Annotated in this window: 51 protein-coding genes and 1 tRNA gene; 18 read left to right on the forward strand and 34 right to left on the reverse strand. The window is 65.0% G+C overall.

Going from position 1 to position 56,897, the window contains the following annotated elements:
- Window positions 1-117 precede the first annotated feature (117 nt).
- Window positions 118-1,485, reverse strand: coding sequence for an MmgE/PrpD family protein (locus Q0743_RS26470; protein ID WP_298244424.1), 1,368 nt, complete (start codon window positions 1,483-1,485; stop codon window positions 118-120).
- 124 nt (window positions 1,486-1,609) lie between these two features.
- Here Q0743_RS26470 and Q0743_RS26475 point away from each other — a divergent pair, with 124 nt between their 5' ends.
- Complete coding sequence (locus tag Q0743_RS26475) at window positions 1,610-2,725, forward strand: FUSC family protein (RefSeq protein ID WP_298244425.1); 1,116 nt, start codon at window positions 1,610-1,612, stop codon at window positions 2,723-2,725.
- 1 nt (window position 2,726) lies between these two features.
- Here the strand turns inward: Q0743_RS26475 and Q0743_RS26480 are convergent, their stop codons facing one another.
- From Q0743_RS26480 to rpsT, 15 genes are all read right to left on the reverse strand, one after another.
- Complete coding sequence (locus tag Q0743_RS26480; protein ID WP_298244426.1) at window positions 2,727-3,377, reverse strand: 2-hydroxychromene-2-carboxylate isomerase; 651 nt, start codon at window positions 3,375-3,377, stop codon at window positions 2,727-2,729.
- On the reverse strand, window positions 3,374-3,862 hold the full coding sequence (locus Q0743_RS26485) for a DUF2867 domain-containing protein (protein ID WP_298244427.1): 489 nt from the start codon (window positions 3,860-3,862) through the stop codon (window positions 3,374-3,376). Before Q0743_RS26485 ends, Q0743_RS26480 begins: the two co-directional genes overlap by 4 nt.
- Entirely contained in the window at window positions 3,859-5,253 is a 1,395-nt protein-coding gene (locus tag Q0743_RS26490; protein WP_298244428.1) for an MATE family efflux transporter, read from the reverse strand. Before Q0743_RS26490 ends, Q0743_RS26485 begins: the two co-directional genes overlap by 4 nt.
- Before the next feature lie 204 nt (window positions 5,254-5,457).
- Window positions 5,458-6,753, reverse strand: a complete 1,296-nt coding sequence (murA, locus tag Q0743_RS26495) for a UDP-N-acetylglucosamine 1-carboxyvinyltransferase (protein WP_298244429.1) — start codon at window positions 6,751-6,753, stop codon at window positions 5,458-5,460.
- Window positions 6,754-6,879: 126 nt separating this feature from the next.
- Window positions 6,880-7,347 carry a hypothetical protein gene (locus Q0743_RS26500; protein ID WP_298244430.1) on the reverse strand — a complete coding sequence of 156 codons (468 nt, stop codon included), beginning with the start codon at window positions 7,345-7,347 and terminating at the stop codon, window positions 6,880-6,882.
- 111 nt (window positions 7,348-7,458) lie between these two features.
- Window positions 7,459-8,097, reverse strand: coding sequence for a phospholipid scramblase-related protein (locus Q0743_RS26505; RefSeq protein WP_298244431.1), 639 nt, complete (start codon window positions 8,095-8,097; stop codon window positions 7,459-7,461).
- Window positions 8,098-8,345: 248 nt separating this feature from the next.
- The gene (gene gyrB, locus Q0743_RS26510) at window positions 8,346-10,781 is read right to left on the reverse strand and encodes a DNA topoisomerase (ATP-hydrolyzing) subunit B (protein WP_298244432.1); all 2,436 of its coding nucleotides are present in this window, start codon (window positions 10,779-10,781) and stop codon (window positions 8,346-8,348) included.
- 281 nt (window positions 10,782-11,062) lie between these two features.
- Window positions 11,063-11,758: a hypothetical protein gene (locus tag Q0743_RS26515; protein ID WP_298244433.1), complete on the reverse strand. Its 696-nt coding sequence runs from the start codon at window positions 11,756-11,758 to the stop codon at window positions 11,063-11,065.
- Window positions 11,759-11,991: 233 nt separating this feature from the next.
- The gene (locus Q0743_RS26520) at window positions 11,992-14,148 is read right to left on the reverse strand and encodes a hypothetical protein (protein ID WP_298244434.1); all 2,157 of its coding nucleotides are present in this window, start codon (window positions 14,146-14,148) and stop codon (window positions 11,992-11,994) included.
- 127 nt (window positions 14,149-14,275) lie between these two features.
- Complete coding sequence (locus Q0743_RS26525; protein WP_298244435.1) at window positions 14,276-15,019, reverse strand: hypothetical protein; 744 nt, start codon at window positions 15,017-15,019, stop codon at window positions 14,276-14,278.
- 122 nt (window positions 15,020-15,141) lie between these two features.
- The gene (recF, locus tag Q0743_RS26530) at window positions 15,142-16,278 is read right to left on the reverse strand and encodes a DNA replication/repair protein RecF (protein ID WP_298244436.1); all 1,137 of its coding nucleotides are present in this window, start codon (window positions 16,276-16,278) and stop codon (window positions 15,142-15,144) included.
- 46 nt (window positions 16,279-16,324) lie between these two features.
- A complete protein-coding gene (locus Q0743_RS26535) occupies window positions 16,325-16,612 on the reverse strand; it encodes a GIY-YIG nuclease family protein (protein WP_298244437.1) in 288 nt (95 codons plus the stop codon).
- Between the two features lie 57 nt (window positions 16,613-16,669).
- Window positions 16,670-17,788: a DNA polymerase III subunit beta gene (dnaN, locus tag Q0743_RS26540; RefSeq protein ID WP_298244438.1), complete on the reverse strand. Its 1,119-nt coding sequence runs from the start codon at window positions 17,786-17,788 to the stop codon at window positions 16,670-16,672.
- 423 nt (window positions 17,789-18,211) lie between these two features.
- Window positions 18,212-19,621 carry a chromosomal replication initiator protein DnaA gene (gene dnaA / locus Q0743_RS26545; RefSeq protein WP_298244439.1) on the reverse strand — a complete coding sequence of 470 codons (1,410 nt, stop codon included), beginning with the start codon at window positions 19,619-19,621 and terminating at the stop codon, window positions 18,212-18,214.
- A 1,257-nt stretch (window positions 19,622-20,878) separates the two neighbouring features.
- Window positions 20,879-21,145, reverse strand: a complete 267-nt coding sequence (rpsT, locus tag Q0743_RS26550; RefSeq protein ID WP_298244440.1) for a 30S ribosomal protein S20 — start codon at window positions 21,143-21,145, stop codon at window positions 20,879-20,881.
- Between the two features lie 361 nt (window positions 21,146-21,506).
- On the opposite strand from rpsT, the gene Q0743_RS26555 reads away from it, so the two are divergent.
- The 3 genes from Q0743_RS26555 to Q0743_RS26565 all read left to right on the forward strand — a co-directional run bounded on the left by Q0743_RS26555 (window position 21,507) and on the right by Q0743_RS26565 (window position 23,667).
- Window positions 21,507-21,824, forward strand: a complete 318-nt coding sequence (locus Q0743_RS26555) for a hypothetical protein (protein WP_097661488.1) — start codon at window positions 21,507-21,509, stop codon at window positions 21,822-21,824.
- 173 nt (window positions 21,825-21,997) lie between these two features.
- Complete coding sequence (msrA, locus tag Q0743_RS26560) at window positions 21,998-22,654, forward strand: peptide-methionine (S)-S-oxide reductase MsrA (protein WP_298244441.1); 657 nt, start codon at window positions 21,998-22,000, stop codon at window positions 22,652-22,654.
- Window positions 22,655-22,917: 263 nt separating this feature from the next.
- Window positions 22,918-23,667 carry a polysaccharide biosynthesis/export family protein gene (locus Q0743_RS26565; protein ID WP_298244442.1) on the forward strand — a complete coding sequence of 250 codons (750 nt, stop codon included), beginning with the start codon at window positions 22,918-22,920 and terminating at the stop codon, window positions 23,665-23,667.
- 1 nt (window position 23,668) lies between these two features.
- Here the strand turns inward: Q0743_RS26565 and Q0743_RS26570 are convergent, their stop codons facing one another.
- The 4 genes from Q0743_RS26570 to Q0743_RS26585 all read right to left on the reverse strand — a co-directional run bounded on the left by Q0743_RS26570 (window position 23,669) and on the right by Q0743_RS26585 (window position 26,271).
- Entirely contained in the window at window positions 23,669-24,151 is a 483-nt protein-coding gene (locus Q0743_RS26570; protein WP_298244443.1) for a hypothetical protein, read from the reverse strand.
- Between the two features lie 112 nt (window positions 24,152-24,263).
- Window positions 24,264-24,935: a dienelactone hydrolase family protein gene (locus tag Q0743_RS26575; RefSeq protein WP_298244444.1), complete on the reverse strand. Its 672-nt coding sequence runs from the start codon at window positions 24,933-24,935 to the stop codon at window positions 24,264-24,266.
- A 211-nt stretch (window positions 24,936-25,146) separates the two neighbouring features.
- Window positions 25,147-25,482 carry a hypothetical protein gene (locus Q0743_RS26580; protein ID WP_298244445.1) on the reverse strand — a complete coding sequence of 112 codons (336 nt, stop codon included), beginning with the start codon at window positions 25,480-25,482 and terminating at the stop codon, window positions 25,147-25,149.
- Window positions 25,483-25,506: 24 nt separating this feature from the next.
- Complete coding sequence (locus tag Q0743_RS26585; protein WP_298244446.1) at window positions 25,507-26,271, reverse strand: alpha/beta fold hydrolase; 765 nt, start codon at window positions 26,269-26,271, stop codon at window positions 25,507-25,509.
- Between the two features lie 519 nt (window positions 26,272-26,790).
- Between Q0743_RS26585 and Q0743_RS26590 the strand changes: the two genes are divergently transcribed.
- The 3 genes from Q0743_RS26590 to Q0743_RS26600 all read left to right on the forward strand — a co-directional run bounded on the left by Q0743_RS26590 (window position 26,791) and on the right by Q0743_RS26600 (window position 31,053).
- The gene (locus Q0743_RS26590) at window positions 26,791-27,282 is read left to right on the forward strand and encodes a (2Fe-2S)-binding protein (RefSeq protein WP_298244447.1); all 492 of its coding nucleotides are present in this window, start codon (window positions 26,791-26,793) and stop codon (window positions 27,280-27,282) included.
- Window positions 27,279-29,573, forward strand: a complete 2,295-nt coding sequence (locus Q0743_RS26595) for a molybdopterin cofactor-binding domain-containing protein (RefSeq protein WP_298244448.1) — start codon at window positions 27,279-27,281, stop codon at window positions 29,571-29,573. Before Q0743_RS26590 ends, Q0743_RS26595 begins: the two co-directional genes overlap by 4 nt.
- A gap of 385 nt (window positions 29,574-29,958) precedes the next feature.
- Window positions 29,959-31,053: an HD domain-containing phosphohydrolase gene (locus tag Q0743_RS26600; protein WP_298244449.1), complete on the forward strand. Its 1,095-nt coding sequence runs from the start codon at window positions 29,959-29,961 to the stop codon at window positions 31,051-31,053.
- A 64-nt stretch (window positions 31,054-31,117) separates the two neighbouring features.
- Here the strand turns inward: Q0743_RS26600 and Q0743_RS26605 are convergent, their stop codons facing one another.
- Together Q0743_RS26605 and Q0743_RS26610 are read right to left on the reverse strand one after the other, a co-directional pair.
- Window positions 31,118-32,698 carry an AMP-binding protein gene (locus Q0743_RS26605; protein WP_298244450.1) on the reverse strand — a complete coding sequence of 527 codons (1,581 nt, stop codon included), beginning with the start codon at window positions 32,696-32,698 and terminating at the stop codon, window positions 31,118-31,120.
- Between the two features lie 200 nt (window positions 32,699-32,898).
- Complete coding sequence (locus Q0743_RS26610) at window positions 32,899-33,309, reverse strand: VOC family protein (RefSeq protein ID WP_298244451.1); 411 nt, start codon at window positions 33,307-33,309, stop codon at window positions 32,899-32,901.
- Window positions 33,310-33,434: 125 nt separating this feature from the next.
- Between Q0743_RS26610 and Q0743_RS26615 the strand changes: the two genes are divergently transcribed.
- Both Q0743_RS26615 and Q0743_RS26620 read left to right on the forward strand, forming a co-directional pair.
- The gene (locus Q0743_RS26615) at window positions 33,435-34,409 is read left to right on the forward strand and encodes a tripartite tricarboxylate transporter substrate binding protein (RefSeq protein ID WP_298244452.1); all 975 of its coding nucleotides are present in this window, start codon (window positions 33,435-33,437) and stop codon (window positions 34,407-34,409) included.
- Between the two features lie 149 nt (window positions 34,410-34,558).
- Window positions 34,559-34,846 (forward strand): DUF3551 domain-containing protein, encoded by a 288-nt coding sequence (locus Q0743_RS26620; protein ID WP_298244453.1) that lies wholly within the window; start codon window positions 34,559-34,561, stop codon window positions 34,844-34,846.
- 10 nt (window positions 34,847-34,856) lie between these two features.
- Here Q0743_RS26620 and Q0743_RS26625 read toward each other — a convergent pair whose 3' ends face one another.
- Window positions 34,857-36,098 carry a trypsin-like peptidase domain-containing protein gene (locus Q0743_RS26625; RefSeq protein WP_298244454.1) on the reverse strand — a complete coding sequence of 414 codons (1,242 nt, stop codon included), beginning with the start codon at window positions 36,096-36,098 and terminating at the stop codon, window positions 34,857-34,859.
- Between the two features lie 196 nt (window positions 36,099-36,294).
- Between Q0743_RS26625 and Q0743_RS26630 the strand changes: the two genes are divergently transcribed.
- The 7 genes from Q0743_RS26630 (at window position 36,295) to Q0743_RS26660 (ending at window position 40,328) form a co-directional block, all read left to right on the forward strand.
- Window positions 36,295-36,912 (forward strand): hypothetical protein, encoded by a 618-nt coding sequence (locus Q0743_RS26630; protein WP_298244455.1) that lies wholly within the window; start codon window positions 36,295-36,297, stop codon window positions 36,910-36,912.
- Window positions 36,899-37,273: a transcriptional regulator gene (locus Q0743_RS26635; RefSeq protein WP_174718868.1), complete on the forward strand. Its 375-nt coding sequence runs from the start codon at window positions 36,899-36,901 to the stop codon at window positions 37,271-37,273. Before Q0743_RS26630 ends, Q0743_RS26635 begins: the two co-directional genes overlap by 14 nt.
- A gap of 34 nt (window positions 37,274-37,307) precedes the next feature.
- A complete protein-coding gene (locus Q0743_RS26640) occupies window positions 37,308-38,045 on the forward strand; it encodes a di-trans,poly-cis-decaprenylcistransferase (protein ID WP_298244456.1) in 738 nt (245 codons plus the stop codon).
- Between the two features lie 122 nt (window positions 38,046-38,167).
- The gene (locus Q0743_RS26645; protein ID WP_298244457.1) at window positions 38,168-38,704 is read left to right on the forward strand and encodes a GNAT family N-acetyltransferase; all 537 of its coding nucleotides are present in this window, start codon (window positions 38,168-38,170) and stop codon (window positions 38,702-38,704) included.
- Between the two features lie 123 nt (window positions 38,705-38,827).
- A complete protein-coding gene (locus tag Q0743_RS26650; RefSeq protein ID WP_298244458.1) occupies window positions 38,828-39,514 on the forward strand; it encodes a DNA-3-methyladenine glycosylase I in 687 nt (228 codons plus the stop codon).
- 26 nt (window positions 39,515-39,540) lie between these two features.
- Window positions 39,541-39,834, forward strand: a complete 294-nt coding sequence (locus tag Q0743_RS26655; protein WP_298244459.1) for a DUF1330 domain-containing protein — start codon at window positions 39,541-39,543, stop codon at window positions 39,832-39,834.
- Window positions 39,835-40,034: 200 nt separating this feature from the next.
- Window positions 40,035-40,328 (forward strand): hypothetical protein, encoded by a 294-nt coding sequence (locus Q0743_RS26660; RefSeq protein WP_298244460.1) that lies wholly within the window; start codon window positions 40,035-40,037, stop codon window positions 40,326-40,328.
- Between the two features lie 132 nt (window positions 40,329-40,460).
- Here Q0743_RS26660 and dinB read toward each other — a convergent pair whose 3' ends face one another.
- Window positions 40,461-41,561 (reverse strand): DNA polymerase IV, encoded by a 1,101-nt coding sequence (dinB, locus tag Q0743_RS26665; protein ID WP_298244461.1) that lies wholly within the window; start codon window positions 41,559-41,561, stop codon window positions 40,461-40,463.
- A gap of 43 nt (window positions 41,562-41,604) precedes the next feature.
- Here dinB and Q0743_RS26670 point away from each other — a divergent pair, with 43 nt between their 5' ends.
- Window positions 41,605-42,048, forward strand: coding sequence for a TspO/MBR family protein (locus Q0743_RS26670; RefSeq protein WP_298244462.1), 444 nt, complete (start codon window positions 41,605-41,607; stop codon window positions 42,046-42,048).
- Between the two features lie 348 nt (window positions 42,049-42,396).
- Window positions 42,397-43,338: a sensor domain-containing diguanylate cyclase gene (locus Q0743_RS26675; protein ID WP_298244463.1), complete on the forward strand. Its 942-nt coding sequence runs from the start codon at window positions 42,397-42,399 to the stop codon at window positions 43,336-43,338.
- 121 nt (window positions 43,339-43,459) lie between these two features.
- On the opposite strand, the gene Q0743_RS26680 is transcribed toward Q0743_RS26675, so the two are convergent.
- From Q0743_RS26680 to Q0743_RS26725, 10 genes are all read right to left on the reverse strand, one after another.
- Window positions 43,460-43,536, reverse strand: a tRNA-Arg gene (locus tag Q0743_RS26680).
- A 63-nt stretch (window positions 43,537-43,599) separates the two neighbouring features.
- Window positions 43,600-44,703 (reverse strand): diguanylate cyclase, encoded by a 1,104-nt coding sequence (locus tag Q0743_RS26685; RefSeq protein ID WP_298244464.1) that lies wholly within the window; start codon window positions 44,701-44,703, stop codon window positions 43,600-43,602.
- A complete protein-coding gene (locus Q0743_RS26690; RefSeq protein WP_298244465.1) occupies window positions 44,703-47,825 on the reverse strand; it encodes an EAL domain-containing protein in 3,123 nt (1,040 codons plus the stop codon). Before Q0743_RS26690 ends, Q0743_RS26685 begins: the two co-directional genes overlap by 1 nt.
- Window positions 47,826-47,999: 174 nt before the next feature.
- The gene (locus Q0743_RS26695; RefSeq protein ID WP_298244466.1) at window positions 48,000-49,082 is read right to left on the reverse strand and encodes a branched-chain amino acid ABC transporter permease; all 1,083 of its coding nucleotides are present in this window, start codon (window positions 49,080-49,082) and stop codon (window positions 48,000-48,002) included.
- The gene (locus tag Q0743_RS26700) at window positions 49,079-50,089 is read right to left on the reverse strand and encodes a branched-chain amino acid ABC transporter permease (protein ID WP_298244467.1); all 1,011 of its coding nucleotides are present in this window, start codon (window positions 50,087-50,089) and stop codon (window positions 49,079-49,081) included. Before Q0743_RS26700 ends, Q0743_RS26695 begins: the two co-directional genes overlap by 4 nt.
- On the reverse strand, window positions 50,086-50,808 hold the full coding sequence (locus Q0743_RS26705; protein WP_298244468.1) for an ABC transporter ATP-binding protein: 723 nt from the start codon (window positions 50,806-50,808) through the stop codon (window positions 50,086-50,088). The genes Q0743_RS26700 and Q0743_RS26705 overlap by 4 nt, the downstream gene beginning before the upstream one ends.
- Window positions 50,805-51,581 carry an ABC transporter ATP-binding protein gene (locus tag Q0743_RS26710; RefSeq protein ID WP_298244469.1) on the reverse strand — a complete coding sequence of 259 codons (777 nt, stop codon included), beginning with the start codon at window positions 51,579-51,581 and terminating at the stop codon, window positions 50,805-50,807. Before Q0743_RS26710 ends, Q0743_RS26705 begins: the two co-directional genes overlap by 4 nt.
- 88 nt (window positions 51,582-51,669) lie before the next feature.
- Window positions 51,670-52,854 carry a substrate-binding domain-containing protein gene (locus tag Q0743_RS26715; RefSeq protein ID WP_298244470.1) on the reverse strand — a complete coding sequence of 395 codons (1,185 nt, stop codon included), beginning with the start codon at window positions 52,852-52,854 and terminating at the stop codon, window positions 51,670-51,672.
- Between the two features lie 106 nt (window positions 52,855-52,960).
- Window positions 52,961-54,988 (reverse strand): acyl CoA:acetate/3-ketoacid CoA transferase, encoded by a 2,028-nt coding sequence (locus Q0743_RS26720; protein WP_298244471.1) that lies wholly within the window; start codon window positions 54,986-54,988, stop codon window positions 52,961-52,963.
- Window positions 54,989-55,231: 243 nt separating this feature from the next.
- Entirely contained in the window at window positions 55,232-56,671 is a 1,440-nt protein-coding gene (locus Q0743_RS26725; protein WP_298244472.1) for a sigma 54-interacting transcriptional regulator, read from the reverse strand.
- Window positions 56,672-56,897: the final 226 nt, after the last annotated feature.

The following is a 56,897-nucleotide window of genomic DNA, read 5'->3' on the forward strand; positions in this document are numbered from 1 at the left end:
GCTGCTTGGCAGCGTCGCGCAAGCACATTGCCGGCTAAGCTCCGGAAGAGACTCGGGATTTCCATATGCGATAGCCCTGCCTCTCCAGGGGAGGGTAAGCGGAGTGCCGCGGCGAAGCTACCTTCCCAGCTCCGTCGCCTGCGCCACGCGATCGAAGCGCTCCAGCGTCATGATCGCATCGGCAAACTTCTCTGCGCGTGCGTTCAGCACCGGGCGGGCCAGCGTCAAAAACTTCTGCTGCATCGCCTGCGCATCGGGGAAAGACGTCGGCTCTCCGGACGGATCCGCATAGAGCCGCTCATGCACACCGTCGTCGGTGGTGATGCTGACGCGCGCGCCGAACGGATGGGTGCGGCCGATCTCGAGCCGGTCGTCCTGAACCACGTCGAACTTGTCGGCGAGCGCGTCGATCGCGGCATCGCCGAGGCGGTTGTAGTCGTCCCAACCGAACGAGCCCTGGTCGAGCGCGAGCGCGCCGGTGAAGAACATCGAGAACTGGCCGCCGACGATCGAGGTCGGATGCCGCTTGGTCGTGGCGTCGCCGGTCAGCGTGATGCCGTTCCGATGCAGGCCGATCTCGACGCGCTTGACCTGGTCGGGCGTCAGATTGTGCTCGCGCCGCATTGCGATCAGCGCGTCGATGGCGGCATGGGTGTAGCGGCAGCTCGGATACGGTTTGACGCCGATCTTCATGGTCTCATAGGTCTTGCCGAGCTCGGCGACCGCCTTGTCGGGATGCGCATCGTCGGTGTAGCCGGCGAGCAGGCCGTGCTTGCCCTCGACCGATTCCGAGGAGCCGACGAAATCGTTGCGCGCCAGCGTTGCGGCGATCACGCCGTTCATCGCGGCGGCGCCGACCTGATAGCGCTTGTTCCAGGCGCCGTTGACCAGGAATTGCAGCGAGCCCGCGGCCTGGCTGCCGGAGACGCCGAAGGCGGAGATGAGCTGCTGCTCGCTGAGGCCGAACAGCTTGCCGGCCGCCGCGGCCGCGCCGTAGGTGCCGGCAGTCGCGGTCGGGTGGAAGCCGCGCGCATAATGCGAGGTCGGGTCGAGCGCGTTGCCGAGCCGGCAGCAGACCTCATAGCCCGCCACGATCGCGGCCAGCACGTCGCGGCCGGAAGCGCCGACCATCTCGCCGACCGCGAAGGCAGCCGGAACCACGGGCGCGCTCGGATGCAGTGAGGAATCGGCGTGGGTATCGTCGAAATCGAGGGAGTGGCCGAGCGCGCCGTTGAGCAGCGCGGCAACCGCGGGTGTCCAGGTCTTGCTGTCGCCGAACACGGTGGAGTCGCCCTTGGTGTCGAGCGCCAGTGCCTCCAGCATTTTCAGCATCGACGGGGTCGATTCCGCCTCGCGCCGTGCCCGGATCGCGCTGCCGAGGAAGTCCAGCGTCAGCACCTTGGCGCGCTCCAGCACTTCCGCCGGAATATCCTGGTATTTCAGGTTGAAGACATAGGCGGCGAGCGTTGCGGTTTCGTGAGCCATCGTGTTTCCTCGTTTTGGCGCGCAAGTTAGGCGGGCTGATTTGGCCTTTCAAGCGGCCTTGGGGCCGCGGGTATCAGCCATGCTTTTGCCTGGCTTTGCGCGGTTTGGAGCGGGATATTCGGGCATGGCGTTCGCAGGGAAGCTGTTCGAGCGGATCAGGTCGCGGCGAACCCAATTGGGGCTCGCGATCCGGGTCACCGTGGCCGCGACCGCGGCCTATGCGATCGCCACCGCACTGCATCTGCTGTTGCCGCTCTGGGCGGTGCTGACCTCGCTGATCGTGACCCAGATGAGCGTCGGCCGCTCGCTGAAGGCCACGCGCGATTACATGCTCGGCACCATCGGCGGCGCGATCTATGGCGGTGCCATCGCGATCCTGATTCCCTATTCCAGCGAAGCCGGCCTGCTGGGCCTTCTCGTGCTCTCGGTCGCTCCGCTCGCCTTCATCGCCGCGATCAATCCGAGCCTCAGCGCCGCCACGGTGACGGCGGTCATCGTGCTGCTGGTTCCGACCATGCATCATTCTGATCCCATGACCTCGGCGATCGACCGCGTCAGCGAGGTTGGTGTCGGGGCGGTCACGGGCCTGCTGGTCTCGTTCCTGGTGCTGCCCTCACGTGCGGTGCGGCAGATCCGCGCCGCGGCGGCACAATTGCTCGAATTGATTGCGGATGCCTTCACCGAATTGCTCGCGGGCCTCACCCGCGGGCGCGACAACGACGCGCTGCACCGGATCCAGGATGGCATCGGGACCGCGATGGTCGGCATGAATGCCATCGGCGCCGAGGCCGAGCGCGAGCGCGCCGCGCGGCTGTCGAGCGGGCCCGACACCGGACCGCTGCTGCGCACCGTGCTGCGGCTGCGCCACGATGTCGTGATGATCGGCCGCGCCACCGTGGTGCCGCTGCCGGTCGAGGTGCAGATGCGGCTCGCCGCGCCCCTGACCGAGGTGTCCACCGTGATCGCGCGTTTCCTGCGCTCGGCCGCGGCCGCCTTGCGCGAAGGCGCCGGCGCGCCGCCGATCCATCCGGTCCACCTCGCGCTTCAGCACTACGCCGAGGCGGTTGCCGCCGTCCGTCAGGACGGCCTGATCCGCGGCCACGCGAGCGACACCGCCGAGCGCTTCTTCGCGCTCGGCTTCTCGCTGGAGCAGATGCACCAGAATCTGTGCGACCTCGATCGCGTCGTCGGCGAATGGTCGGAGGCGGCGAGCAGCAAGTTGGCGCGCGTGGCGGAGTAAGCTACCGCCTTTGCAGACCCTTGCCCTGCATGCGCCAGACCAGGAGGTCGATGCGGTCCTGGCCGAAAAACGGCTCGTTCTCGAACACGAAGGTGGGCACGCCCCAATGGCCTGATGCCGCGTGGTCCTTCTCGTTCTCCGCGATCACCTGCTCGTAGCGGTCCGGATCCCCGGTGATCGCGGCGTCCATCGCGGCGAGGTCGAAGCCCGCGTTTTCCGCTGCGCGCGCCAGATGATCGCCCTCGTTCCATCCCGCGACCGAACCGTCCCACAGCATGCGCGCGATCGCATAGGTGAATTCGAGCGCACGGCCCTCGAGCTGTGCCATGGCACCGAGCCGGGTCAGACGGTGGATGTAGGGCTGCTCGGAGGCGACGTCGAACGTCGTCTTGTCCTGCACGATCGGATCGGGCCGGGGAAAGCGGAACGGAATGCCCTCGTGTTGCGCGACGCGGGTGCTGTCGAGCACGACATAGCGAATGAAGTTCGGGCTGGCCTTCTTGAAGAATCCGGGCACGCGGACGGCGAGCGGATAGACCGGCCGCAGGTTCACCGCGAGATCGTATTGCTTGACGAGCTTGAGCGTCTTCGGCAGCGCCAGATAGCTGAACGGACTGCGGAAGGAGAAGAACAGATCGACCGACAGCGTCATCGGGCCGGCTCCACGATGCATCCCATCATGCTGCGGGCCACGAGCTTGTGGAACGGCACGATCAGCGAGAGATAGGCCCGCCCGAGCAGATTGTTGGTTCGCACCAATGTCGTCAAGGTCACCCGCCGGTCCGCCGCGTCGCCGGCGATGTCAATCACGACGCGGAAATCGAGATGGTAGTCGTCAAAGCCGGCGATCAGCCGCTCCGGTGTTTCGCTCAGGACTGGAAACAGGCCGACCATCCCGTGCGGCGCCGGAGCACCGTCGCCCGACGTCTTCAGTCCGAAGGGCTTCACCAGCACGTTGCGCAAGCGCGTCAGCGCTTCGATCCAGCGCGGCCCGTGCAGCACCATCCGTGTGCAGGCCTCGCGGGCACTCACGCTGGTCGCGCCGACCTCCGCGCGAAATGCGTCGATGAACTGCGCGCCCGCCAGCACCGTGCCGGCGTCGACATCAGGGGTGACTTCGCGGACCGTTGCGATCATGCCGCCAGTTTGCGCGTCAACATCCGGAAGCGCAAGATCAGCAGGCCGGCATAGACGAAGGTCCCCACCGAGAATCCGACCCAGACGCCGACCGCGCCCAACCCCGTGTGGAATGCAAGAATCCAGGCGACGGGAAAGGAGATGCCCCAATAGCCGATCGCGGCGAACACCAGCGTCATCCTTGTGTCGTTGAGGCCGCGTAGCGCGCCGCCCATGATGGTCTGGAGGCCGTCGGCGATGAAGAAGGTGGCGCCGACCAGCAGCAGCAGCGCGGTCAGCGCGACCGTGGGCGCGCTGGCTTCTCCGCTCCCGAAGAACAATCGGCCCAGCTCGTAACGACCGAGGATGATGGCAAGCGTCAGGGCCGAGACCAGCGCGATGCCGAGCACGGCGGCGGCCAGCCCGGCGCGCTTCACCGCCGCCGGATCGCCGCGGCCGAAGGCGTGGCCGACCCGCACCGTCGCCGCCATGCCGATGCCCAGCGGCACCATGAACAGCACGGCTGTGACCTGGAGCGCGATCTGGTGCGCGGCAATCGCGGTGGTCGAGATCAATCCCATCAGCAGCGCCGCCGAGGAGAACAGGCCATATTCCAGCAGCAGGGAAAACGAGATCGGCGCACCGACCGCGATCAGCTGCCGCATCAGCGGCCAGTCGATCCGCCACAGATGGGCGAGCGGGCGGTAGTCCACGAACGGCTTCCGCCATGCAGCGATGGCAAGAGTCGCGAGGAAGGTGCCGAGGTTGACGATCGTGGTCGCAAGTCCGGCGCCGAACAGGTCGAGCTCCGGCAGGCCGAACAGGCCGTGGATCAAGGCATAGACCAGCGCGGCATTGACCGGGATCGCGGCGACCGTGATCCACAGCGGCGCCTGCGGCCGGTTCACCGCGCTCATCATGCTGCGCAGCGCGATGAAGCCGAGTGCCGGCGCGATGCCCCAGGCGAGGCCGTTGAGATAGCGCTGGGCGAGTGCGGCCGATTGCGGCAGCTGGCCGAGCGCGATCAGGATCTGCTCGCCATAGAGCGGCGAGGCCATCATCGGCAGCGAGATCAGGAGCGCGACCCACAGCCCGACGCGCAGGGAGTGGCGGATGCGCCTGACGTCGCCGGCGCCGAATGCCTGCGCCGCCAGCGGCGACACCGCCGACATCAGTCCGAGCCCGAAGGTGAAGCTGACGAAATAGACCGTGTGCGCCAGCGCCGCCGCTGCCACCGCACCCTCGCCGAGTCGGCCGATCAGCGCGAGATCGGTCGTGATCATCGCGATCTGCCCGAGCTGCGTCAGCATCAGCGGCACGGCCAGCCGCAGCGTCTCGACGAATTCCTGCGCGAGATGGTTTTGCGGCACGCCGGCTTGCGGCTGCGAATGATGTTGGACGGTGTCGAGCATGGCGGCTCAATAGCACGTCCACGCGACGAAAACATGGCTCGTGAGAACGAGAGGCGAGGACGCTCTATCCTCTCGCTCGGTCTCGTAGGGTGGGCAAAGGCGCGTTAGCGCCGTGCCCACGTCCTATCGATGATCGAGAGAAATCGTGGGCACGCTACGCTTTGCCCACCCTACGACACTGTCGTCGGGGAGAGGTCTCCCAAATCACCCCTTGCGCTCCGGCACGCGCTTGATCTTCGCGCCCAGCGCGTTCAGCCGCTCCTCGATACGCTCGTATCCGCGCTCGATCTGGTCGGCGTTGTTGATGGTTGAGGTGCCCTGGGCGCACACGGCCGCCAGCAGCATCGCCATGCCGGCGCGGATGTCGGGCGAGGTCATGGTGGCGCCGTGCAGGCGACTGGGGCCGGCGATGATCGCGCGATGAGGATCGCAGAGAACAATTCTTGCGCCCATCGCGATCAGCTTGTCGACGAAGAACATCCGGGATTCGAACATCTTCTCGAACATCAGGATGACGCCCTCGCATTGCGTGGCGGTGACGATCGCGATCGACATCAGATCGGCCGGGAAGGCCGGCCAGGGCTGGTCCTCCAGCTTCGGCACGTGGCCGCCGAAATCGTCCTGGATCTTCAGCGTCTGGTTCGAGGGCACGATGAGGTCGTCACCCTCGACGCGGCAGACGATGCCGAGCCGCTCGAAACCCATGCGGATCGAGCGCAGATGCTCGACGCCGGCGCGCGTGATGCGCAGCGGCGAGCGCGTCACGGCGGCAAGGCCGATCAGCGAACCGACCTCGATGTGATCGGGCTGGATCCTGTAGGTCGCGCCCCCCAGCGTCGCCGGCCCGTGCACGATCATGGTGTTGGTGCCGATGCCCTCGATTCTCGCGCCGAGCGCGACGAGGAAATTGGCGAGGTCCTGCACATGCGGCTCGGAGGCGGCGTTGCGCAAATAGGTGACGCCGTTCGCGGCGACCGCTGCCACCAGCGCGTTCTCGGTCGCGGTCACGCTCGGCTCGTCCAGGAACACGTCGGCACCGGCGAGCTTGGCCGCGCGGAATTCGAGCCGGTCGGTTGCGGTGACCTTCGCCCCCAACTGCTCCAGCGCCAGCACATGCGTGTCGAGCCGGCGGCGGCCGATGACATCGCCGCCGGGCGGCGGCAACATCACCTCGCCGCAGCGGGCGAGCAGGGGGCCCGCGAGCAGGATCGAGGCGCGGATGCGCACGCACAGCTCGGGGTCGAGATCGGCGGCGCGGATGCTCTTGGCGTGGATGTGAAGCGTATTGCGGGCGGTCCATTCCGCGGATGCGCCGACGGAGCGGATCAGCTCGACCAGCGTCTCGGTGTCGCGGATGCGCGGCACGTTCTCCAGCGTCACCGGATGTTCGGTGAGCAGGGCCGCGGCAATGATCGGCAGCGCCGAATTCTTGTTGCCGGACGGCTCGATCGAGCCCGAGAGCCGGTGACCGCCCTCGACGATGTATTGGATGGGCGCCACGGGGATTTCTCCGTCCTGATGGGTTGGGGCGGGCTGCTTTGGAGGCGGAAACTATAGGGAATTGAGCGCGGTAGCAATTGCGCTGGCTGCGGCTTCCGGGGCCGCCGGCGGCCTTTCGCGGGAGCCTCAGAGCAGGCCGATGATATTCCCCACAACATAGAGGATCGCGATCAGGATCAGCGCGCCGATCATGACGAAGGAGATTTCGATCGCGATGGCGCCGGTGCCGAGGATGGCCGCGACGCCGGCGAGGAGCCGTTCCTCCCTAGAGATCAGCGAGAGGACAGACAGCAGGATGGCGAGCAGGCCGAGCGAGATCGCGGTGGCGGATGCTGTTTCGCTCCAGCTGCGCCCTGCGGATTTCTCGACCTTCGGCGCCTGGTATTCGATTCCCTTCACGCGCGCCATCACGCGGTCCTTGATGCGATGGCCGGTGTCGACGATGACCTGGTCCGCCGGCGGCGGCGGAAACACCATCGGCACCACCCAATGCGGCAACACGGCCGCCATCAGCGCCAGCACGCCGACGATGCTTCCGATGATGCCGAGGCGGCGGGATGGCGCGGCGGAGCTGGTCGTTGCAGAGGCGGTCATGGCGTGACACTTCCGGGCCGGAATTGGCCTTGGATCATGCCACTTCGTCGCGACGGCGGGTGGAGAGGTTCAGGGAGTTGCGGCGGGCAGGCGGGAGAGGTCCGCTGCGCTTCAATTGCGGAACAAATTGATGACGCCACCCTCGCCTTTGACTTCGAAATACATCAGGTCGATGTAGATCGCGGCCGCAAGAACCAGCGCTCGTTCATCTTCCGTCAGGCTGCGTTCCAGAAACTCGACCAGAAAATTGTCGCGGTCGGTGAACAGCTCGGAGCCAAGGCCGGACCATTTCTTCGCAACGCGCGCCTGCTCTCGCCCGCCGCGCATGAACGGAAAGGTCCATACGCGCCACCATGGCGAGCTGACTTCGAGCACGACGCGCCCCTGCGCATCCTGCACATGGAAGGTCTTGGTGAGAATCGAAAACTGACGTTCGATGGTTCCGATGAGGCGGCCGTCGCGCGAACGCAGCTCCAGACATTGAAAGAACCAGCGGAAGGGATGAATCCCGTGCATCACCGGCTGTCGGGCGCCATCGAAAAAATGAACCTCAAAGGAGCGCCAATGCCCAAATGCCTGACGCCACAAAAAGCCGAGAATTCCCTTTTGCTGTTCGGCTGCATAAAGCAGATCGCGCCCATTTTCGTCGCGGATGCGATATTTGTTGCGGGTTTCGAGGCCGAAGAGTTCGGCCATTTCGAAGACCTGCTGCACATACATTCGGTGCTGGTCAGCTAAAATCGGCAACATTCGCTCGGACCTCTTCCAGTGCCAGCTACGCCATTTTGTCGCGGTGGCCGGTGGGGAGGTTCAGGGGCGGTGTCGTCATGAAGGTGGTGCGCCCCCTCTCCCGCTTGCGGGGGAGGGCTGGGGTGGGGGTGTCCCCGCATCGGGATTGTCGAGAAATGCAGCGGCTGTCCCTGGTGGCGAGAGCCCTCACCCGCCGCGCTCTGCAAGCGCGTCGGCCTCTCCCGCAAGCGGGAGAGGCGAAACAAGCCTCAGATATCGATCGTCGCGCTCAGCGAATGTTCCTGGATGAAGTCGCGGCGCGGCTCGACCACGTCGCCCATCAGCTTGGTGAAGATGTCGTCGGCCTCGTCGACTTCCTTGACCTTCACCTGGAGCAGCGAGCGCACTTCGGTGTCGAGCGTGGTCTCCCAGAGCTGCTCGGGGTTCATCTCGCCGAGACCTTTGTAGCGTTGCAGCGTGATGCCCTTGCGCCCGGAATCGGTGACCGCCTCGAACAGGTCGGACGGACCGTGCACCACGTGCTCGATATCCTTGCGCCGCAGCTTGCCGGAGCGGGCATAGACATCCTGGAGTTTTGGCGCGTACTCGTCGAGCTTGCGGGCTTCGACCGAGCCCAGCAGCGCATCGTCGATGACGGCCGCTTCCCTGACGCCGCGCACGGTGCGCTCGAACAGGAAGCCCTGGCCTTCGACGAATTGGCCGACCCAGCCGCGCTCGACCTCCTCGGCCTGGCTGTCCAGCCGGGTCGCAATGTACTGCGCGGCGGCCGTGGCGTTCTCGGGGTTGCCGTAGACCGACTTGTTCAGCACGCCGGTGATGGCCGCCTGCTCGACCACCTTGCGGTTATAGCGGCTGTGCAGGTTGCGCAGGATGCTGCGAACGACGCGGGCATCGTCGACCAGCGCGCGCAGGTCGCGTCCTGAGCGGTCACCGCCGGTGCCGGGGATATACACGCAGTCGTCGAGGCCGGCGTCGATCAGATAGTCTTCCAGCGCCCGCTCGTCCTTCAGGTACTGCTCGGACTTGCCGCGTGAGACCTTATAGAGCGGCGGCTGGGCGATATAGAGATAGCCGCCGTCGATGATGTCGCGCATCTGCCGGTAGAAGAAGGTCAGCAGCAGCGTGCGGATGTGGGCGCCGTCGACGTCGGCGTCCGTCATCACGATGATCTTGTGATAGCGCAGCTTCTCGACCGAGAATTCGTCGCTGATGCCGGTGCCGAGCGCGGTGATCAGCGTGCCGATCTGTTCCGACGACAGCATCTTGTCGGGGCGGACGCGTTCGACGTTCAAGATCTTGCCGCGCAGCGGCAGCACCGCCTGGAATTCGCGGTTGCGGCCCTGCTTGGCGCTGCCGCCTGCCGAGTCACCCTCGACGATGAACAGTTCCGACTTGGCCGGATCCTTTTCCTGGCAGTCAGCGAGCTTGCCGGGCAGCGAGGAGACCGAGAGCGGGCTCTTGCGCGTCAGCTCGCGCGCCTTTCGCGCAGCTTCACGCGCGGCGGCGGCCTGGATCACCTTGCCGACGATCATCTTGGCTTCGGTCGGGTGCTCCTCGAACCATGCCTGCAGCGCCTCATTGAGCACGTTCTCGACCACGGGGCGCACTTCCGAGGACACCAGCTTGTCCTTGGTCTGCGACGAGAACTTCGGATCGGGCACCTTCACCGACAGCACGGCGGTGAGGCCTTCGCGGCAGTCGTCGCCGGTCAGCGCGATCTTTTCCTTCTTCGCGTTGGCCTCGGCGTAGCCGTTGACCTGGCGCGTCAGCGCGCCGCGGAAGCCGGCCAGATGCGTGCCGCCGTCGCGCTGCGGGATGTTGTTGGTGAAGCACAACACGTTCTCGTGGTAGCTGTCGTTCCACCACAGCGCCGCCTCGACGCCGATGCCGTTGGCTTCCGAGCGCACCATGATCGGCGTCGGCACCAGCGCCTTCTTGTTGCGGTCGAGATATTTGACGAATTCCTCGACGCCACCGGAATAGTGCATCTCCTCGCGCTTCTCGACGGCATGACGCATGTCGGAGAGGATGATGTTGACGCCGGAGTTGAGGAAGGCGAGCTCGCGCAGACGGTGTTCGAGCGTCGCGAAATCATATTCGATGTTCTTGAAGGTCTCGGTCGAGGCCAGGAACGTCACCTCGGTGCCGCGCCGGCCCGGCGCATCGCCGACCACCTTGAGCGGCGCCACGGCATCGCCATGGGCGAACTCGATATAGTGCTCCTTGTCGTCACGCCAGATCCGCAAGCCGAGCTTGCTGGACAGCGCGTTGACGACGGAGACACCGACGCCGTGCAGACCGCCGGAGACCTTGTAGGAATTCTGGTCGAATTTTCCGCCGGCGTGCAGCTGGGTCATGATGACCTCGGCCGCCGAGATGCCTTCGCCCTTGTGAATGTCGACGGGAATGCCGCGGCCGTCGTCGCGCACGGTGACGGAATTGTCGGCATTGAGCACGACGTCGACGCGCGTGGCGTGGCCCGCCAGCGCTTCGTCGATCGCGTTGTCGACGACCTCGTAGACCATGTGGTGCAGGCCCGAGCCGTCGTCGGTGTCGCCGATATACATGCCGGGGCGCTTGCGGACGGCATCGAGACCCTTGAGCACGCGGATCGATTCCGCACCGTATTCGCTCGGATTGGAGGGCTCGTTTTCGGCAGCGGGCTGCCGAGCAGGTTCTGTCATGAGAGGCCTTCGAGATGTCGCCCGAATCAGCGGCGCAAAAGGCGCTGATTTGCGAGCTATTTGTGCCATGAAAGCGGGATTGCGCCTAGCGCAAAGTATGCTGCCGCAACCCTTTGAGGAAATGGGGTTTTTTGGTCGGCTTTCAAGGCGCGCGAAGGCCGATTTCGGGCCCCGTGAAAAGCCCGATTCGAGACCCGTTTTGGGCCCTCAAAGGCGTGGATTTTGCGGGGGCCCGGAAGCCTCTTCCACGGCGCCCTGCTGCCGCAGAGCGGCCCGTGGGTTCAATAGATCTGGTCGGACTTGCCGTCATCGTCGCTGAGCCTCAGGAACCACGCCTGGCCCGCGGCCAGTGTGATGGAATCGGTATGCACCAGATGACCCGAGACGTGCAGCTCGTAGGGATAGGTGCCGGGTGGCAAGTCCAGCGTTTGCGGATGATTTACGCCGCCCGCGATCTTGATGGTTTGATCGTTGATCGCGAGCGAAGCCACGTCGGGAACGCGATAGCCGAAGATCAGCCGTGCTTGTCCTGGCACTGGCAGGAAGTTGGCCCTGGCCGCGGCCTCCGTATTTCGCTGCACGAGGTCGACAATGGTCTCGCCCTTGGCACGATCAAGCGTCAGCGTGCCCGGCCCCTTCGGGGAAGCGAACACGAGCAGGGCACGATCTGCGGCGATGACCGCACCATCAGGCTTTTCCTGCCAGCCGCGCTTGCCAAGCTCTGCGCGGTAGAAGGCGAGGACGTCGTTGAGCTCGGCGGGCACCTCGGCTTTGAGCTCGAGCCGGAGCGGGACGTCGACGCCGTTCACGCGCGTGCTGCTGAAGCTCGAGTGGCTGGCTCGCGTCGGCACGGGCATGTCTGCGTGGGCATCTGCTGCGGTCAGCGGCTCCTGCGAGCAGCTCGCAAGCAGAGCGAGGCCGCAAACCAACAGCCGCCGTCGTGCCGGGACCCTCGTCCCGCGCCTCAACTTCGTCATGCCCGTTCTCCAGGGATGCCGCGCGTCCTGATCGTCGCGCGACGCAGCGGCAGCGACCCGGTCGCCGCCACCTCATCGACTAGAGCGCTTTCGAGCAAAGTGGACACCGGTTTGCGTGAAGAAAACGCGTCAAAACAAGAATCTAGAGCTTCGGTTCTGATTCAATCAGAACCGAAGCTCTAGTCGCCCTGCGAACTCGCCGGGTTCAACCCGGCCAGTACCGCACAGGGGTATCAGTACATCTGCAGCGGCAGCACATCTCCATCAGGACCCACCATGAGGCCCCATGCGTCGCCGGCGGCGACCGTCAGGGTGTCGGTGCGGGCGGGACGCCCCGATACACGCAGCGCGTACTGGTACTTGCCGGGCGGCAGATCGAGCATCGGGCCCTTCGGCGATTGCGGGCCACCGGCGCCGGCCGCGATCCTGACGGTTTGCTTGTTGATCGTGAACGAGGCTTCCTTTGGCCCGATATTGCCCAACATCACCTTGGCCTGGCCAGCCTTCGGCATGATGTCGGCCTTGGCGGCGGCATCCGGATTCTTCTGCGCCAGATTGACCGTGGTCTCGTTCCTGGCGCGACCGAGCTTGAGGACGGCCGGGCCTTGCGGCGAGGTGAAGTCGATCTGCGCGCGCTCCGCGGACACAGTCGCGCCGTCGGCCTTTTCCTGCCAGCCGAGCTTGGAAAGCTCCGTGCGGTAGAATGCCAGCACGTCGCTCAGCGGGGCCGGGATGCTGGCTTCCAGCTCACGGCGGAACGGCGTATCCGTGCCCGGCAGCTTGGTGGTGGCGAGCGAGGTCGACGATCGCTGGGTCGGCACTGGCAGCTGGGATTCGGTGTCGGGCTTGAGCGGCTCGGCGGATTTCGCCTGCACCTCCGGAATGGGGGCCGGCTTGGCTGCCGCCATCACCAGCGCCGATCCGCTCGCGCTGACATTCACCCTTGGGCCCATCTGCATCACGGTCATCGAGATCGACTTGCCGCCCTTGGAAAATTCCATCACCGCCATGTTGGGTTGATTGATGACGGAGGGCTGCTCCTTCCAGCCGGCGGGCTTGAGCGAGGCGCGGTAGAACGCGGTGACCGCCTTGACGCTCGAGGTGGAGGAGAATTCGAGGTGGCCGCCGTCGCCTTCGAATTTCACGCCCTCGGCCGTCTCGGGCAGCGGCACCGGCGTCTTGCTGTCGGCAAGCGCGCCAAGCGGCGCATCGGACAGCGCGGCCGCCTGCACCTTGCGCCGCGCTTCGTCGGCGGCGATGACTTGCTTGGCCATCGCCTCGGCATCCTTCATGAACCTCTCGTCCGCTTCCTTCTTCGCCCTGGCGCGGGCGGCGAGGGCGGATTCCTTCACCCGTGCGGTCAGGCTGACCATGGTGAAATCATATTTGCGGCCGAGCCGGAGCAGGCCGGTTTCATCAGTGTTGGAGATCTTGATCGCCACTTCGTCGCCGGGCGCGAGCGGCGCGCTGCCGTCCTCCTGCCAGCCGCGCGCGGCGAGCTCGCGATGATAGAACGCGAGCACCGCGGGCAGTTCGGCCATCGCGGCGGCCGACATTTCGCGCTTGTTTGAGTTCGCGCTGCCGAGGCCTCGCGCCGTCTTGGTCGGATTCGGCCGCGGCAGGCCGGCAACATCGCTATCGGCGCTGAGATCGACCGGGAGCACGAACGGCGCGATCCGGATGTCGACATCAGTCCGGCCGTCGTCGCGGCGCGTGAGCGTTAGCATCACCGGCTTCTGCTTGTAGAACTGCGTCGTGTCGCCCTCGGGATGGTCGTAGAAGGCGCGCACGCCGTTCGGAACGGTCTCCTCGATGCCTGCCGTCGTCCAGCGCGCCGCCGATTCAGCCGTGAGCTTGCGCCAGCCGATCGCCTCCATCTGGCTGGCGTAGAACGCCGACGTGGCATCGAGCGCGCCGGGGGCGATGCAGCCGAGATAGGGCCTGGTGCCGTCGAATACGAGGTCGCTCGCGCCGTCGGGGAACGGCACGTTCGAATAGATCCGGTCGGTCGTGTAATAGACCATGGATTGGTCAGGCCGGCCGAGCGCCTGCGTGAAGTGAACGGACAGGCCCTGCCGTCCCTTCTTGAATTTCAGCGTGGTGCTCTTCTCCTCCAGCGGCAGCACATAGGGCACCCAGCCATCGGCGATCAGGAGCTTTCGCACCGCCTGCGACGTCACGGCTGGCGGCGTCGGCACGCGATATTCGACGCGGTAGGGATCGGGGCGCGAGGTATCCTCCACGGCGCCTTCGAGTTGCGGCAGCCCGTGGACGTCGACGATGCCCCCGTCGGCGCCGGCCGCGACCGAGCAGCTCGCCACCAGGAAGAGGCCGCATGCAAGCAGCCGCCATCGTGCCGGGACCTGCGTCCCGCGCGTCATCCTCGACATCGTTTCGTCTCCAGGGGCGTGGCGCGGCGCATCGGCTCGCGCGCAATTGCAGGCTGCGACACCGTCGGCGCGGCCTCTGACCAGAAGTCGCGGCAGGAACCCGCGAGGTTCAAAGACCGTTCAGGCCTTAGTAGAGCTGAAGCGGTGGCCAGGCGTCTCCATCGCGCCCGACCGTGAGCTCCCAGGTATCGCCGGCTGCAATGGTGAGAACCTTCGTGCTGGCTGAATGATCCGGCACGCGCAGCTCGTAGGAATATTCGCCGGGCGCCAGATCCAGCGATACGGCATGGCTGCCGGCGGCACGCTTGACGGTTGTCGCGTTGATCGTGAGCGCGGCATCCGTCCCGCTGATATTGCTGAACACCAGTTTCGCCTGGCCGGGCTCGGGCAGGACGTTCGCCCGGATTGCCGCATCGGCGTTCTTCTGCACGAGGTGGATCGCGGTGCCGCTGTCCTTGCGGGCGAGCTCCAGTGCGGCAGGCCCGAGCGGGGAGGCGAAGGCGAGCTGGACGTGATCGGCTGCGACCATCGCGCCGTCGGGCTTTTCCTGCCAGCCGAGCTTTCCAAGCTCCGTGCGATAGAAGGTGAGGACGTCGCCGAGCTCTGCGGGCACGCGGGCTTCGAGCTGTGTCCGCAGCGGGGTTTCGACGCCGGGCATCACGGTCGTGTGGATGCCGCGGTAGCTGAAGCGGGTCGGCGCGGGCAGCTTGGCATCGGGGTCAAGCGTGAGTGCGGCCGAGAACAGCGGCGGCAGATTGGACACGAAGGCGCCGGCGCTCGCCGCGAGCAGGCAACTTGCGAGCAGCGCAAGGCCGCACGCAAACAACTGCCATCGTGCCGGAGCTTGCGCCCCATGCTTCACCGTCGCCATGCCGATGCTCCAAGATCAGTGCGAAGAACAGCGCGGGTGTCCGAGATATCCGCGCGAGGGGCCGCGTGTTGTGGCCTCATGCAGCTAGTCGCTGACGGAAACAAGCGGGTTCAATGCCGCCACTAGCGGCGGGCGGAGACTCGTCCGCTCTCGACGTCAAACACTTCGCCTCCCGCGCCGATCTCGGCGAAGGCCGCCGGGTCGGCGCCGGTCAGCCAGACCTGCGCGCCGAGCTTCTTCAGCTCGTCGAACAGCGCCGCGCGCCTGTTCGGATCGAGATGCGCCACGACCTCGTCGAGCAGCAGCAGCGGCACGATGCCGGTCATCTCGGCGACCAGGCTCGCATGCGCCAGCACGAGGCCGATCAGCAGCGCCTTCTGCTCGCCGGTCGAGGCGTCGCGCGCCGGCATGCTTTTCGGCGCATAGACCACCTGGAGGTCGGTGAGATGCGGGCCGTCGGTGGTGCGGCCGGCGATGGCATCGCGCGGACGGTTGTCGCGCAGGATCTGGCGGTAGCGGTCCTCGACCGAGGTCGCGGTCTCGGTCAGCAGCGCATTCTCCATCCAGCCGTCGAGCGCGATTTGAGCCGAGGGAAAGGCGGAGGCCTGCGCGCGCGCGTTGAGCATGCCGGTCAGCCGCGCCGCGGTCTGGCCGCGCGTTGCCGCCACCGCGACCGCAAGCTCGGCAGTCTCGCGCTCGATCGCGTCACACCAATGGTCGTCGTAATTGCGCGTCTCGAGCAGGCGGTTGCGCGAGCGCAAGGAGCGCTCCAGCGCGTTGATGCGGCTGGAATGCTCGTTGTCGATGGCGAGCACCAGGCGGTCGAAGAAGCGCCGGCGCTCGGAGGCGGCGCCCATGAACAGCCCGTCCATCGCCGGCGTCAGCCAGACCATGCGGATGTGGTCGCCGAAGGCACTGGCCGAACCCACCGGCTCGCGGTCGATGCGGCAGCGTCGGGTGACGGCGCTATCGGCGCGCGGTGGCTCGATTCCGGTGCCGAGCGTCGCCAGCCCCAGCGCACCCTCGACCTGCGCCGCCACCGCCCAGGAGCCGTCGCCCTGGTTGTCGGCGACGTCCTCCAGCGTGGCGCGCCGCAGGCCGCGCCCGGGTGAGAGAAACGAGATCGCCTCGATGCAATTGGTCTTGCCCGCCCCATTCGGCCCGACCAGCGCCACCAGGTCAGCCGCCGTCTCGAGCCCCCCCGCCCGATAATTGCGAAAATGCGTCAGCGTCAGGCGATGAATGCGGGAGGGGATCATGTCACTCTGTCATTGCCGGGCTTGACCCGGCAATCCATCGCCCGCATCAGCGGGCAATTTCATCATATAGGTCTTGCCACGCGGGATTGCTCTTCACGATCAGATCGATCTTCCACTCGCGCGACCAGTGCTTCATGTTCTTTTCGCGCTGGAGGGCAGCGGAAATCGTATCGTGTGCCTCGAAATAGACCAGGGTCTTCACCTCGTAGCCCTTGGTGAAGCCGTCCGCCAGGCCTTCACGGTGCTCATAGACGCGTCTGACCAGATTGTTGGTGACGCCGACGTAGAGTGTTCCACCGGGCTTGCTGGCGAGGATGTACACCCAATAAGTCATCTTGTTTGATGGATGGCCGGGTCAAGCCCAGCCATGACGAGAAGAGAAAAAAGCCCCTCACACCCGCATCGGCATCAGCACGTACAGCGCGCTCTTGTCGTCGCGGTCCTGCACCAGGGTCGGCGAGCCCGGGTCGGCGAGCTTGAGCGTTGCGACGTCGCCTTCGATCTGGGCGGCGATGTCGAGGAGGTAGCGGGAGTTGAAGCCGATATCGAGGGCGTCGGAGGCGTATTCGACCTCCAGCTCTTCGGTCGCGCTGCCGGAATCCGGATTGGTCACCGACAGCACCAGCTTGCCCGGCGACAGCGACAGCTTGACCGCACGGCCGCGTTCGCTGGAGATGGTGGAGACGCGGTCGACCGCGTTCTCGAAGTCCTTCTTGTCGACGACGAGCTCCTTGTCGTTGCCTTGCGGAATGACGCGGCCGTAATCGGGGAAGGTGCCGTCGATCAGTTTCGAGGTCAGCACGACGTTGCCGATGGTGAAGCGGATCTTGGCCTGCGACAGCTCGATCGTCATCTCGGCGTCGGTGTCCTCGATCAGGCGCTGCACCTCGCCGACGGTCTTGCGCGGCACGATCACGCCGGGCATGCCCTCGGCGCCCTTGGGCTGCACCAGGTCAAGCTGGGCGAGGCGGTGGCCGTCGGTGGCGACGCCGCGCAGGGTTGCGGCCTTGGCCGAGCCGGCCGCGTGCAGATAGATGCCGTTGAGATAATAGCGCGTCTCTTCGGTCGAGATCGCGAACTGGGTGCGGTCGATCAGTCGCTTGACGTCCTTGGCGGCGAGCGAGAAGGAATGCGACATGTCGCCGGCGGCCAGGTCCGGGAAATCATTCTCGGGGAGTGTCTGCAGCGTGAAGCGCGAGCGGCCGGCGCGGATCGCCAGCACGGCGCGATCGCCGTCGGCCTCCAGCACGATCTGCGAACCATCCGGCAGCTTGCGCACGATGTCGTAGAACATGTGTGCCGGCACGGTCGTGGAACCCGCGGTCGCGGTTTCCGCCGGAAGCGTCTCCGTCACCTCGAGGTCGAGGTCGGTCGCCTTCAGCGACAATTTGGCGTTCTCGGCGCGGACCAGCACGTTGCCGAGGATCGGAATCGTGTTGCGGCGTTCGACCACGCGGTGGACATGGCCCAGTGACTTCAGGAGTTGCGCGCGTTCGACCGTAACCTTCATTGCACTACTCGCCCGATCCCCAAGAGAACTTCACGGAAAACATCATGTCGTAGAAGCCTGGCGGTCGAAAGGCCCGCCGCGGCACCGATGACCCCGCAAGGCCAGGGTCATCCAACCGATATGACCAAAGCCGTCAGGGTCGCGCAAGGTGGCGCGGAAAGCCATCCAGTTCAAGGGATTGGGGGCCAGTTCCCCACGATTTACAGCTCAAAACGAAGCCGTCGCCCCGGCACAGCTCCACTCCCTCGGCCCGCTTGCGGGGGGCGGGACGAGCTACGCTCGCTCTGAGAGGGTTGGGGTGAGGAGAGTTTCCGCGGGGGAGGTGAGAGTTGGACTCGCGGAGAGTCCCCCCTCACCCGAATTCGATCTGCGATCGAATTCGACCTCTCCCCGCAAGCGGGGAGAGGTGACAGAAATAGGCGTTTATTCCTGAAGCTGGCGCTTCAGCGACTCCACTTCCTCCGACAATGCGGTGTCCTTGGAGACCAGGGCCTCGATCTTGCGCACGGCATGCAGCACCGTGGTGTGGTCGCGCCCGCCGAAGCGGCGGCCGATCTCGGGCAGCGAGCGCAGGGTCAGCGTCTTGGCGAGATACATCGCGACCTGGCGCGGGCGCACCACATTGGCGGTGCGGCGCGACGACAAGAGGTCGGAGCGGCTGACGTTATATTGCCGCGCCACCACGCGCTGGATGTCCTCGATCTTGATCCGCTTCGGCTCCGAGGGGCGGACCAGATCGCGCACCTCGCGCTCGGCCATCTCCAGCGTCACCGGCTGGTTGTTCAGCTTCGAGTGAGCGAGAAGCCGGTTGATCGCGCCTTCGAGGTCGCGGCCGTTATGGGTGATGGTGCGCGCGAGATAATGCAGCACTTCCTCGGGTACGTCGAAAGTCGCATGATGGGTGCGGGCGGCTGCGACGCGCGATTTGAGAATGCCGTGCCGCAGCTCTTCTCCGAGCGAGCCCATCTCGACCACGAGGCCGCCGGCAAGCCGCGAGCGGACGCGGTCATCGAGGCTTTCGAGGTCGGACGGCGGACGGTCGGCCGCGATCACGACCTGGCGGCCGGCGTCGATCAGCGCGTTCAGCGTGTGACAGAACTCGGCCTGGGTCGACTTGCCCTGCAGGAACTGCAGATCGTCGATGACGAGCACGTCGATGCCGCGCAGCGCTTCCTTGAACGCGAGCGCCGTCTGCGTCTTCAGCGCGGCGACGAAGCCGTACATGAATTTTTCTGCCGTGAGATACAGCACCTTGCGCTCGTTGCCGGAATTGCCGGCCCAGGTCACGGCCTGGAGCAGGTGCGTCTTGCCGAGGCCGACGCCGGCATGGATGTAGAGCGGGTTGAACATCACGGGGTCGCCACGGCGACCTTCCGCGACCTGACGCGCAGCCGCATGGGCCAGCGTGTTGGAGCGGCCGACGACGAAGCTGGCGAAGGTCAGGCGCGGATCGAGCGGCGAGCCGCCGAGCGCGTCGTGATTGGCCGAGACCGGCGCGGTCGCGGTCGAGCGCAGCTCGGGCGCGGGCGCACGGCGCGTCTCGACCGGCGCAGGGGCTTCCTTCGGCTGCACCACGGGGCGCACCGCAGAGCGAACGGTGAGATCGATACGATGCACTTCCGGCATCTCGGCCTGCCAGCACGACAGCACGCGCTCGGCGTAATGGGCCTGGATCCAGCTCTTCAGAAAGCGCGTGGGCACCGAGAGACGCACGCTCTCGTCCTGCACGCCTTCGAGATCCATGCGTGCAAACCAGCTCGTGTAGACGTCTTCGCCAACGTTCGAGCGCAGCCGGCTCTTCACGCGTGACCAGCGATCCTGTTCCATTGTCATCGTCAGAAAACTTCTCTTGAGAGATAAGGTTGCGTGGTGAGCGCCATGCAGGGCTTCCTGTCATGGCGCGACCTCAAGCGAGTCCATCATCAGGCATGGCTCGACCGTTCGGCGGAATGCGCCGCGGGTCAGATCAGCGATGTCGGAGATGGAGAGTTCGCGAGGTCAGCGCGTACTCGACGCGCCCTCGCACGTCGGAGGCTGAACGCAGGACGGATCGGAGACGGCATCGTTGAACGATGGAACTTGTGTCAATACCGCGTTGAATCCGTAGGACATGATACCTCCCCGTCCCGCCGTGATCGCTCACGGCAAGGTCCTGCGTGTGAAAGACAACCGCCCCTGAAACGCTTCAGTCGCAGATGTCCCGCCCGTCTGTACTAGTCGTCCGCTCGGCTTCGCCGCCTTGCGTGCCGGGGCAGCTTCGCGATGTCTCTCATGCGCGCCAGGCGCGAGGCGGGAAGATCCCGCTTGGAGACATTCAGACAAAGAACTACCGTTCCCATATTGCTATGGGTTTTGGATCCGACATCGCTTTTTGAAGCGTCGCCTACGTGCACACCGCCGCCGATTTGCACGCTCGCCCCGTTTCCTAAACCGCGCTGGTCTGAAGATCGTGGGCGCCGCTGACGACTTAAGGAATACACTAAGCGGAAAGACTCGCAACGAATTGATTCACACTTGAGCCACCAAAAAAACTTGACCTCGGTTAATGCCGCGCGCGACTTGTGCACAGGCTTCGGAGCAAGTTTTTGGATTCGTGCACAGAATCGAAAATGCCGCGCCTCATGTGACAATTCTCCGCCACCGCCAATTTTTTTTACAAATTTGTCACGCACTCGACGCGTGGGGCGATTTTTCCAAATGCTTGCGGGCACTATGTCGATAAGTGATTAGCGAGACATCGTTTTTTGAGTCTCGTTTCACAGGGTAACTCCATCGCGAGATGTGTTCCGGTGAATCTACGGTGTGCAGAACTCTTGCGCGCGCGAATTCAACTTAAGCCCGCCGCACAAGGGTTTTCGCAACGCAGAAAGTTTCCGCTGTTGCACGACATCGGCAGGTAGAACTACGGAACGAAGAATAGCGCAGGCGGTGCGAACCTTCCAATCGAAGATTGATCGCGACGTGACCGCTTGCGTGAATATGACCGCAACAAAAAAGCCCGGCGCGATGCCGGGCTGTTTGACGTGTGCGATGTTCGATCGATCGGCCGACCGACTGGTCCGCGATTGCTCGAGCCAGTTACTTGGGTCGTTACTTGGCGAGCTTGGAGATCTGTGCGGTGAGGCGCGAGACTTTGCGGCTGGCGTTGTTCTTGTGAATGATGTTGCGCTGGGCGGCACGCATCAGGGCGGGCTCGGCATTCGCCAGCGCCTTCACGGCAGCGGCGCGATCGCCGGTCGCGATGGCTTCCTCGACGGTGCGCACGGCGCCGCGCATCTGGGTGCGGCGCGACTTGTTGACGGCGGTGCGGCGGGCGATCTTGCGCGTCGCTTTCTTGGCGGAAGTGGTATTGGCCATGGTCTCAATATCCTTTGCGGGGTCCGGTCGCGTCTTGGTCGGGTAGCGCCGGCTTGCTTGACCGCGGAATCGACGCTCGGATTTAGGGTGTTCGGTTGCTGGCCGTCCCCGGAACATGAGGCTTCAAAAAGCCTGCAACTGCTCAAAGAACAGCGGCGGCAGGATTGCGCCCGCCGCCAGTTGGCGCCCTTATAGAGAGGGTCTTCGGCACCGTCAACGCTTTCCGGGCTGGAAAAGCGGGCCTTGGAGGCTCCAGGGGGCGCCGTAACGCCCTGAAGAGGTTGAATTTCTGCCGTCGGCCGGCTATTGGCTGGCGGCGTTTGTTTGGGTCCTCCGATCGGACGACCATATAAGGTGAGGCATGATCCGCGGCTTTTTCCGACTGATTGGGCTGCTGCTGCTCGCCGGCGGGTTCATCTTCATGGTCTATGACGGTGCCCGCTGGGTGGCCGACCAGACCCTGCGGTTCACCCGGTTCGGCCAGTTCTGGAACGACGTCAACCAGGCCAGCCAGTCCGCCTTCCGCACCTGGGTCGAGGCCAAGGCGCCCTGGCTCTGGACCTCGGTGATCCGCCTGTTGCTGGATCAGCCGGTCTTTGCCGTCCTCGGCATTCTCGGCATTGTGCTGATGCTCCTGTTCCGCCCGCGGAAACCGCTGATCGGCTATTCCCGGGATTGAGCTTTCAATTCCCGCCGGGATTGAGCTTTCAATTCCCGTCGGGATTGAGCCTTGCAAGGCGTGACGTAACAACGCTGCTCCCGCCCGCGTAAACACCTATATTCCCACCTCATCGCGAGCACGGCGCCCGAGCATCTGGCTCGCGCGACGGACAGCTCGTTTCGGAGACCATCATGCTGTTCATGCGCAAGACCACCGCATTGCCGAGCGCAGCTGAGGCGCTGCCCGGCCGCGCGCAAGCCATTCCGACCGCCACCAGCCATTTCGTCAACGGCCGCAAGCTCAAGCCGCCTTATCTCGCCGGCCTCGAGCAGGCCGTGTTCGGGCTCGGCTGCTTCTGGGGCGCCGAGCGCAAATTCTGGCAGCTTGGCGATGGCATCTACACCACCGCTGTCGGCTATGCCGGTGGCCACACGCCGAACCCGACCTATGAAGAGACCTGCTCGGGCCGCACCGGCCACACCGAAGTGGTGCTGGTGGTGTTCGATCCGAGCGAGATCTCCTATGCGACGCTGTTGAAGACGTTCTGGGAGAGCCACAACCCGACGCAGGGCATGCGTCAGGGCAATGATATCGGCACGCAGTACCGAAGTGCGATCTACACGCATTCCGATGCGCAGAAGAAAGCGGCCGACGAGTCGAAGGCGCTCTATCAGAAGGCGCTCGCAGCCAAGGGCCACGGTGCCATCACCACCGAGATCGCGCCGGCAGGCGAGTTCTACTTCGCCGAGGACTATCACCAGCAATATCTGGCGAAGAACCCCGCCGGCTATTGCGGGCTCGGCGGCACCGGCGTGTCCTGCCCGATCGGCGTCGGTGTGAGCGCGTAAAAGTAAGTTGTCGAAGCGGGCGGCCCTTCCCCTCCCCTGGAGGGGGAGGGTCGATCGCGCGTAGCGCGAGCGGGGTGGGGTGACGGTCTCTCCGCGTCCAGCAGTGCTCGTCTGGAGAGATCACCCCACCCCGCTACGCATTGCGCTTCGCTTCATGCGTAGCGACCCTCCCCCTCCAGGGCAGGGTGGTTGCTCCCCGCAAACGCTTTATTAACCATAATCGGTGCATCACTGGAGCCATCTCGTTTCGAGGGATAGGTCCGGTGCCAGTTGCACGCGCGTTTCGATCGTCGATCTCGGCAGTGGCCTTGGCAGCGTCCGCCGCGCTGAGCCTTGGCGGCTGCATGCAGACCGCCGGCCCCGTCGCGGTGATGCCGCCCCGCGCCGATCTCGACTCCATGGCCTACGGCCAGCCCTACAGCGCCCCGCAGCCGGTCGTCGTTGCCAACAATGGCGGCGGCGCCATCGCCGCGCTCAGCAACTCCTTTGCCGCTTCGCCCGCACCCATGCCGGTCGGCTACGCCGCGCCGATGGCCGCGCCCGTGCGTTACGATGCCTCTTACCATCTCGATGCCGGCGACAAGCTGCGCGTCGTGGTCTACGGCCAGGAGGGGCTCACCAACAGCTACGCCATCGATGCCGGCGGCTCCATCACCATGCCGCTGATCGGCGCGGTGCCGGCCCGCGGCCGCACCACGGCGGGACTCGCCGGCGAGATCGCCGCGCGCCTGCGCAACGGCTACATCCGCGAGCCCTCGGTCGCGGTGGAGATCGAGTCCTACCGCCCGTTCTTCATCCTCGGCGAAGTCACCGCGCCCGGCCAATATCCCTACGTGCCGAACATGACGGTCGAGAGCGCGGTCGCGATTGCCGGCGGCTTCTCGCCCCGCGCCAAGCGCGACGTCGTCACCGTCACGCACACCGAGAACGGCGGCTCGATGCGCGCCGTGGTGCCGCTCGGCACCCCCTTGAACCCCGGCGACACCGTGTTCGTCGGCGAGCGCTGGTTCTAGCTCACCGTCTGAAATCCAGCCGACCGTTCGGAAAGCATCCGTCGATCCTGTCCGCGCCGACCACGCGCCCGACCCATGGCCGCGTGATCGCCGGCGTGGTCAGGTTGATGTATTTTCCGACCAGGCGGTCCGCGCCTTCGCGCGTGGCGTCGATCAACCCGTGGCGGTGGCCATTGTCCCAGTCGAAGCGCAGATAGACGCGGTCCCCTGCGATGCGGATATCCGCGCGCCCCTGCTTCCATTTGTCCGGCGTATCGCCGGCAATGGTCGGATCGGCGCCGCCGTTCCAGCGGCTGGCCCAGATGCCTTCAAGCGGATCTGACGGCGCTGCGATCACGGCCCACGCCGCCGCGTTTCCGTCCGCGACGTCGCCCGGCAGCGTGGCCGTCGCGGCATAATCCATCACCTCGGAATCATCGGGTGCGGGCACGTCGATGGTTCCGAACGGATTGCGGATGACGAGGTGCGTGATGGCTTGCTGCATGGCGGTCTCCCGGCGCGAGTTGGCTTGGTCAGCCTGCTCTATCGCCGGGCGCCGCAATGCAGCCACCCGATTCCTGCTTCGAGGGGAGTGACGGAGGAGAGGGCAGTACGTCCTATTTCAAATGCGTCGCGAAGAACGCCATGCTGCGCGGCCAGGCGATGTCGGCGCTGGTCTTGTCGTAGCTGGCGCGTTCGTCGCAATGGAAGCCGTGCTGTGCGCCGGGATAGATGAAGACCTCCACATCCGGCCGCTTCGACTTGATGGTTTCGACGTCGGTCAGGGGAATGCCCGCGTCCTTCTCGCCGAAATGCAACTGCGTCGGCACCTTCGGCGTCTCGTCGGCAAAGCGCACGACGGCGCCGCCGTAATAGCCGATCGCGGCCTTCAGGCCGCTTAGTCGCGTTGCCGCGACGAAAGCGATGCTCCCGCCAAGGCAAAAGCCGATAATGCCCACGGGCCCTACGCTTTTCACGGCATCGATCGCCGCCTGCGTGTCGCGCAGCATCGCGGCCCAATCGGGATTGGCGACGAACTTGCGCGCCTCCGTGATCTCGTCGGGCGAATAGCCGGACTGGAAATTCGGCGCGGTGCGGTCGAAGATCGACGGCGCGATCGCGACATAGCCTTCCCCGGCGAGGCGGTCGCAGACCGAGCGGATGTGGTGATTGACGCCAAAGATCTCCTGGATCACCACGACCGCGCCCTTCGGCTGGCCTGAGGGATCGGCGCGATAGGCGCCAAGCTGGAAATTGTCGGACGCCGTCAGTCTGATGTTTTGTCCCACGCGGGTTGTCCTTCTTGGTTGGTCGTTGATCGAGAACTTCGGCCCCTCCGCAAACTCGTCATGGCCGGGCATAGCCGTCCGAAGGACGGCGTCGCTTTGCTCGCCTATGTTTCGGGCATCCACGTTCTTGCTACCGCTCGAAAGATCGTGGATGGCCGGGACAAGCCCGGCCATGACGATGTGGCAATTATCTGGGCCACGAAGAGCCTCCTCACTCCCACGTCCAGTTCTCGCCGTAATCCTCCTTCCATCCCGCCAGCCGGCCATGACGGAATTGCAGGAACAGGCGGTGACGGTAAGGGATCAGCCCGCTGCCGCCGATGTTGCGCAAGGCCAGATAGATTTCGTTGCCGGGCCGGCCCCGCACATATTGCAGGGGTTGTCCGACAGCGCGCGCGGTCTGCTCCGCATCCATGCCGAAGGCGAGCGGTGTGTTGTTCGACAAGGTCGTGACGAAGGGCTGGCGCGCGGGCATGCCGCCGAACGGCTCGGCCTGCGCGGACATCGACAGCAGCACCGCGCCCGCGGCCAACATCGCCTGCTTCATGGTCTGTGTTCCCGTTCGATCGTCCTACGCCGGCAAGTTCTTCAGGAAAGGCAGCACCGCGTCAACAAAAGCCTTGGGCTGATCGATGTTGACGGCGTGACCGGCCGCGGGGATCACGACCTTTTGTGCGCCGGGGATTTTTGCCGCCATGTAGTCGGACGCGGCGAGGAACGGCGTGTCGTCGGCGCCGACCACGATCAGGCAGGGCACCTTGATGTCGGGCAGCAGCTCCATCACGCGGGCGTCGCGCTGGGTCAGCATGCCGCGCGCGGCGAGCGCCAGTCCCCTGGCGTCGCGATGACTGGCGGTGGCGCGTTCGCGCGTGGCCGATTTCAGCATCGCGAGCCCCTCCCGGTCGAGCTTGTCGGCGGTGGCGAGCGCCCGCGCGTTCCAGGCCTCGCGCGCGTCGTCCTTCTTGAAGCCCGGGCCGGTGTCGATGATCAGCAGCGCGCGCGTCGCTTGCGGATGGGCACGATAGAACGCGAGCGACATGTAGCCGCCAAGCGACAGCCCGCCGATGACAGCGCGCTTCGCGCCGACCGCATCGAGGATCGCCGCCATGTCGCCGACCGTGAGCGCTTCGCTGTACGCGTTCGGATCATCGGGATAGTCGGACTGGCCGTGGCCGCGCATGTCCCACAGGATCAGCTTGTGGTCCTTCGAAAGCGCATCGACCTGCCCATGCCACATCGCCGAGGTTGAGGAGTAGCCGTGCGTCAGCAGCAATGGCGGTCCGCTGCCGTGAACCTCGTAGTAGATCCCGACGCCGTCCCGATGAATCCTTGGCATAGTTTCAGCCCCTTTTTTCTCTCGCCGCTAGCGCGGTGCTTCACCCTGCCCTGGAGGGGTCCGGGACGAGCGTAGCTCGCCCGTGGGTCGTCTCACATTGAGCGCAGCGAAATGTGAGACGGGGTGGGGTGACGGTCTCTCCATCTCCAACAGTGTTCGTGTGGAGAGATCACCCCACCCCGCTCGCGCTCCGCGCGATCGACCCTGCCCCTCCAGGGGAGGGTAAAGGTTTGCGTGAGGCTGTACTCTAGCTCGCCAAGTTACCTCGAAGAAACTGCCTGAATGCGATGGCGCACATGCAGGCGCTCTGCTTGTTGCGTCCAGCCGCTGCAACCTCGTCCCGCTCTCGCAACGCACAACGTGTCGCGGCAGCGTTTGTTTCGACTCGTTCCAAATTGCATTTGCAACAGTAATCGAACGCGATCATGCTCGCGGCCAAGGCTGGCGCCAGCCCGGTGGGCGTCCGCCATTCAAGTTGCCGCCGTTAGCGGCTTCATGCACCGGCAGGGGAAGACGCCTATGCCAACTCTCACCATCAACGGGCGGAGTATGTCCGTGGATGCGGCGAACGACACGCCGCTCCTCTGGGCGATCCGCGAGCAATTGCAGATGACCGGCACCAAGTTCGGCTGTGGCGCCGGGTTGTGCGGCGCCTGCACCGTGCACGTCAACGGCGAAGCCGTGCGCTCGTGCCAGACCATGGTCGGCGACGTCGCCGGCAAGAAGATCACCACCATCGAAGGCCTCTCCGCCAAGGGCGATCATCCCCTGCAGAAGGCGTGGGTTGCCGAGCAGGTGCCGCAATGCGGTTACTGCCAGTCCGGGCAGATCATGCAGGCGGCCTCGCTGCTGGCGAAGAACTCCAATCCGACCAAGGAAGAAGTGGTGGCGCATATGGACGGCAATCTCTGCCGCTGCATGACCTATTCACGGATCCAGAAGGCAATCATGCGCGCCGCATCCGAGATGCGCACCGCGTCGGCCACCTCCAACGAACGGAGGCCCACATGAACGAGCATGTGAAGCCCCTGATGCCGGAGACGACGGATCTCAGCCGCCGCTCCTTCCTCGTCGGCACCGCCGCCACCGGCCTCGTGCTCGGCTATGCCGGCGTGCCCGGCATCGATTCTGCGGCCGCCGCGGCGCCCGCCAGTTTCGAGCCGAGCGTCTGGTATTCGATCTCACCGGATGGTCTCGTCACCGTGACCTGCGGCAAGGCCGACATGGGCCAGCACATCGCCTCCACCATGGCGCAGATCGTCTGCGAGGAGTTAGGGGCGAAATGGAGTGACATGCGGGTCAATCTCGCCTCCAACGACCCGAAGTTCAACGACCCCGTGCTGGGTGCGCAGATCACCGGCGGCAGTTGGTCGACCATGATGAACTTCGAGGCGATGAGCCGTGCGGGCGCCGCCGGCCGCATCGCCTTGACGGAGGCCGCCGCCGCAGCCATGGGCCTGCCGCCCTATTTCAAGGACGAGCTCGTGGTGCGCGACTCCGTCGTCTCGCACCCGAAGTCGAAGAAGCAGATGAGCTTTGCCGAGATCGTCAAGAGCGGCAAGGCGACGAAAACCTTCACGCCGGACGAGCTGAAGGCGATCAAGCTGAAGACGCCGGATCAATACACCATGATCGGCGTCTCGGTGCCGCAGCTCGACATCCCCTCCAAGACCAACGGCACGGCCAAATACGGCATCGACGTGATGCTGCCGGGCATGGCCTACGGCAAGGTGGTGACCCCGCCGGTGCGCTTCGGCGCCACGGTGAAATCGGTCGACGACAGCGACGCCAAGAAGGTGCTCGGCTTCATGAAGGCCGTCATCCTCGACGACAAGACCGGCACCACGTCCGGCTGGGTCGTCGCGGTGGCCAACACCTATGCCAACGCCCGCAAGGCGGCGGACGCGCTGAAGATCGCCTATGACGGCGGTCCCAACGCGAAGCTGTCGAGCCAGTCGCTGCTGGATGAGGCCAAGCGGCTTCAGGGCCTGGAGGATTCCGGCCAGTTCTTCGTCAAGGACGGCGATCCCAATGCGGCCTTCGGTTCGGCGGCGAAAGTGGTCGAGGCCGAGTACACCACCAGCATCAACATCCATGCGCCGCTGGAGCCGATGAACGCCACAGCGGAGTTCAAGGGCGACATCCTGCACATCTATTCCGGCAACCAGTTCGCGACGCGCTCCGGCGCGATCGCCGCGGGTGCGGCCGGGATCGATCCGAAATTCGTCGTGATGCATCAGCATTGGCTGGGCGGCGGCTTCGGCCGGCGTCTCGATGCCGACATGATGATCCCCGCGGTGCAGGCGGCGAAGGCGGTCGGCAAGCCGGTCAAGGTGATCTACTCGCGCGAGAACGACATGACGATGGATTTCTCGCGGCCGCTCACCTATCAAAAGGTCAAGGCCGGCGTGGACGGCGACGGCAAGCTCGTCGCGCTCAGCCACGACGTGGTCTCGGCCTGGCCGACCGCGCGCTGGGGAATTCCTGATTTCCTCACGCCTTCGGTCGACAAGAAGGGCCCGCTCGACAGCTTCACGGTCAATGGCGCGGACTTCTTCTACACCGTGCCCAACCATTATGTGCGCGCGATCAAGAACGAGCTCGCGCACAACGCCACGCCGTCCGGCCAGCTTCGCTCGGTGGCACCGGGCTGGACCTTCTGGGCGGTCGAAAGCATGATCGACGAGATCGCGGCCGCCACGGGCAAGGATCCCGCCCAGTTCCGCATCTCGCTGCTCGACGGCGCCGGCAAGAACGACGGCGGCGCGCAGCGGCTGCGCAACACGTTGCTCGCTGCGATGGGACTGTCGGGCTACGGCACCAGGCCATTGCCGAAAGGCGAGGGCATGGGGGTCGCCTGCGTCTCGTCGCAGGAGCGCGCGACCGCGAGCTGGACGGCGTGTGTCGCCCATGTCGCGGTGGCGCCGTCGGGTGCGGTGACCGTGAAGAAGCTCACGGTCGCAACCGACGTCGGCACACAGGTGCATCCCGACAACATCCGTGCCCAGGTCGAGGGCGCGGCGCTGTGGGGCCTGTCGCTGGCGATGTACGAGAAGGCGACGCTGAAGGACGGTGGCATCGAGCAGACCAATTTCGATACCTACCGGCCCTTGCGTATGAGCCAGATGCCCGAGGTCGCGGTTGCCGTGATCGCCAATGGCGAGAAGGCCACCGGCGTCGGCGAGCCCGCGGTGACGGTGGTTGCCCCGGCCATCGGCAACGCCATCTTCAACGCGAGCGGTGCGCGCGTGCGGGCGTTGCCGATCACGGCGGAAGCCGTGAAGGCGAGCATGAAGGCGTAAGCCGAGCTGCGATTCCCGAATGAGACGATCCGCCGGAGGCCAGCCTCCGGCGGATTTGTTTTGAGATCCCTCGGCATACGCGCACGCCGTCGTGCCCGGGCTTGTCCCGGGCATCCACGTTCTTTCGCGCCGCGGTATCAAGGCCGTGGATGGCCGGGACAGGCCCGGCCATGACGGAGACTTTGGGCCAAAATTCCCCTTTGTTATCAATGTCGTTCTACTGTGCATGGGGTTGTTTTCGCGATTTTGCACTCCGGCTCGCGCAGTCCGATCCGTAAAATTGCGTGTAATTTCCCAAAGTTCCATTGAGCACGCCTCTTAAGGGCCGGAGAACCTGATCCGGCTTAGGCTGACGCCAAATCCAGTCCCATGCTTTGGGGAAGTCATGAACGCGCCAGCCAAAACCGCCGCCAAACGCCGGCTTCTGCTCGCCTCCGACCGGAGCGACGAGAGCACCGAGCTCGCCAGCATCCTGAAGGCGGTCGGCGAGGTCTCGACGGTGACCACCCAGGGCATCCCCGAGCAGCCGGCGCGCGATCTCTCCGGTCTCGTGGTCGACATCAATCTGCGCTCGCCCGAGAGCGTGCAGCGGGTGCGCAACAAGCTGCGCGGTGACGCCTATCGTTCGATGCCGCGGCTGTTCGTGCTCGCCGACGCCCTGCATCACGGCACCATGCAGGCCTGGGCGCTCGGCGCCACCGACACCATCTCCCGGCCGCTGCAGGCCGACGCCATTCTCCAGCGCATCCGCGCCGCCTTCCCGGACACCGCCGTCTATGACGCCACCGATCGCGGCAAGACGCTCAACCGCGGCGTCGAGGCGGCGCATGCGGTGCTTGCCAAGATGTTCGAGAAGCTGCCGCTCGGCGTGCCCTTGACCTTCGACGACGTCATCGCCGCCGAGAGCAAGATCCTGAAGGCGATCAAGCACTCCTCGCTGCGCGAATGGCTCACCACGGTCGGCTGCCACCATGTCGGCAGCTATCGCCACTGCCTGTTCGTCACGGGTTTTGCCGTCGCCTTCGCGCAGCATCTCGGCATGCGCGAGGACGACCAGCGCCGCCTGACCCGCGCCGCGCTGCTGCACGACGTCGGCAAGGCCTTCGTTCCTTCCGCGCTGCTCGACAAGCCCGGCAAGCTCTCCGACGAGGAGATGGCCGAGGTTCGCCAGCATCCGCGCCGCGGCTATGACGCGCTCGCTGCGCAAGGCGGCTTCCCGCCGGAGATGCTCGACGTCGTGCTGCATCACCACGAATTCCTCGACGGCTCCGGCTATCCGAACGGCCTGTCGTCGAACCAGATCAGCGACATCGTGCGCCTGACGACCATCGTCGACATCTACGCGGCTCTCGTCGAGAAACGCGCCTACCGCATGCCCTTCACGCATTCGCGTGCGTTCGGGATGATGGAAAGCATGGGCGGCAAGCTCGACCAGCAGCTGCTGCAGGCATTCCGCCCGGTGGCGCTGGGGTCGTTCTAGGCGAGCTGCCGCAATTGCGGATGCGCGCGGCCTGCTTACCCTCCCCCTCCAGGGGAGGGTAAAGTCACCCCACCATCTTCCGCAGCTCCGCCTTCGCCACCTTCTCCAGTGTCGAGCGCGGCATATCGTCGACGAGCCTGATCTCGCGCGGCAGCTTGAAGTCGGCGAGCCCCTTGCGGCAGGCGGTCATCACGCGGTCCTGCAGATCGGGCGCGGCACCCGCGACGCCGCCGTGCGGAATGATGAAGACGACGGGCACCTCGTCCAGCATCGGATGCTTCTTGGCCACCACCGCGGCCTCGCGCACGCCGGCCACGAGCGCGATCACCTGCTCGATCTCTGACGCTGCGACGTTCTCGCCGCCGACCTTCAGCATGTCCTTGGCGCGGTCGCCGAACTTGATGTAGCCGTTCTCCAGCCGATCGACCCGGTCGCCAGTCAGGAAGAAGCCCTGCGCGTCGAAACTCTCGCGCGTCGCCTTCTCGTTGTGCAGATACTCCGCGAACAGCGACAGGCCGGGGATGCCCTTGATCGCGAGATTGCCGGTGCCCCCGACCTCCGTCGGCCGGCCGTCATCGTCGGTGATGCGGATCTCGTACTCCGGCGCCGCGCGCCCGATCGACATCGGGATGTTGGGCTGGTCGACCTCGCCGACGATGCCGTGGGTGATGGTCTCGGTCATGCCCCACCAGCCGATCATCTTGATGCCGAACGCGGCGAAGGCCGGCGGCTCGTTGATCGCGGTGCCCCACAGACGGAATTTGTGGTCTTTCGGGATCTCCTGCTCGAGCAGCGCCTTCATGCAAAAGGGGATCGTCGAGGTCCAGGTCGCGCCGTGCTCGCGCGCGACGCTCCAGAAGCGGCTGGCGGAGAAGCGCGGCTGGATCACGCAGGTGCCGCCGACCCACAATGTCGCCAGCATGGAATAGGCGAGGGCGTTGGTGTGGAACAGCGGCAGGTAGGCCTGGTGCACGTCGCTCGCATGCAGATCCTCATGCGCGGCGTTGATCTTGGCACCCCACAATGCGTTGGCATGGGTCCACAGCACCGCCTTCGGCCGCGAGGTCGTGCCTGAAGTGTACTGCACGCTGCACGGCGCGAGCGGATCGGTTACGCGTTTCGGACGGTCCGCGCTGTCGGCGAACAAGGACTCAAAACTGTCGCCACGTGAAACCGGCTGGCTCGGGGCCGCGCCCGCATCATGCGAGGTCACCGCCAGCCAGCTTATGTTGCGGCAATTCTGCGCGACGATGTCCGCATAGGCCGGCTGCGTGATCGCGGCGACGGCGCCGCAATGATCGGCGAAATATTCGATTTCTGCCGGTGCCGAGCGGGTGTTGGTGGTGACTGCGATGGCACCACACTCGACACAGGCGAACCACGCCAGCATCGCCTCGATGCAATTGTCGAGATGAATGAGCACATATTCGCCCGGCTTGACGCCGCGTCTTGCAAGGCCGGCCGCGAGCGCGCCGACCCGCTCGTGAAACTCGCCATAGCTCCAGTGCCGCGCCGGCGCGTCGAATGGCGCCCAGATCAGGAACGGATGATCGCGCCGGACCTCGGCGCGCAGCTTGAGCAGCCAGGGCACGTCGAGCCCGTCGAATGGGCTCACGATGCCGGCGCTGGTTAGTTGGATAGACATGGCTCCTCCCGTGCAGGCTGCATCTTGCTGGCGGCTGCTTCTTGATTATTGCGTCTTCCTGCCATCGGATGGCGCGGGGCGCAAATCGGGGTAGGTGCTGATGTGGCTGCGGCTCAACCTGGTTATGGACGCGCAATCTCTCCATCGTCATGGCCGGGCTTGACCCGGCCATGACGACCGATTGCGTAGCGCGAGCATGGCTAATCCGCGTACGACGAGATCTCGATCAGGCTGCCATCCGGGTCCCGGCAATAGACCGAGCGCAGCGTGCCGCGCGCGCCCTGCTTGGGAACCGGGCCTTCCTCGATCGCAACGCCGTGTGCCTGCAAATGCGCCACCACCTCGTCGGGCGCAGCCGAGGTGAGGAAGCAGAGGTCCTCGCTGCCGGCGGTCTGATGGTTCGCGGTGAACCATTCCACCTTGTCGGCATCGCGCGGCCGGACGTTGATCTTCTGGTTACCAAAAACAAGTGAAGTCCGCGGCGCTTTGCCGCCGCCGGGATCGAACACCTTGACTTCCATGCCGAGAATCCTGCGGTACCAATCCGCGGTGACCGTGACGTCGGTGACATTGATGACGAGATGATCGAGGGCTTCGACCTTGACCGGCATGCCTTATCCTTTCGTCGCGATGCGCCCCACGCACTTTCCGCCTGCAGCAAGCTTTGTTACAACCCCGCCGACGCCGGTTTCAAGCTGTCTGGCTTCAAGAACAACACGTTGGGAGAACCCTTGAGATGATCACTCGCCGTACCGCGCTGGGCCTGCTCGCCGCCAGTCCGCTTGCAGCCACCCCGCTGTCGAAGGCTCTTGCCGCCGATTATCCGGCCCGGCCCGTGAAATGGGTGGTCGGCTATCCGCCGGGCGGTGCCACCGACATCCTGGCGCGGCTGATCGGCCAGCGGCTTTCGGAAAAGCTCGGCCAGCAATTCGTGATCGAGAACAAGCCGGGCGCCGGCAACAATATCGCCACCGAATCGGTCGTCAATGCGGAGCCCGACGGCTACACGCTGCTGCTGGTCAATCCGGCCAACTACATCAACAGCACGCTCTACAAAAATCTCAAGTTCAACTTCGTCAACGACCTCGCGCCGGTGGCCTCTTTCCAGCGCGTGCCGAACGTGATGACCGTCAACAAGGACGTGCCGGCGAAAACCGTCGCCGAGTTCATCGAATACGTGAAGGCCAATCCCGGCAAGGTGAACATGGCATCCTCCGGCAATGGCACCTCGGTGCATCTGTCCGGCGAGATGTTCATGGCCATGACCGGCTGCAAGATGCAGCACGTGCCCTATCGCGGCGCCGCGCCCGCGATCACCGATTTGCTCGGTGGCCAAGTGCAGGTGATCTTCGACAACATGCCCTCGATCATCCAGCACATCCGCTCCGGCGCGCTTCGCCCACTCGGGGTCACCACGTCGCAACGCTCTTCGCAATTGCCCGACGTGCCGACGATTGCCGAGACGGTGAAGGGTTACGAGGCTAGCGCGCTGTTCGGTATGGCCGCGCCGAAGAACACGCCAAAGGAAGTCATCGCCAAGCTCAACAGCGAGGTCAACGCGGTCCTGAAGGAACCCGACATGACCAAGCGCTTGGTCGAGCTCGGCGGCGAGCCACGGGTGCAGACCCCCGAGGCCTTCGGCGAGGAGATCAAGGCCGAGACCGAGAAGTGGAAGAAGGTCGTCGAGTTCGCCGGCCTGAAGGTCGAGTAGCGATCTTGTGATATCACGGATTGGAGCCCCGCCGTTCGGCGGGGCTTTTTTCTTGCGTGCTCTGCTTCGTTGATCTGGAATAAAGCGGCGCTGCGAAACCTGATAATGATGGCACCCGTAACTCGTGCCAGCTGAAGAGGAGTTGGATCATGCGCAAGACGCAATTGGTGCTGTTGACGTTCAGTGCGGCGGCCTTGGCGATCTTGGCCGGCTTCGCCACCGTCACGCCGGCGGCCGCCCGCGACTACCCCTGGTGTGCCCAGGGCGGAGAATATGACTACCCCGGCGAGTGTTCCTACAGCAGCTACGAGCAATGCCAGGCCAGCGTATCCGGCCGGCTGCTGTACTGCGATCGCAATCCGCGCTTCGCCTATGGCCAGGGGCAGCCACAGCAACCGCGGCCGCCTCGTCGGGTGCGCCCCGTCGCGCCTTATTGAGAGTCGCGACCTACCGCTTCGCGTCCGCCTGCTCCGTGCCGGTACACGAGATCAGCATCGTGTAGGCGCGCGCGTTGGCTGCGATGTCTGTGGTCTTCAGCTCACCCTTGGGCTCTGCGGTCTGGTAGGGCACCACGGAATTGTCGAGGAAGTCGCGCAACGCGCCGGTCTTGATGGCGAAATTGATGTTCTCGGGGATGTTGCCGGTTGCGACCGCAATCCTGAGGTTGTCGAGCTTTCCCGTGACCACGCCGACGATCTGCCCGGTGGTGTCGAACAGCGGGCCTCCGCTGTTGCCGGGCTGCACGGGCGCGCTGATCTGCAGGAAACGCGAATCGTTGCGCATACCGCTGAGCGAGCTCACGATGCCGGTGGTCACGGTGAAATCCGAGCTCAGCAGCCCGCGGTAGGGAAAGCCGATCGCGACCACGGAATCGCCGGAGCGGATTGAGCGATCGCGGATCCGCGCGACCTCCTTGAACGTCGCGGTCGACGGCGCCTGCAGGAGGGCGAGGTCATTCGTTGCATCGCTCGATACGACGCGCAACGCCATTGCGGCTTCGCCCGTGAGATTGCCCTTGAGGTCGCTGCACCCCTCGATCACATGGTTGTTGGTGACGATGTGTCCGTTGGCGCTGACAACGAAGCCGGTGCCGCTCTTGGACTTGACCGGCTTGCCGGCCGGCGGTGATGTCTGCTTCTCCGCCGTGGCGGCCGGCTTGGCCGCCCCCTTGGTGAAATCTCCGGCCTTGCTCAGTCCGTCGGCTTTCACTCTGGTGACGCAATTGGACAATGCCGCGATCACGGGTCCGGTCGAGGTCAGGTCGAAATTCAGCACGGTGCGGCCGCTGGTTGCGACCATCAGGCCTGCCTTCTGAAACGCGCGCACCACGTTGACCGGCATGACCGCCGTGAGCATGTTCGGCTGATTGGCCGTGGCGAACAGCCGGGCCTGCTCCCGTCCGTCGAAGATGACGTCGATCGCGGCGTTCTCGCCTTGCTTGAAGCGATAGCCCGGACTCGCAAAGGCCAGAGACCATGTGCCGGTGGCATTGTAACCGACAACCAGGATGACGCCGCTCGCATAAGATGTCGTCGCGGCGCAATGGGAGAACGCGCCGGTCTCGTCATTGCTGAAGGCGCCCCCGATCCAGTTGCCGACGTTGACGCTGCCGAACGGTCCCGCCGCATGCGCAACTCCCGCGATGCCGACCTGCAACAAGGACGCAACGATGAATGATTTAAGCCACATACCGGCCCCCGGAACGCTTTTGCGCCACATCTTATCTGCGGGAGCATGGCCCGCGCAACCGGCAGTTGTCCGTCGCGGCGCAAATCCTTTCGAGGCGATTTCGCGCTTGCGTTTACTTTGCGACGCTATATACTTTGCATTACAAAGTGGCGGGGACAGACCATCCCGGAAATGCGGGCGGAGCGAGGTTCTGGCGTTGCGCGATCTCGACAAGGCACTGGCCGACATCGTGGCGATCCGCAGTCAGATCGCGGCCGGTACCGCGTTCCGCGGTTATGGTCCGGCGACGATGGCCGCGACCGCCGCGGTCGCGCTGCTCACCGCAATCCTGCAATTCTGGCTGCTGGGCGATCCCACCGGCGAGCCGCTCGGCTTCTTTGTCGGCTGGTTCATTGCCGCTGCGCTCTCCGTTCTGATGATCGGGATCGAGATGCGCGCGCGCTCGCGCCGGCATCATTCGGGTCTGGCAGATGCCATGATCCATCAGGCGGTCGAGCAATTCCTGCCTGCCGGCGTTGCCGGCGTGTTGCTTGCGGTGGTGACGTGGAAGTTCGCGAGCGAGACGTTGTGGCTGCTGCCCGGCCTGTGGCAGATCCTGGTGTCGCTCGGCATTTTTGCATCCGTCCGCTCGCTGCCGCGCACCGTCGCGCTCGCCGGGGCCTGGTATTTCGTGTCCGGCTTCGCCGTGGTGGTGCTCGCGAGCCAGACTCACACGCTGTCGCCATGGACCATGGGGCTGCCCTTCGTGATCGGGCAGTCTGTGATGGCGGCCATCCTGCATTTCGCGTCCGGAGACCATGATGTCGAAGACTGACAGCGCACCCTTCTCCTACGAAGGGCTCGACCGCGTGATCCATGAGAAGGCGAGGCTCGGGCTTCTGACCTCGCTGATGGCGCACCCGAAGGGTCTGGCGTTCGCCGACCTCAAGCAGCTCTGCGGTCTCACCGACGGCAATCTCAGCCGGCACCTTGCCGTGCTCCAGGAGGCCGGCCTCGTCGACGTCACCAAGGGCTATGAGGGCAATCGCCCGCACACCACTTGCCGTCTCACCAAGACCGGGCGCCGCCGTTTTCTCGACTATCTGGCCGTGCTCGAGCGCCTTGTGCGCGACGCCGCCAAGGCTGCCGGCCGCGAGGCTCCGCCGGTCGGCCGCCTCGGCATCGTCTCGACCTGATCCTGCCCCCCCTTTTTTTACCGGAGACTTTGCAATGCAAAGTGATGCGTCCCGCAACGAGAATCTTCATGTCGGCATCATCATGGACGGCAACGGGCGATGGGCGACGCGCCGCGGCCTGTCGCGCGTGCGCGGTCACGAGGCTGGCGTCGAGACCATCCGCCGCATCGTCGAGGCCGCGCCCAAGCAGGGCATTGGCACGCTGACGCTCTACGCCTTCTCCACCGACAATTGGCGGCGGCCGAAGGCCGAAGTCGCCGCGCTGATGACCCTGCTGCGCTTCTATCTTGCGAGCGAGGTGCTGAGCCTCGTCAAGAACGGCGTGCGCCTCTCCGTGATTGGCCGTCGTGATCGCCTGCCTGAAGGTATCGCAGGCGCGATCACCCGTGCCGAGGAAGCCACCGCTCACGGTGGCACGCTGCATCTGCGGATCGCGGTCGACTATTCCGCGCGCGACGCCATCCTCAATGCCGCGGCGAAGGCGGCTGCGTTGACCAGCATCACCCGCGAAGCGTTCTCGCAACTGGTCACCGGGGAGGCCGACCTGCGCGACGTCGATCTCATCATCCGCACCTCGGGAGAGAAGCGGCTGTCGGACTTCCTGCTCTGGGAGGGCGCTTACGCCGAGCTGCACTTCACCGAGCGGATGTGGCCCGAGTTCGACGCGGGCGATCTCGCCGTGGCGCTGGCCTCCTTCCACGGTCGCGAACGCCGCTTCGGCGGTCTGCAGGCGATCATGCCCGAGGAGGTGCCGTCGCTCTCGCGTGTGTGACGCGCGGCACACGAAAACGCCGTGTTCGTTTTCATCCGCATGATTGGCAGCAGCGTCCAAGCGGATGGAGCGCTGCCTCGGCTAGGTCTGCAAGTCCCAGCAACCTGCCGAAAGCATCACGCATGTCACAGCTGTTTCCGGGAGCGGTCGTCGAGCCGGTCGAACTGGCCGACGCGAAGGGCATGGTCTGCATCAGGACCGCCAGCGCATCCGACGTGGCGAATCTGTCGGTCTATTTCACTTCCCTTTCCACGACGTCACGCAACAAGCGCTTCAGTGGCGCGCGATCTGATCCCGGCGTGGTCGCGGCCGAGTGCATCGCCAGGAGCATCGACCTCGACAACTTCACCTTGCTCGCCGAGCTCAGGGAGGAGGGGCAGGGCAGGATCATCGGCGAGGCGCTCTACGCGTACGACGCGAGGGCGCGGCATGGCGAATTTGCCATCTCGATCGCCGATGCCTTTCAGCGCAAGGGACTCGGCCTTCAGATGATGACGGCGATGGAGACGCGCGCGATCGATCTCGGGCACGAGATGATTGCGGCCGAGACGGCGCGCACCAATGCCGAGATGCGCGGCCTTGCGAAGAAAGCGGGCTTCAACGACACCGGGCTCGGTGACTGGCAATCGGTCCATCTCGCCAAGCGCCTGTCGCGCTAACCGGTCCTGCCGGCGAGCCGGCGGACGCAGGTGGCCCCCGGTTGGGTCGGGGCGCCAGCACCAGGGCTGGACTGTATCGGCGAATTCTGATGTCGTGGCGGGCCCTCAACCGCTTGTGTCCGCATGCCCTCCTTCAAGACCATTCGTGCCCGTGCCGAGAAACGCAAGGGCGGGCCCAAGGCCCTGGAAAAGCTGATGCCGGCAAAGCCGGACCCGAAGCGTCTGGCGAAGCTCGGCGACGATCGCGTCCTCGCCGAGATGACGAAGCGGGTGTTCTGCGCCGGCTTCGCCTGGAGCGTGATCGATTCGAAATGGGATGGCTTTGAAGCGGCCTTCCTGCATTTCCAACCGGCCAAGCTCAGCTTCCAGCCCGAGGACTATTGGGAAAGCCTGTTGCGCGACGCGCGTATCGTGCGCAACGCTGCCAAGATCATGTCGGTGCGCGCCAATTCCGTCTTCGTGCAGGAGATCGCGAAGGAGCATGGCAGCTTCGGCAAGTTTCTGGCGAGCTGGCCCTCGTCCAACGAGATCGGCCTGCTCGATCTCCTGACCAAGCGCGGCAGCCGGCTCGGCGGCAATACCGGGCAGATGCTGCTGCGCTTTCTCGGTTGGGACGGCTTTGTGACGTCCGGGGACGTGGTGGTTTGCCTGCGCGATGCCGGTCTCGACATTGCCGAGGAGGTCAAGTCGAAAGGCGACTTCGCCAAGGTGCAGGCGCAGTTCAACGCCTGGGCCGAGGAGACCGGCCTGCCCTACACCTATCTGTCACGGATCTGCGCGCTGTCGGTCGGCGAGAATCGCAGCGAATAGCACATCCGACAACCGGGAGAAGAACGATGGCCAAAGCCTATTGGGTTGCGACCTATCGCGCGATCAAGAACGCCGACGCAATGGCGGCCTATGCCAAGGTGTCGCGTCAGGCCATCGAGGCGGCGGGCGGCCGCGTGATCGCGCGCGGGATGCCGGCGGCCGTCTTCGAGCTCGGCCAGATGGAGCGCGTCGTTCTCATCGAGTTCGACAGCGTCGCAAGCGCCAAGGCGGCGTATGAGAGCCCGGCCTACAAGGCTGCGCACGACCTGCTCGGCGATGGCGCGGACCGCGACATCCGGATCGTCGAAGCCGTCGATTAGCGCAGCCCGCGGCCAGATCATGTGCATCCTGTGGCGATCTCGCGCCGCGGGCGCGGCGGATGGAACGCGGGATCACGAAATACATTTCATCGGAACATTCGCGCGCAGCACCTGTTCGGACTTGAGCCAGGCGGACAAGGGCGCAGGGAACGCGCGCTCCCGTCCGGGCCAATGAAACCGGAGACAGAACGGAGCAGCTCATGAAGCTCACATCCGACCAAGTGAAGCAGACCGTCAACCAGCTCGGCGCTCAGGTGCTGCCCGACGAGCATCCCGCCATGCCTCAGCTCAACAGCATGTTCGGCGAACACACTTTCTTCGTCGACGAAATGGGCCTCAAGGTCCTCGAGCCCACCCCGTCGCTGGGAACCGATCGCCAGAGCGGCGAAGTGGTCAGCCTCGCCGATTGGGGCGATTCCGACCTGACGCGCCTGATGGCGCACGAGCCCGAGCCGACCGGGGTGATCGTGGTTTTCGAGCACATGCGGCATTGATGGGTCCGAGCTGATCGACTGCTGATCATCTCTTGGGCGGTGGCGGGTTGGAAAGCCCGCCGCCGCCTACAGCGGATTCGGAGCCAAGTCGCGGACAAGGATGTCACTGTTCCCGGGCATTTCCGATCGGGCTCAAATCCCGAAAGTCAGCTGCGGCTCCACATCATCGCCGGTCTGGAGAGAGGAGAGCGAGACCCCCAGCAGCCTGACACGCTTGGGCAGCGGCATCTCCACCTCGAGCAGGTCGCAAGCCAGCCGCTCCAGATCGTCGCGGGCCGCGACCGCCGCTGCCACGGACCTGCTGCGCGTGATGATCTCGAAATCGGCGAATTTGATCTTCAGCGTGACGGTGCGGCCGCGGTTGCCGGTGATCTCGCAATGGCGCCAGACCTTGTCGACGAGAGGTTTGAGCTCGGCGGCGAGCGAGCCATATTCGGCAAGGTCGGTCGAGAAGGTGGTCTCCGCGCCGATCGACTTGCGGATGCGGTTGGCCCGGACCGGCCGCTCGTCGACGCCGCGCGAGATCCAATAATAATAGGCGCCGGACTTGCCGAAATTCGCATTCATGAACTCAAGCGTCTGATTACGGATGTCGAGGCCGGTGAACAGGCCCAGCGCGTTCATCTTCGCAGCCGTCGCCGGCCCGATGCCGTGAAACTTGCCGACGGGCAGGGTTTCGACGAAGGCCTCGCCCATTCCGGGGGCGATCACGAACTGGCCGTTGGGCTTGCGATGATCGGAGGCGAGCTTTGCCAGGAACTTGTTGTAGGACACGCCCGCCGACGCGTTGAGGCCGGTCTCGGCCTTGATCTTCTCGCGGATGCGCAGGGCGATGTCACGTGCCAGCGGGATGCCTTGCAGGTTTTCCGTGACGTCGAGATAGGCTTCGTCCAGCGACAACGGCTCGATGACGGGAGTATGTTCGGCGAAGATGTCGCGGATCTGCCTGGAGATTGCCTTGTAGACCTCGAAGCGCGCCTTGACGAAGATCAGGCCGGGACATTGCCGCTTCGCCGTCACCGACGGCATGGCGGAGCGAACGCCGAACTTGCGGGCCTCGTAGCTCGCCGCCGCGACGACGCCGCGCTCCGCCGAGCCTCCGACCGCAACCGGCTTGCCGCGCAGCTCCGGATTGTCGCGCTGCTCCACCGACGCGTAGAAAGCATCCATGTCGATATGGATGATCTTGCGGACCGACGAGGCCTCGCCGGTCAACGTGTCGGATTCGCTCATGGAGATATGATACAATTGCGCGGCGAGATGCGCGAGGTGAGGGATGTTGCAGCTGTTGCTCTTCGTGGTGGGCGTGGTCGGCATCGGCTGGCTGATCGGCGCGACCAATCTTCCGGGAGAATGGTATGCCGGCCTCGCCAAGCCGGGTTTCGTGCCGCCGAACTGGGCGTTTCCGGTGGCGTGGACGATTCTCTACGTGCTCATTGCCGTTGCGGGATGGCGAACCTTCCGCCGCGAACCCCGGGGCAAGGCGATGTTGGCCTGGGCGGCGCAAATGGCGCTGAACTTCGCCTGGTCGCCGGTCATGTTCACGATGCACCAGATCGGCGCGGCGTTCGTTATCCTCATCGGCCTGTTCTTCGCGATCGTGGCCTACATCGGTCTCGAGCTGTCGCGTGACCGACTGGCGGCCGCATTGTTCATGCCCTACGCGGCCTGGGTCGCGTTTGCCGGCGTGCTCAACGCGGCGATCTGGCGGATGAATTGAGACTTCGCCATCGACCGACCAGGCCTGCTGCGTAGGGCGATGTCTGCCTCGGTCCGACCGATAGGCGATCGTCTCGATCCCGACTCAAGTGCTGGAGCGGAGACGGCGGCCGGACTGGCGCACCCTTCAGGATAAAGGAGCGAACGCGTAAATCATTGAAACAGGGCACTATTTTTGACTAGGCGCTAACTCGCCCGGGCAATTGGACTGCAACTCGCGGCCGATGCGAGCGCTGCCATCAAACTCCGCCCGCATCGCCGGCTGCAGGCGGACATATAGGGTTCGTTAACGCCGCGGCCCTAGCTTCTGGGTACCTGTGCAAGATCGCAAAATGCTGCCGGATCGTCGATGACGGAGAATCATGCTGCCTCGACTTTGTCGGACGAGGTTCGCGCACGACTCTATGATCAGGCTCTGAATGTCGCTCGCATCGGCGCTTGGGAGTGTGAACTCGAGACGGAGCGCCTGAGCTGGACCCAGGGCGTCTACGACATCTTCGGCTATCCCGCGAGCAATCCGCTGCGGCGCGCAAGCATCGTTGATCTCTACATCGATGAATCCAGGCGCAACATGGAGCTCGCTCGTGCCGAGGTCATCCGAAGCGGTTGCCCGATCACGCTCGATACGGAGATCAGGACATGGCGCGGTGAAAAACGCTGGATGCGCCTCTCGATCAACGCGGTGCGAGAGGGCGGACGGCCGGTGCGGATCTTCGGCTGCAAACAGGACGTCACTTCCGACCGACAGGCGCTAGAGAGCCTGCGGCAGCAAGCCGAAACCGATCCGCTGACCGGGCTTGCCAACCGGGCCATTTTTCAGGCTCGTTATCGCGAACTTGTCAACGACCGCCTGAATCATGGCTTCGCGTCGGCGCTCGTTCTGATCGACCTGGACGGCTTCAAGAAGCTCAACGATACATTCGGCCATCTGGCCGGAGACGCATGCCTATGCGAGGCCGCGCACCGTTTGCGGCGGGCATTTCACAATGCCGGCCTGGTCGGCCGGCTCGGTGGTGACGAATTTGCGATCATCCTGCGCGCTCCAACAAACCCGGCGCGCATCGCGCGCGTGCTGCAGCAGACCGTCGTGATGTTGAGCCGCCCGCTGTTCTGGAACGGTCATCGCCTCGAAGTCAGCGCCTCGATCGGAGCTGCCACAGTTGGCCGCCCGCACCGCCGGCGGATCGTCGAATTGTTCGCGGAAGCCGACATCGCGCTCTATGACGCGAAGGCTGCTGGCCGCAACCGAGTCCACCTGATCGGAGACGAAAAGCATAACCTGGCGGCTTAGAGCAGATTGCGCAGACCGCTGCCGGAGCCGCATTGCGGCACAGGCACGCGCAAACGGCCACCGCATTTGTCAAAATTCCCGATTGAACAGTTCGCAGTTCTCTTCTGCACGGGTGGCAGACTGGCGCACCCGACACGATTCGAACGTGTGACCTTTGCCTTCGGAGGGCAACGCTCTATCCAGCTGAGCTACGGGTGCTAGTTGCAGGTTCATTTAGCCGATTGGCGAGGGGGGAGCAACCGCTTCCCGCCGCAATCGGCCTCAGGCCGTCTTGCGCCGTAAGGGGGCCGGAACCTGCTTGGCCTGCCGTCCCAGGGCGGCGAATTCGGCCAGCACGCGCTCGGCGCAGATGACCTGGTTGCGGCCGAGCCGTTTGGCGACGTAAAGCGCCTCGTCGGCCGCGCCCAGCAGCCGGTCGGGGCCGCCGTCGACCGCGCCGGGAATGTGGCTGGCGACGCCGACGCTGAGGGTGACGTGATCGCCGGCGCCCACCGCGCCGTGGGCGATCTGCAAGGCCAGGACGGCGCCGCGGATCTCCTCGGCGATGACACAGGCGCTGTCGCAATCCAGATCCGGCAGGATCAGCGCGAACTCCTCGCCGCCGTAGCGGCCGGCGAGATCGAGCGGGCGCACGGCGTGCCGGCTGACGACGGAGGCGATCGCCCGCAGGCATTCGTCGCCGATCTGGTGGCCGTGATGGTCGTTGAACAGCTTGAAATGATCGACGTCGACGAAGAGCAGCGCCAGCGGCTTCTGCGTGCGTTGGGCGCGGGCCCATTCGCTCATCAGCATCTGGTCGAACGAGCGGCGGTTCGACAGGCCGGTCAGCCCATCCTTGGTGGCGAGCTCCTTGAGCGCCATTTCGGCACGCTTCTGGTCGGTGAGGTCGCGCAGCGTCTCCACCACGGCGATCAGATGCCCGGCCTCGTCGTGGATCGGGCCGGCGTCGATCGCGAGATAGAGCTGGTTGCCGAGCTTCGGCATTACGCACCAGTTCTCAGCGGAAAAGCCGAGCCCGTTATGGCCCCGCGCGGCATATTCCGAATAGAATTCCGGAAGCCGCTCCGGCCGGTCGAGCGCGACGAGGTCGGCAAGGCAGGGGCGCCTGGTCTCGTAGAAGGCCTGCCAGTGCTTGCTGGTGCCGATCACTTCCGAGGCGGCAAGGCCGGTCAGCCGCTCGCAGGCCCTGTTCCAGATCACGACGCGCCGCTTGGGGTCGATCACGAAGGTCGGCACCACCAGATGCTGCATCAGCCGCACGGCATAGGAATCCGCGACGTCGACGGTCTTGGTCGATGTCTTGCCTGAGATCTTGCCTGAGATCTTGCCCGAGGTCTTTCCTGACGGCTTCACCGGCTTTGCCATCACGCCACCGCCGCGACCGGCACGATGCCGGGCGAGCCATCGCCCGTGCCAAACAGTTTCCGCACCTCGGCGGCCGGCTTCGGCGCGCTGAACAGATAGCCCTGCATCTGCGTGCAGCCGAGCGCGCGCAGCATCTCGCGCTGCGCCTCGGTCTCGACGCCCTCGGCGACCGTCGTCATGCTGCTGGCGGCGGCGATGTTCACCACTGCCTGCACGATCACGGGCGCGCCGCTGCTCTCGGCGATGTCGGCGACGAAGCAGCGGTCGATCTTGATCTTGTCGAACGGGAAGCGCTTGAGATAGCTGAGCGAGGAATAGCCGGTGCCGAAATCGTCGAGCGCGATGCGCACGCCGATCGAGCGGAGCTGGTGCAGGATCGAGAGCGCGGCCTCGTCGTCGCGGATCAGCACGGCCTCGGTGATCTCGAGCTCGAGCCGGCGCGGGTCGAGGCCCGAGGCGGCGAGCGCGCCCGCGATCCGCAGCGCCAGCGTGTCGCATTTGAGCTGCACCGGCGACACGTTGACCGCGACGCGGATATGCGTCGGCCAGGTCGCGGCCTCGTTGCAGGCCATGCGCAGCACCCAGTCGCCGAGCTCGGTGATCAGGCCGGTGTCCTCGGCGACCGGAATGAACTCCGCGGGCGAGACCATGCCGCGCTCGGGGTGGCGCCAGCGCAGCAGCGCCTCGCAACCGGTGACGACGTTGGTGTGCAGATCGACCAGCGGCTGATAGTGGATCTCGAAGCCGCCATTTACCAGCGCCTGCCGCAGATCCTGCTCCATGCTCAGCCGCGCCCTGGCGCTCGCGTCCATCTCCGGCTCGAAGAAGCGGTGAGTGCGGCGCCCCTCGGCCTTGGCGCCGTACATCGCCAGATCGGCGTTCTTGATGAGTTGGTCGAGATCGGTGCCGTCCTGCGGCGCCAGCGCGATTCCGATGCTCGCATCGGTGGAGAGCTGGTGGCCAAGACAATGATAGGGCTGCCGGATCGCCTGGTAGATCCGGGTCACGAAGGACAGCACCTCGGCGGAGGACTGGATCCCGGTCTGGATCACCGCGAATTCGTCGCCGCCCAGGCGCGCGATCAGGTCGCCCTCCTTGAGGCAGCCGCGCAGACGGCTTGCGATCGCCTTCAGCAGCTCGTCGCCGACATGATGGCCGAGCGAATCGTTGATGCCCTTGAACTCGTCGACGTCGATGTAGAGCAGCGCAAACTGGTCCCCGCCCGCAACCTTCGCCAGCTCGCGCTCGATCTGTTCGCGGAACAGCGTGCGGTTCGGCAGGTCGGTCAGCGCATCGTAATGCGCCATATGCGCGATCTTCTCGTCAGCGCGGCGCCGCTCGGTGACGTCGTCGATGACGTGAATGAGGTAGCGCGGCTCGCCGGCGTCGTCGCGAATGCCGATCCGCGTCGACGTGATGTAGCGCAACCCCATGCCCGGCATCTGCCAGGCATGCTCGTCCTTGAACAGTCCCTTGGCCGATTGCAGCGCGCTATTGTCGTCCGCGGTGATGTGGGCAGCATGCGCCTCGGGGAAGATGTCGAAGGCAGTCTTGCCCATGACCTCCTGACGCGACTGGCCGAACAATTGCTCGGCGACGCCGTTCAGCAAGAGGTATTGCCGCGTGCGGGCATCCTTAACCGTGATCTGCGACGGAATGTGGTCGATGATCTCGCGCAGGAACGTGTAGTTGCGGTCGCGTTCCCGCTCGAGATTGCGCCGCTCGGTGATATCCTCGATCGTGGCGACCCAGCCGCCCTGGGCGAGCGGCGTGTTGATGACCTGGAAGGCGCGGCCGTTGGCGAGCTGATGCATGCGCGTGGAGACCGTGCCTTCGGCAACGACCCTCATGACGTCGGCGCAAAACGCCTCGACGTCGCCGTCGAATGCATCGCGCTCCTTGCGATGGTACATCGCCTCGCGGATGTGGCAGCCGGGCTTGATGACGTCGTGGGAGAGGCCGAACATGTCGGCGTAGCGGCGGTTGCAGGTGGCGATGTAGCCGTTCGCGTCGTAGAGGATCAGTCCCTGCGACATGTTGTTCAGGGCGGTGTCGAGCCGCAGCCGCTCCGCTTCCAGACGTTCCTGCGCCTCACGGTTCTGACGGTTGATCTGGCGGATGATCAGATAGAGCATCAGCGCGATGACCGCTGCCGAAAGCGCGGCGGTCGTCACCATGAAGCCGGTCTGCTGCCGCCAGTCGGCCAGTGCTGCGGCCGTGGTGTTGGTGGCAACGATCACGAGCGGGAAGTGCGTCAGCGACGCCGCCGAGCCGAGCCGCTCTTCGCCGTCTGTCGGACTCCTGACGCGAAGCGTCTGTTGGCCACCCTCGGTCAGCACCTTCCGCATCAGCGGCGCATCCCTGAAGCTCCGGCCGATCAGCTCTTCGCGGTGCGGATAGCGCGCCAGCATCTTGCCCTCGCGATCGAACAGCGAGATCGCCGTGCCCTCGGCCAGCGCGACGGAAGCGAAATAGTGCTGATAGCTGTCCGGATCGATCCGGCGGACCATCGCGCCGAGGAAGGTGCCGTCCGCGCCGTTCAGGCGGCGCGCGACGATCGTGGTCCACTTGTTGATGATGAAGCTGCGAACGGATTCCAGCAGCACCGGCTCGGACCGCGGATTGGTCTTGAACGTCTGAAAGTAGGCCCGGGACGAAACGTTGATCTTGGGCAGTGGCTGGGCCCGCGACCAGTTGATCAACTCACCGTCGGCATCGTAGAGCGCGATATCGCCGAGATAGGACACGGAGCTGATCTTGCTGCGCAGCATCTGGTTCGCCGCAGATCCGGACATGCGCTCGCGGAACATCGCCGGCGAGGTGATCTCCGTCAGGCTCATCTGGCCGATCAGGTCGGCGGCGACGACGTCGGAATCCTCGAACTGCTGGTCGAAGTGCCGCGCGATCAGCTGCACCGTGTTTTCCAGCTCGCGCTCGCGATTGGCCAGTGTGCGTTCGCGAAACTCGCCGACGGCCATGGCCGTCACGCCGAAGATGCCCGCGACCAGCAACACGCCGCACAGGGTCAACCACAGGACGGGGCCACGCCGCGTCAACGCCTCCCAGCCGTTCCTTACGGCTAGAGACATTCCGGTTGCCACCGTGGAAAAGACCTGGCGCATTCCCCCTCCCTGGAGGAACACGAATACACTGCACAAATGGCCTAAACCTTAGGAAAGCCAGTTACCTAAGCATTAATCGGGTTGCGCGGCCGCGCCCGGATAGAGTGGAGCGGGAATCACGTCGCGGTTGCGCGCCGTCCGCCGTCAACGCTGCGTCGCATCATGAATCGTGTGTTAATGCAAGTCGCCGCCCTTGTCGCCGGCCGGATTCCGCAGCCGCCCCACCACGCCGGTCGGAAAGAAATAGACGCTGGCGATGAACAGCAGGCCGAGCCATAACAGCCAGCGATCCGGATGCAGCAATCCCGGCAGCAATGGCAGGCCGGCTTCCGAGGCAGCCTTGGACGCGACGCCCATCAGCGACTGCAAATAGTTCTGGGCGAGGATGAAGATGCTGGCGCCGATGATCGCGCCATAGATCGTGCCCATGCCGCCGATCACGACCATCAGCAGGATGTCCAGCATGATCGAGAAGCTGAGCGAGGTATCGGGGCCGGCATAGCGCAGCCACAGCGCGTTCAAAATGCCGGCGCCGGCGGCCACCAGCGCGGCGAGGCAGTTGGCGTAGGTCAGATGAAACACCGTGCGGAAGCCGAGCGCCTCGGCACGGAAGCGGTTCTCGCGGATGGCTTGCAGCACGCGCCCGAACGGCGAGTTCACGACGCGGAGCAAAGCGAGGATCATCAAGGCTGAGACGGCGAACACCAGATAAAAGGTCAGGATGCGGCCGTTGATCTCGAAGCCGAACAGATTCTTCGAGATCAGTACCGTGCCGGGGCGAAGTAGCTCCGGCAGCTGAAAGCTGCGCCCGTCCTCGCCGCCGGTCAGCCAGGACAGTTGCGAGGCCAGAACCTGGAAGGCCGAGGCGACCGCGAGCGTGATCATGGCAAAGAAGATTGCGGCGACGCGCAGCGAGAACAGGCCGATGGCAAGCGCGAGCAGGGCTGCGAGTGGCAGGCCGACGACGGTGCCGGTCGCGACCGCGGCCCAGTTCGGGCCCATGCCGTAGAGCGCGATCGCGATCGCGTAGCTGCCGATGCCGTAGAACATGGTGTGGGCGAACGACACCGAGCCGGTATAGCCGAGCAGGAGATCGTAAGAGGCCACCAGCGCGGCGAAGACGCAGATCTTGGCGGCGACGTTCAGCGCCTTGGCGCCCGGGAACAGGAACGGCGTCGCCGCCAGCGCCAGGATGATGACGACGAGAACCAGCGTGAGGATTCGGCTGCGCGGCGGATCGCCTGAGAGGATCATCATCGGCTGGTCACCGCATAGAGGCCGCGCGGCCGCCACATCAGAATGGCGACCATCAGCAGGATGTTGGAGACAAGGGCGAGTTTCGGCACCAGGAAGCCGCCGTAATTGGCGACCATGGCCACCAGGATCGCGCCGATGAAGCAGCCGCCGATCGAGCCGAGGCCGCCGATGATGACGACGATGAAGATCAGCACAGTGAGGTCGTCGCTCATAGAGGCATGCACCTGCTCGCGGTACAGCGCCCACATCACGCCGCCGAGGCCGGCCAGCGCCGAGCCCGTCATGAAGACGCCGAGGAACAGGCGGCGGATGCGATAGCCGAGCGCCTCGACCATCTCGCGATTCTCGACGCCGGCGCGGATCAAAAGGCCGAGCTTGGTGCGGTTGAGCACGAGCTGGATCGCGATGAAGACGGCAAGCCCGATCAGCATCGCCAGCACGCGATACTTGGCGATCGCGACGTCGCCGAGGATGAAGGAGCCGCGCAGCGAGGCCGGCAGCGGCATCGGGATGATCTGCGGCCCCCACAGCGCATACATCGTCTGCTCGGCGACGATCAGGCCGCCTGTCGTCATCAGGATCTGCTTCAAATGCTGGCCGTAAACGGGAAGGATCAGCACGCGCTCGACGACGAGGCCGAGGGCGCCCGAGACCGCCATCGAAAGCAGCGCGGCCGGCGCCAGCACGGCGAGGTTCATCCAGAGCGAGTCGGCCTGAATCGAGGCTGCGAACGGCGCCAGCACCAGGGTCGCGACATAGGCGCCGACGGCGATGAAGGCGCCATGGCCGAAGTTGAGCACATCCATCAGGCCGAACACCAGTGTCAGGCCCGAGGCCATGATGAAGATCATCATGCCCATCGCAAGGCTCGCTACCGTCAGCGTCAGCCAGGAGGAGGTCGATCCGATCAGGGGGATCATCAGCAGCGCGAGTGCGATCGGCAGCAGGATCGGCGCGAGATCGCGCTTCGGCTTCGGCAGCGGATCGGTTGCGGCAAGGTCAGTCACTGATGTGCCTCCAGGCTCAGGCCGAGCAGCCGCTCTTGCAGCGGCACGTCGGCGGCCAGCGCCGCCATCTCGCCGCGGTGGACGATGGTGCCGTTGTCCATGACCAGCACGTTGTCACCGAGCTCGCGGGCGGCGAAGAAATTCTGTTCGACCAGAAGGATCGTCGCGCCCTTGCGCTTGATCTCCTTCAGGCACTCGATCAGCGCCATCACGATGGCGGGCGCCAGACCCTTGGTCGGCTCGTCGATCAGCAAGAGCTTGCGCGGCTCGATGATGGCGCGCGCGATCGAGAGCATCTGCTTCTGTCCGCCCGAGAGGCTTCCCGCGCGCGACAGCCAGAAGCGGCGCAACGCCGGAAAGAAGCCGAAAATCCATTCCAGCTGCTTGTCGTCCATCGCAGCATCCCGTGCCGCCAGCACGAGGTTCTCCTTCACCGTGAGATCGGAGAACACCGCCATGCTCTCCGGCACGTAGCCGACGCCGAGCCGGGCGATGTCGGGCGTGGCGCGGCTCTCGATACGCATCCCTGCGAGACTGATCTCGCCTGATGATGCCTGCCACAGTCCCATGATGGTGCGCAGCGTCGTGGTCTTGCCGGCGCCGTTACGCCCGAGCAGCATCGTGACTTGTCCTTGCGGGACCGCGAGGTCGATGCCCTGGAGGATGTGGTAGCGACCGATATGGGTGTGCACGCCGGAGAGCTTGAGGAGATCGGTCATGCGGCGCTCTCTGCAGCAGTCTTGGGCGCGACGCCGAGGTAGGCTTCCTGCACGATCGGCGAGGCGATCACTTCGGCCGGCGGACCGTCGGCGACGAGCTGGCCGTTATGCAGCACGATGATGCGGTCGGCGAGCGAGCGCACCACGTCCATCTTGTGCTCGACCAGCAGGATGATCTTGCTTGTGTCCCGCTTGAGCTGCGCGATCAGGTTCAGGACGACAGGCACTTCGTCGATGCTCATGCCGGCGGTCGGCTCGTCGAACATGAAGACATCAGGCTCGAGCGCGATCATCAGCGCGACCTCGAGCTTGCGCTGGTCGCCATGCGACAGCGCGGTGGCGGCGACGCCGCGGCGGCTGCCGAGCGCGACCTGGTCGAGGATGGCATCTGCGCGTGCGATCAGGTCGCGGCGCACCATCCAGGGCCGCAGCATGTCGTAATGGGTGCCGTTCGCCGCCTGCACTGCGAGGCGGACGTTCTCTTCCACGGTGAGATTGGGAAACAGGTTGGTCAGCTGGAACGCGCGCCCGAGACCCGCGCGGGTCCGCAGCGGCGCGGAAAGCTGGGTGATGTCGGTGCCACCGAACAGGATGCTGCCGCTGGAGGCGCGCAGCTGGCCCGAGATCAGATTGAAATAGGTGGTCTTGCCGGCGCCGTTCGGCCCGACGATCGCGGTGAGCTCGCCCGGACGGAACGTGCAGGTCACGCTGTTGACCGCCACGTGGCCGCCGAAGCGGATGGTGAGGTCGCGGGTTTCGAGAGAGAGCGTCATGAGAGGTCTGGCAAGTGACAAAATGAAGATGTGTCCGCGCTCGCGGTAGCTCCCTCCCCCGCAAGCGGGGGAGGTGAAGCAAGAAAGCTCAGCGCTTGTTGCGAACGGGAACGTCCATGTCTTCGATCTTCAGTTCGCGCACCGGCTCGAGGATGGCCCAGGCGACATTCGGATCGACCTTGACCTTGAAGGCGTACATGCTCTGCAGCGCCTGATGGTCTTCCTTGCGGAACACCATCTTGCCCTTCGGCGTGTCGAACTCGAGGCCCTCCATCGCCGTGATCAGCTTCTCGCTGTCGGTCGACTTTGCCTTGGTGACGGCGGCGACGACGGACATCGCTGCGGCAAAGCCGCCCGCGGTGAAGAAGTCCGGCGGTGCGTTGAAGCGCTTCTGGTGCTCGGCGACCAGCCAGTCGTTCACCGGGTTCTTCGGGATGTCGTAGTAGTAGTAGGTGGCGCCTTCCATGCCCGGCAGGCCTTTATAGGCAGCGAGCGCCGGCAGGATGTTGCCGCCGGTGGAGAGCTCGATGCCGTAGCGCTTCGGGTCCATGTCCTGGAGCTTGGCCAGCGGATTGCCGGCGCCGGCCCAGATCACCCAGATCACCTTGCGGCCCGGCTTGTCCTTCAGCGCATCGAACAGGCGCTGGCCGACCGCGGTGAAGTCGGTGGTGTTGGTCGGTGCATATTCTTCCGCGGCCAGCGTTGCGCCGGTCTTGGCGAGCGCCTCCTTGAAGGCGGCGACGCCGTCGCGGCCGAACGCGTAGTCCTGCGCCAGGGTCGCAACGGTGACGCCCTGCTTGCCGATCGCGACCGCATTCGAGATCGCGTCCTGCGAGGAGTTGCGCGCGGTGCGGAAGATGTAGCGATTCCACTTCTCGCCGGTAATCTGGTCCGCGACAGCGGGCTCGACGATCAGGATCTTCTTGTTCTCTTCGGCGACAGGGAGAATGGCGAGCGCCGCGGCCGACGAGGTCGTGCCGATGGCGATGTCGGCCTTGTCGTCCTGATAGGCTTCGGCGAGCGCGGCCTTGGCGAGATCCGGCTTACCCTGGTCGTCCTTGGTGATGATGACGATCTTGCGACCGTCGAGCGTCATCGTGCCCTTGGTGGCGTATTCAAAGCCCATTTTCAGGCCAGTCTCGGTCTGCTTGGCATAGGCCTCGAGCGGGCCGGTCTTGCCGTAGATCAGCGCGACTTTGAGATCGTCGGCTTGCACGGAGGTGCCCGCGCCGAGCGCGAGAATGGTTGTTGTTATGATGAGTGATCGACGCACGATGGTCCCTCCTGATTCAACGTTTCTCGACAACAGCGATTTGCACAAGCTTACGAACATTGCAATCGAACCTTCCCGCCGAGCGCGTCGGCCTCTATAGCCTGCATCATTTTTGGGCCAGCCGTGCATCGCCGGCTCCCTCGGCCTGACGCCGGTCCGATTGCGCCTCGTCAGCGCTTTCGAAAATATGCGGTGCGACGCCACGCTTCTCCAGGGCTTCGCCGAGCTTGATGCGCAGGAAGCCCGAGGTGGTGTAGCGCGATACGCCTGAATAGAAGCGATCGACGAGGCTACGCACCATCGCCGAATAATCGTCCATCAATTCCGGCAGGATGGAAAAATTGTCATAATTGACGATGGCGTAGACCCGGCGGCCGAGCGGCGCGAGCCTGGCCTCGACGATCGCTGCGATGGTGTCGATCTCGGCCTTGCTGCGCAGCGGATAGCGTTCCAGATTGACGAAAAACAGGTTCTGCTGCTCGTCCAGCGTGAAGCGCTGGTCGAGCGGAATCGTGAGCAGGCGCTCGCGCAGCTCCATCAGGCCTTCGTGGAAGATGCGCGCGTCCATGGTTGCGGGATCGCGCGGGATCAGCGGCTTGAAATCCATCAGGCGGAGGATGTCGCGCTCGACGTCGATGCCGGGCGCGATCTCGGTGAGCTCGAGCCCTTCGGGCCGGAGCTCGAACACGCAGCGCTCGGTGACGTACAGCGCACGCTGCTTGCGCGCGGCGGCGAACTTTCCGCTGAAGGTGACGTGCTCGACGTGGTCCACGAACTTGCGCGACTTGGCCTCGTCGAGAATGACGAGCTTGCCGTCGTTCACGGCGATGCGCTGCTTGCCCGCGCCGAAGGTGCCAACGAAGATGACTTCCTTGGCGTTCTGGCTGATGTTGATGAAGCCGCCGGCGCCCGCGAGCTTCGGTCCGAACCTGCTGACATTGAGGTTGCCGGCGCGATCGACCTGGGCGAGACCGAGAAAGGCGGCATCCAGGCCGCCGCCGTCGTAGAAATCGAACTGATAGGGCTGGTCGATCACGGCCTGCGTGTTGATCGCCGCGCCGAAATCGATGCCGCTCGCCGGAATGCCGCCGATCACGCCGGGCTCCGCCGTCAGCGTGATGAGGTCGATGATCCGCTCTTCGTTGGCGACCGAGGCGATCCCCTCGGGCATGCCGATGCCGAGATTGACGACGCTGTTGGCCTTGAGTTCGAGGGCTGCGCGCCGCGCGATGATCTTGCGCTCACTGACCGGCATCACCGGGAGCGATGCGGCGCGGACCCGGATCTCGCTGGAGAAGGCGGGATTGTATGGCGTGCCAAAGGTCTGCCAGTGGTTCTCGGGCCTTGCCACCACGACGCAGTCGACGAGGATGCCGGGAATCTTCACCTGGCGCGGATTGAGGCTGCCGGCCTCGGCCACGCGCTCGACCTGGGCGATGACGATGCCGCCGGAATTATGCGCGGCCATGGCGATCGCGAGCGCTTCCAGCGTCAGTGCCTCCTTCTCCATGGTGAGGTTGCCGTCGGGATCGCCCGTGGTAGCGCGGATGATTCCGACATTGATGGGAAAGGTCTTGTAGAGCAGGCATTCCTCGCCGCCGATCGTGATCAGCTCCACGAGGTCCTCGGTGGTGCGGGCGTTCAGCTTGCCGCCGCCGTGCCTGGGGTCGACGAAGGTGCCCATGCCGACGCGAGTGACGTGGCCGGGCCGGTGCGCGGCGATGTCGCGGAACAGATGCGTGATGACGCCTTGCGGCAGATTGTAGGCCTCGATCTGGCCTGCGATCGCGAGCTGCTGCAATTTCGGCGCAAGCCCCCAATGTCCCCCGATCACGCGCCGGACCAGCCCCTCATGCGCGAAATGGTTGAGCCCGCGATTCTTGCCGTCGCCCTGGCCCGCCGCGTAGACCAGCGTCAGGTTGCGCGGCTTGCCTTGCGTGTAGGGCGCATCGCCCTCGTGGGAGAGATAGAGCTCTTCCAGCGCGATCGCGATCTCCTCGGCAAAGCCGATGCCGACGAAGCCGCCGGTCGCCACCGTATCGCCGTCGCGGATCAGCATGACCGCCTCAGTCGCCGTGACGACCTTGCCCTTCTCGGAATTGCGCAGGTAGGGCAGCGCTGGATGATGGCTCACGGCGTTCCTCCCAATCCCTTCGACCGCATGCCGATATTATTCTGAGTTGATCCTATCGCGGGGACCGGCCGTGGAACAGCTTGCTCCCGCGAGAGCGGGCAGCACTGAGCAAGGTTTGCGCCAGATACCTTTGGTCCACGGAATGCACTGCGATTTGCGGCCATTCCGGCGTAGCCGGAGCAGGAGAGTAGCCGGGCACCGTGTCCGGAATCCGAGACTCCGGACACGCTCGTGTCTCGAAACTCAGACGGAGGCCGGCCCTGTGGCGAGGCCGAACTTGGCCAGCTTCTTGTAGAAGGTCGCGCGCGAGATTCGCAGCATCTTGGCGGCCTCGGTGATCTGACCGTTGCTGGCGGCAAGCGCCTGTTCGAGCGTGTGCTTCTCGAACTCCGCCTCGGCCTCCGCATAGGGCACGACCAGCCCGGCCGGGCGTTCGGATGAAGCGGGCCTGACCTCGTTGCCCAGGGGAAGGATGCGCGCGACATCCTCGCCGGTCAGCCGGCCGGAATCGCTGAGGATCAGCGCCCGCTCCAGGATGTTGCGGAGCTCGCGGACGTTGCCGGGCCAGTCGTAGCGCGCGAGGGCGGCAAGCGCGCTCGGGGTGATCTTCGCCTTGATGTAATCTCCGGAGGCGCTGATGTCCTCGAGCAGGCGGGCGCAGATCTCGGGGAGATCGTCGAGGCACTGGCGCAGCGGCGGCAGCTCGATCGAGAGCACGTTCAGCCGATAATAAAGATCGGGCCGGAACGCGCCGTCGCTGACGCGCTTGCGCAAATCCACGTTGGTTGCGGCGACCACGCGCACGTCGACCTTGGAGATCTTGTCCGAGCCGAGCGGTTCGATCTCGCGCTCCTGCAGCACGCGCAGCAGCTTGGCCTGCAATTGCAGCGGCATCTCGCCGATCTCGTCGAGGAACAGCGTGCCGCCGTCGGCGATGCGGAACTTGCCCTCGCGTCCCCTGCGGTCGGCGCCGGTATAGGCGCCCGGCGCGGTGCCGAAGAATTCCGACTCGATCAGCGTGTCCGGGATCGCCGCGACATTGACGCTGACGAACGGCTTGTCCGCGCGCGAGGAGGCGTTGTGGATCGCCTGCGCCAGCATCTCCTTGCCCGTTCCGGTTTCGCCGGTGAGCAGCACGGTGACGCTCTGCCGCGCCGCGCGGCCTGCCAGCTCCTTGGCCCGCGCGATCCCAGGTGTGATGCCGACGAAGTCGGCGAACGTGAAGCTCGCCGCGCGGGCATTGGACAATTGCCGCCGCGCCAGCCGTAGATCGCTCTCGAGCTGGGCGACACGGGCGAGCAGCGGCTTCAGGCTTTCGAGGTGGTCGTAGAGCACGAAGCCGATCGCGCCGATCACCGTCCCGTTCTCGTCCTCGATCGGCATGCGCGTGACGACGAGCTGCTCGCCGCCGAGCTCCATGATGTCGAGCAGGATCGGCTCGCCGGTTTCGACAACCTTCCGCATCAGGCTGTTCGGAATGATCTCCTCGATCGGCCGGCCGATCGCCTGATCTGTGCGCTTGAGGCCGAGCGCGGCGAGATATTTTTCGTTGACGTAGACGACCCGCCCGCCGCGGTCGATCGCGATCGCGCCTTCGCACAGCTTTTCCAGCCGCTCGAACAGCGTCTCCATCGCGCGCGCACGGAGATAGGCGGGGTCGCTGATCGAGGGCGAGGCGGACATGACATATCCCGGCGGAAGTCCGCCTGTGTATTATCAAAAGACCAGCAATTTCAAAGGGGGAAATGGGGCGCGCCCCACACTCGGTCGTCGTCCCGGACAAGCGTAGCGCAGATCCGGGACCCATAACGACAGGGCATAATTTGGCGAAGATTCGGAGTTGGCAGGTCACTTCATAACCACGCCCTGTGGTTATGGGTCCCGGGTTCGCTTCGCGCCCCGGGACGAC

Origin of the sequence: uncultured Bradyrhizobium sp. (assembly GCF_936943645.1) — a bacterium.
Classification (GTDB): Bacteria; Pseudomonadota; Alphaproteobacteria; order Rhizobiales; family Xanthobacteraceae; genus Bradyrhizobium.

Bases quoted from the DNA above. Each gene is read 5' to 3' on its own strand.
- Q0743_RS26470 (WP_298244424.1), bottom strand. From the start codon at position 1,485: ATGGCTCACGAAACCGCAACGCTCGCCGCCTATGTCTTCAACCTGAAA.
- Q0743_RS26475 (WP_298244425.1), top strand. From the start codon at position 1,610: ATGGCGTTCGCAGGGAAGCTGTTCGAGCGGATCAGGTCGCGGCGAACC.
- Q0743_RS26480 (WP_298244426.1), bottom strand. From the start codon at position 3,377: ATGACGCTGTCGGTCGATCTGTTCTTCTCCTTCCGCAGTCCGTTCAGC.
- Q0743_RS26485 (WP_298244427.1), bottom strand. From the start codon at position 3,862: ATGATCGCAACGGTCCGCGAAGTCACCCCTGATGTCGACGCCGGCACG.
- Q0743_RS26490 (WP_298244428.1), bottom strand. From the start codon at position 5,253: ATGCTCGACACCGTCCAACATCATTCGCAGCCGCAAGCCGGCGTGCCG.
- Q0743_RS26500 (WP_298244430.1), bottom strand. From the start codon at position 7,347: ATGACCGCCTCTGCAACGACCAGCTCCGCCGCGCCATCCCGCCGCCTC.
- Q0743_RS26505 (WP_298244431.1), bottom strand. From the start codon at position 8,097: ATGTTGCCGATTTTAGCTGACCAGCACCGAATGTATGTGCAGCAGGTC.
- gyrB (WP_298244432.1), bottom strand. From the start codon at position 10,781: ATGACAGAACCTGCTCGGCAGCCCGCTGCCGAAAACGAGCCCTCCAAT.
- Q0743_RS26515 (WP_298244433.1), bottom strand. From the start codon at position 11,758: ATGACGAAGTTGAGGCGCGGGACGAGGGTCCCGGCACGACGGCGGCTG.
- Q0743_RS26520 (WP_298244434.1), bottom strand. From the start codon at position 14,148: ATGTCGAGGATGACGCGCGGGACGCAGGTCCCGGCACGATGGCGGCTG.
- Q0743_RS26525 (WP_298244435.1), bottom strand. From the start codon at position 15,019: ATGGCGACGGTGAAGCATGGGGCGCAAGCTCCGGCACGATGGCAGTTG.
- recF (WP_298244436.1), bottom strand. From the start codon at position 16,278: ATGATCCCCTCCCGCATTCATCGCCTGACGCTGACGCATTTTCGCAAT.
- Q0743_RS26535 (WP_298244437.1), bottom strand. From the start codon at position 16,612: ATGACTTATTGGGTGTACATCCTCGCCAGCAAGCCCGGTGGAACACTC.
- dnaN (WP_298244438.1), bottom strand. From the start codon at position 17,788: ATGAAGGTTACGGTCGAACGCGCGCAACTCCTGAAGTCACTGGGCCAT.
- dnaA (WP_298244439.1), bottom strand. From the start codon at position 19,621: ATGACAATGGAACAGGATCGCTGGTCACGCGTGAAGAGCCGGCTGCGC.
- rpsT (WP_298244440.1), bottom strand. From the start codon at position 21,145: ATGGCCAATACCACTTCCGCCAAGAAAGCGACGCGCAAGATCGCCCGC.
- Q0743_RS26555 (WP_097661488.1), top strand. From the start codon at position 21,507: ATGATCCGCGGCTTTTTCCGACTGATTGGGCTGCTGCTGCTCGCCGGC.
- msrA (WP_298244441.1), top strand. From the start codon at position 21,998: ATGCTGTTCATGCGCAAGACCACCGCATTGCCGAGCGCAGCTGAGGCG.
- Q0743_RS26570 (WP_298244443.1), bottom strand. From the start codon at position 24,151: ATGCAGCAAGCCATCACGCACCTCGTCATCCGCAATCCGTTCGGAACC.
- Q0743_RS26580 (WP_298244445.1), bottom strand. From the start codon at position 25,482: ATGAAGCAGGCGATGTTGGCCGCGGGCGCGGTGCTGCTGTCGATGTCC.
- Q0743_RS26585 (WP_298244446.1), bottom strand. From the start codon at position 26,271: ATGCCAAGGATTCATCGGGACGGCGTCGGGATCTACTACGAGGTTCAC.
- Q0743_RS26590 (WP_298244447.1), top strand. From the start codon at position 26,791: ATGCCAACTCTCACCATCAACGGGCGGAGTATGTCCGTGGATGCGGCG.
- Q0743_RS26595 (WP_298244448.1), top strand. From the start codon at position 27,279: ATGAACGAGCATGTGAAGCCCCTGATGCCGGAGACGACGGATCTCAGC.
- Q0743_RS26600 (WP_298244449.1), top strand. From the start codon at position 29,959: ATGAACGCGCCAGCCAAAACCGCCGCCAAACGCCGGCTTCTGCTCGCC.
- Q0743_RS26605 (WP_298244450.1), bottom strand. From the start codon at position 32,698: ATGTCTATCCAACTAACCAGCGCCGGCATCGTGAGCCCATTCGACGGG.
- Q0743_RS26610 (WP_298244451.1), bottom strand. From the start codon at position 33,309: ATGCCGGTCAAGGTCGAAGCCCTCGATCATCTCGTCATCAATGTCACC.
- Q0743_RS26615 (WP_298244452.1), top strand. From the start codon at position 33,435: ATGATCACTCGCCGTACCGCGCTGGGCCTGCTCGCCGCCAGTCCGCTT.
- Q0743_RS26620 (WP_298244453.1), top strand. From the start codon at position 34,559: ATGCGCAAGACGCAATTGGTGCTGTTGACGTTCAGTGCGGCGGCCTTG.
- Q0743_RS26625 (WP_298244454.1), bottom strand. From the start codon at position 36,098: ATGTGGCTTAAATCATTCATCGTTGCGTCCTTGTTGCAGGTCGGCATC.
- Q0743_RS26635 (WP_174718868.1), top strand. From the start codon at position 36,899: ATGTCGAAGACTGACAGCGCACCCTTCTCCTACGAAGGGCTCGACCGC.
- Q0743_RS26640 (WP_298244456.1), top strand. From the start codon at position 37,308: ATGCAAAGTGATGCGTCCCGCAACGAGAATCTTCATGTCGGCATCATC.
- Q0743_RS26645 (WP_298244457.1), top strand. From the start codon at position 38,168: ATGTCACAGCTGTTTCCGGGAGCGGTCGTCGAGCCGGTCGAACTGGCC.
- Q0743_RS26650 (WP_298244458.1), top strand. From the start codon at position 38,828: ATGCCCTCCTTCAAGACCATTCGTGCCCGTGCCGAGAAACGCAAGGGC.
- Q0743_RS26655 (WP_298244459.1), top strand. From the start codon at position 39,541: ATGGCCAAAGCCTATTGGGTTGCGACCTATCGCGCGATCAAGAACGCC.
- Q0743_RS26660 (WP_298244460.1), top strand. From the start codon at position 40,035: ATGAAGCTCACATCCGACCAAGTGAAGCAGACCGTCAACCAGCTCGGC.
- dinB (WP_298244461.1), bottom strand. From the start codon at position 41,561: ATGAGCGAATCCGACACGTTGACCGGCGAGGCCTCGTCGGTCCGCAAG.
- Q0743_RS26670 (WP_298244462.1), top strand. From the start codon at position 41,605: ATGTTGCAGCTGTTGCTCTTCGTGGTGGGCGTGGTCGGCATCGGCTGG.
- Q0743_RS26675 (WP_298244463.1), top strand. From the start codon at position 42,397: ATGACGGAGAATCATGCTGCCTCGACTTTGTCGGACGAGGTTCGCGCA.
- Q0743_RS26685 (WP_298244464.1), bottom strand. From the start codon at position 44,703: ATGGCAAAGCCGGTGAAGCCGTCAGGAAAGACCTCGGGCAAGATCTCA.
- Q0743_RS26690 (WP_298244465.1), bottom strand. From the start codon at position 47,825: ATGCGCCAGGTCTTTTCCACGGTGGCAACCGGAATGTCTCTAGCCGTA.
- Q0743_RS26695 (WP_298244466.1), bottom strand. From the start codon at position 49,082: ATGATGATCCTCTCAGGCGATCCGCCGCGCAGCCGAATCCTCACGCTG.
- Q0743_RS26705 (WP_298244468.1), bottom strand. From the start codon at position 50,808: ATGACCGATCTCCTCAAGCTCTCCGGCGTGCACACCCATATCGGTCGC.
- Q0743_RS26710 (WP_298244469.1), bottom strand. From the start codon at position 51,581: ATGACGCTCTCTCTCGAAACCCGCGACCTCACCATCCGCTTCGGCGGC.
- Q0743_RS26725 (WP_298244472.1), bottom strand. From the start codon at position 56,671: ATGTCCGCCTCGCCCTCGATCAGCGACCCCGCCTATCTCCGTGCGCGC.